This window comes from Solibacillus sp. iso_87 (genome assembly GCF_056173085.1).
Map to the genome: position 1 here is coordinate 2,686,268 of NZ_CM149656.1, position 54,285 is coordinate 2,740,552.

Consider the following 54,285-nt stretch of genomic DNA (forward strand, 5'->3'; position numbering starts at 1 on the left):
GAGTAATCCTGCATGAAATCAAAGGCATGTTATCAAACGCCGAAAAGAGTATTCCGCTTGGTAACATCACATCAATTGATATTGATTCATCATTTGTATTCTCTACATTGAAAATTACAACATCAGGCAACGTGGCGACAATTGACGGTGTAGGTATTGCCATCGCTAACGAAATTAAAGCTATTATTGAACATTTGAAATCGGAAGATAAAAAGCCGGAATATAAAGTAAAAACAGATACGGCTAATGAAATTCGTGAATTAAAAGGTTTACTGGATGATGGGATTTTAACACAGGAAGAATTTGATGCGAAGAAGAAGCAACTACTTGGAATATAACAAATAGGCCCTCCACAACTAATCTGTGGAAGGCTTTTTTAATTTAGATTTAACAATCGTTCAATTTCCTTCATCGTATGGTTACGCAATGCATAATTCATATAGCGTAATTCTGCAGACATTCCACGCTGTGCAAAGTGGTAAACTGTCACCATATCATCGAGCCTTTTTTCCTCTTGCATACGCAAACCGATTTTACCCATTTCATTTTTTAATGCTAACAATTCATCTTTTGCTTTTCTAATTGCTTGATCAAAGAATTTATCCATTACATCTTTCATCTTGAACGCTTCCACATGCTGCCTGTCTCTTTCTAATGTACGGATCATCAATTCAGTAATTATGTATCTATGAGCTAAATCGCGATTAATAGTATTTAACACAGTTTCCACCTCATAATTATCATAACCATTTTTGGGCAAATAAAAAATACCCTCCACCATATTCTGTGGAAGGTATACTGTGTTTATCCATCACGGTGAATAGCCATTTCACCTACTTACAATATAGTATAATTCGAAATTGGTCGTCAAACTTTTGATGCGTTAACAATGGCCGCAGCTGCTAATACTAAAATTTCATCATCGGTAATTGTACGATCGTTTAATTTATCTAGCCACGATTTGTGCATACCCTCGGCAATGGCACAATTCACAAGGATTTCACGTTGTGCTTTACTTTCCAGAATACTTTTCGCAAGATCATTTAACGATGGACTGTTAATATCCAATTTACGCGCTTCCTTGTCCTCCACAGTAATAGAAGCAGTTGTGGAAGGCTTCAAAGTTTTACCGACTGCTTTAGCCAGTTCATTTGCAATTGCTCGGCAAATCTTATCAAAGTCTCTCCGGTATAATGCTACGTCTACTGTGTCATTCACAAAGCATACTTCAATTAAGTAGCATGGTTTATTTGTACCTTTGAGTAATCCTAGATCAGTTCGAATTTTAACGCCACGATTTTTTAGACCCGATACATTAGAAATAGCATCAGTAATTTTTTGAGCGACTGGCTTATTCTTATCGCTATATACGAGTGTTTCTGTACCAATCCCCTTGCCGTGCGTACCTATTGACGAATTAAAATGAATACTTACATCAATCTCCCGACTTGTCTTATTATGCTGGGCGATTAACCACGGTATATTTTGCTTTGCTGATTTACTAACATTATCCTCAATGTAGTTGGTAGTAATGCCTGATGCACGTAATATCGCCGTTACTTCTTTAGCTACCCGAATATTTTCTTCGCCTTCATCAATTAAGCCATGTGCTCCAGTACCTTTCCCATAATGTCCACCGGAAATTGTAATCATAATCCATCATCCTTTGGTTTGTTGTATCGCATGGCTCTCATGCTGTCAGACGCGCCGTTTGTCGTAGGGTCTACTACAATACCCATTAGCGCTAAAATCATTAGGATTGTTTCTGAAATGCCTGTGACTTGTTCGCTGTAAATAGTGATGTCTACATTAAAAATACCCGCTATTTGATTAGCGAGTACAAGTAATAATGCTATTAAGGCTACCCAAAATTGTTTATGTTGCATACGTACTTTCCAGTTAATTTTCATATTATTGTCCTCCAAATTTATCGATAAGTGTTATTAAACCGGCAATTACTCCGCCTGAACCTCCAAGGATAGCGAAAAATCCAAGTATAATTTTTTCCGACCTGCTAAGCCGTTTCATCGTGACTTTTTCATTCATCAACAACTTTTTATCATCCGTACCGAAATAATGGTCGACAAACTTCCCTAATAATTCCCTAGTTTGCTGACCATCTTTCATAACTGTTAATTCCAACTCTTTTTGTCCTTTTTGGACATTGAGCATTTCTTGTTTAAATTGTAACTGTTCTCTTTCTAATGATTCCAAACGAGGGAAAATTTCATCGTTAACAGCTTGATCAAGTTTATCAATCGTTTTACCATGCTGTTCTATTTTTTCCCCTTGCTCGTCCAACATTTTAATCATAGATGGTTCACCTCCAATTGTTTCAACAACCATCCTCTCCCCCCAATTCGTATGCTACATATAAAGTGTGTATAAATTGTCTGCTGTGAGACGCATCGAGATTCTATTTTGTGCACTGGTGTCCTTTTCGATTCGTCTGAGAAAGCAATATAAAAAGCACCCCCGTGAGAGTGCTTATTCTAAACCAAATATACTTTTAATTTGTAACGTTGCAAATTGCTTTATCACTTCGATTGGAACTGAACCAAATTCGAGACCTTTTGACTTAATACCTTCTTTAGTTTTGTGCCAAATGCCATCATCCCTTACTGATTCTAAGAAATCATGACCATCCCAAGTTAATGATGCAAAAATCCAATAAGGTTGGTCGCCGGCCCATAAAGTATTATTTTTAACAAATCCAGCTTGATCTAAAATTTTTAAATGGTAAGCAACTATTTCTCTATTCCAATCGCTAGGTAAAGACAACTCTTTATCTCCATCGTTTTCTTCAATTATTAACAATAACTCTCTGATGAGTTCCATGTCTCTTTTCATAGCAAAACCACCTTTCGTCGATTTAATTCGACAAAAGATGAAATCTACCTTTAATAAGTTTTTGCTACTATACAACTGAGTGAGTTACTCAACATTTTGGAACAATAAATATATTGTCGTTAAATGTTCGGCGAATCATCTACAGTGGGTTCATTCCCCCAAACCGCTAAAATTGCAGTAACTTGCGCTTGTGGTAATTCAGCTACAATTTGTGTACGTCCGTCTATACTATTTTGATATGCTTTTCGCCAAATCTGCCCAATCGGATATTGTTGTCCCATATAGTCAATGAATGTTTGTTTGCTGACGCTTACATTATCTTGATTTAAGTTATCTAAAGTGTATTTTTCTATCATTATAAATCCCCCTAGTTAGTTTTATATGTCATGCTACCTTGAAGTACAAAGTTATCCAGCAAATGTTCGTGAGTCATTTGCAAATATCCGCCTGCCCCCGCTTGTACAACGAATGGCCTTAGAGATACTCCATCACCAACGCAAGTTGCAAATCGGTCATTAACTTTCAAATTACAATTTACTAATCCTAAAGTGCAACTAGTGTTAAGGTCGGCTACTACAAATGGCAGACCATCAATAAACAAATCTCCACTCACTGACAAAGCTTTTTTAGATAAAACAATAGTAAATAAAACGGTTATCTGCTTGTTTTGTTTAATATAAATTCCCGAGCGTTCCGCATAGTTATGCGTACCATTTACAACCGCAGTCTTTAGAGTGGGCGTCCAAATACCTTCTTCGACTTTAAAACCATGCACACCGCCGTAAACGTTAGTATTTTCATGTAATATTCTTGCATCATTAACGAACTTTAAGGCTTTCGCTGTCGGGGCGTGTGACAGACTCTCGCTTGTAGCGCTATCTAATAAAGAAACATGCCCTTCAGTACCTACACCTGCCTTTTCCCCGATATGCGTAGTAACTTTATCATTTAGTGCCTTACCTTGTGCAGCACTTAAAGCGGCAGTTGTGGACGTACTTGTTAACGTATTATTGATTATTGTATTATTTGCTCCGGCCTCAATTTCGGAAAGTTTATTCTTTTCAGTGGTAGTGTAGTCGTTGGTCGATAGTTGTTTACCGTTAACCTTATCGACCTTACCGTCATTTAAACTTTTTAGTACCGTATCAATAATATCCGCATTTTGATTCAACGCTTGAATCTTAGCGAAGTCCGTTCCGTCAGGCTTATTCAAATTATAATTCGTTGTATTTTTCATTAAATCACATCCTTGCTGAATAGTTCATCCCATGTATAAACGGAAAGTTCATCCCACGTTTTTACTGATAAATCATCCCATGTATTATAGGTATACGTATAAATCACATCTAAATGAGCCGGCAAAATTACATCAAGCGTATTCATTAAACCCTGCATGTTATCAGGAATACCGATAACGCTAACGAATTTAATTTCAAACACACCTTCTGCATCAGTAGGATTAATTTCAACTTCACCGTTTGCAAATGCTGATGCGACATTTTTTATTGTTTCATCTGTCGTTTGCTCCAAAATAGCCCGATAATTAGCTGTAATTAATTCTCTACGTTGTTGAATTGTTAATGTACCTTTTTCAATGTTTAGATCACGTTCATGTAATTCCAATGCTCTGATAGCTGTATCAATAAACAATTCCGAATAGCTTTGTTCAGCTTTAACATTTAATCCATTTAACTCTATTGCAATCACGCGCAATATTTCAGTAATCAATACATTTGAACGTTCATACTTTGGCAGATGCTTAATCATTCGTGAATGAGTAATATTCATACATTCACCACGTCCCCGATAACTGGCACTTGAATTTCATCAATAGGAATATTTCCTGTCGATCCATTTAACCTTAAATCTGAATAATCCTCTATGCCTTCCACATCAAGTAATTCACGTCCAACTTGCGCATGGGATAAATAAGATAAACCTTCATCGAATGCAATCGATTTGAAATATCCGGCAAGTTTACTTTTGAAAAATGGCTCAACTTGCGCAAACGTATATCCTGTTTTCAAGGCGAAGTCCGCAGAAATATTAACAACAAATTCTTCACCTGTTACAACAGTCACATCAGCACCAAAAGGCTTTTCAGTTTCAATGTAATTCGAAACACTTTCAATTAATTGCTGTGAAGCTAGTTCGTTATTTATATCCAGTACTGCAACCTTTACAGTTAAAGCGCCATTCCAACGAGGGAAAACTTTAACTTTACCGACCCCAGGTACATTTTGCGCCCACTCACGATAATGATATTTATTGCCTGCCTTACCTGGCCTTTGTAACTTATCGTAATAACGTTGGCGTAATGACGCGTCTGTTTCTTCTGGATAACCGTTTTCAAAAGCTACTAGATTAATCACATCCGTTACGTTATTTAATGTAGTAGGAAATGAGTTGATTGCACCTACTGGAACGTTTCCGACCGTACCCGAATTTACTGCTTTTACTGGAATGTAATGCTGCCCCGCCGCTCCAATAACAACGGTTTCAGTTGCTTCAAAAAATATGTCTTCTGCCGAAACTAAATCACCTTTATTTATTGTTGTAGGGCCGAAAGTTGTGATTACTACATCATCACTTGCATGCGTTGCTAAAATACGACTAATTCCAGTACGTTGAAAAACAAACCTTGTTAATTCATCACCTGTTAAATTTTCAACATCGATTTTATTTATGATGCTGTCAGTCAATATTTCATGTTCATTCAGTTCAATTGCCACGGCTTTTTCAACATCATACGTCCACGATCCAACTGATTTATCAAAAGTATCGTTTGTATTGCCTAACATACTTTGTAATTTCTGTTCTGTTGTCATGCTGCCACCTCCATTACAAAGGCATCATCTATCGTCACTACAGTGAAGGTAATACGCCACTCACTGCCATCAATTTCAAAAGCCCATTCTGTTAATTCTTCCACAAATGGATTTAATGAAATGGTTTCTGTTAATTCACGCTTCAATTCAGATTCAATAAAACCACGTGGTAGCATACTGCCGATTAAATCTTCAATCGATACCCCGTATTCCATTTCTTCGTAAATTTTAAATCGGAAACGTTCTGTACGGATAACCTTTTCAATCCATACCTCCAACGCTTTAATTCCTGTCACTTCAATAGGCGCCCCGTTTTTATAAATGAAATCCCTTTTTTTAAAGTCATACAAAAACGCCCTGCCATTGAATGTGAAGGACGTGTCATTTGCAATCATTTCTTCATTTTCAATATACTCTGCTACATCTTCGGGAAACATTATAATTCCACCGCCTTATCAATTAAGATGTACATTTGTTCGTTCTTTGATGGGATAAGAATAACTAAATCCCCCGTTACTAGTGTGTTGGTCCATTTGAATTTACCCTTTGCTTTTAAGGTTTGGGAATCGACGTTCAGTGATTGAATAGAGTGAGAGTGATTACTAACATTATTTGTAGTACCCATATTTTCATCGTTGAATTGTATGTCGCCTTCAACTATTTCAAATTCACGTTCGTAATTATTGAGGACATGTGCCGCAACAATTAAATTCGTTTTATCTAAAATGATTGCTTCATCAATAGACACTCGCAAATCGTCCGGTGGCGAAACAATTCGACCAATTATAAACCCTTCAAAGCGTGGCACTTGATTAGTTACACCTTTTATAACACTCGCTAGTTCAACAATTGATTCTTCCATTTACACAACCTCCAATCCGAGTGTCATTAAGTGAATGCCGTTTGAAATACTGTGCTGTGCATCCTTTATATAATAATCACCAATCAATCCAGTGACAGGCTCATTCAATGTGATTAAGCGCCCTGCTCTTGCTTCGTGATTACCTAATAATGAAACAGATCCGCTTTGTTGCACTTTATTTAATTCATTCAATAAATTATTTGCAACTTGCTTCGCCTTTGCTTTTTCTTTGTCGTCAATGGATTCCGAATGCTGTAATAATCCATATTTTCTAATGGATGTAGCATCTCGAACAGTAGCAACGATTTTTGTTTTCTTTTCATCACCAGATACGATTTCAACGCTGTTCTTCATATCTCCAATAGATAATGATCGTTGTGGATTATGCAACCATTCCATTGCAACATTGATTTTTAAATCTCTCCATACAAAAACAGTAAACGTATCACCACGCATTTCAAAACGGTACTTTTTCCCGCTTTTCTGCTCGGATATTAATAAAATATCCTTGATGATTTCGCTTACTGTTTGCGATTTGTATATTTTTTTAATCTTCGTAGGAATCGAAGTAATTGTCGTTTTAATGTTAAACTTTGAACAAATTTCTTTAAGACATTCGCTCGCCGATTTGTTATTAAATTGAATTGTCATGCTGCTTTTATTTAGGTAAAACGCTAAATCGAAGCAAGTGTACTTTCTAGGCTGTCTACCATTTGCATCTTCACTTTCCACAATACCGAAAAATATTACTTGGGATTTGTATTTCAACGTTACTTTATCACCAACTTTTATAAATGCTTTAGGTAACAGTCCACCCGTTTCATCAAATGGCATTTCAAAATTCAACGATTGCCCTAATGTGTCAGCATTACTGGACCAACTTAAATTACTTGCAATATGATTCAGCTCATAGCCTTCCACAGATAAAATATAATCCATTATGCTTTCACCTGCTTTGGTACAAATTGCGTTAAACTCAATGAGTATGTCATATCGCCAACACGATCATATCCAAATGTAAAGTTGTCAATTGCATATAACTCATTGTGGATTTCCCAGCCAGTTTTACTTGTAACAACAATTCGAATCGGTCGTCTTTTCCTTTTCCATTTAGTAAAGAAGTCTTTGCCTTGCTGCGCTAATACCATTGACTTTGCAAATGGATATGAGCGATTAGGAAACCATGAATCGAACGAAATTGTTTTAAGTCCTTCCATACCGATAATGTTCATATCACCGGCTGAAATAGTCGTAATGGTTTCATTGTTATGTGGAAACGACACGCTAAATGCTTCCGGGATGATTGGCAAATGTAAGGTTTCTTTTCGGTTCTCTGCTGTAAATACAATTTCCATGTTAATTCATCCCTTCTACATATTTGATAACGCTAATTTTAATTTCGGTACTATTTCATTTACTACTTCTGTGGATGTCACACCTTTAGCATGGATGATGATGTCACCGAATGATACGCCACTCGACTTGCTCGCTGTTGTGGAAGGCGAACTCACCATTCTATCGATGTTATTAATATTACCGCCCGCTTGACGTACTCTTTCAGCTTGTCGAGCCGGTATAATCATTTCGCCTGCATGGATTTGTGCCACTTGGTCACGTGATATGCGGTTAGAACCAACGTCAAACGATGCCATTTGAGGACCCTTAGACGAATTGGCAGAATATACTTCACTTGCGCCACCCATTTGAACATTGCCCCATTGAACCTTTGGAATAATCGGGATATTTACACCAGGAATCAAGTTAATTACTTTGATTAAGCGATTAATTTCTTCTACAACTCCGTTGACTGCGCCTGCTGCTGCTCGCTTCACACTCCCCCATACACTATCCCAAATACCACGGAATTTTTCGGAATTTCGGTATAACAAAACAATTCCTGCAGTTAATCCAGCAACGGCACCAATGACAAGTCCTATTGGATTGGCTAATAACGCCGTATTCATTAACCACTGTGCTGCAGTACCGGCAACCACCGCTGCTCGATATGCTTTGATAAATCCTGTAATCGTACTAACAATAGACATTGCAACCATACCCGCTTTAAATACTCCAACCGCTACAGCAATTCCAATTACTGTTTCACGAATAGGTGTCCAATGCGTTTTAATTGTATTACCTAATTCAATTGCTTTTTCAACCACGTTGACAACTTTAGGGACTAATTCATCTGCTTTATCCGCAACTGCACCGAAGAATTCTTGTGCGCCACTTTCATTTACTACATCAGAAATCGTAAGTTGTAAGTCTCGCCATGCTGATTTTAAACGGTTGCCTATTGAACTTTCTACCGCATTGGCCGCTGTTTGAGTAGCACCCTCGAAATCCTTCATGGCATCTGTCGAACCGAGCATTGCGTACATTGCTTTGCTTTCTAAGTCTTCCCATTTTGTCAATTTTGTTATCGCAAGGCTTTTTATCCTTACTTCTTATAGTTTCCTATAAGTTCGGCATACATTTTCACTATTTACTAATAGTGTCATTCACTCGTGGGGATGTTTTATTCTCAAATGGTGAGTTTCAATCCCTATGCTCTACGGTGAGCCACACCTTTTAAAGTGTGCTTTACCTCGGTATTAGCGTATTGGGGACTTTAAGCAGCAGTCCACAACTTAGCCTTCACCGATTTTGAATGATTTTTCTTCGGCACAACTTTCCGTCTACCGAATAGTGCTACCCCGGCTTCGTTGGCATCAACTTGATTTTCCATTGCTTGCAAGTCTTTTACTACCGAGCTTGCTACTTCAGCAACGGTTGCTTTACCTTGATATTGCGCCTCCCACAAGTCTAGTGTGGATTGCGACATCAAGCCCATATAATCAGAAGTTTTGTCCGAGTTGTCTTTAATACGAATCTGGAACTCTTTCATTACATCGTTCACGTAATCTAAGTTATAAACTCCCGATTTCGCTCCACGTTCCATAATCCCAAAGTACTCTTCAGCGCTATAACCCATTGCCCCGAACAAACTTGAATATTCTGCTACGTTATCGAACATTTCATTGGAGAAGTTTAATCCTCGTTGACCGCCTGCAGTAAATAGATCGAATGCTTTTTCGGATGAAACACCGAACGCTTCCATCATGTTACTAACGCCACGGGTAACTTCATTTACATCAGAATCAAATGTCTGCGATAACAATAAAGCATTTTGAGTAACCTTCCCAACTTCGCCATTATCAAGATTTTTAAAGTTTTGTCTCACCCTAGCAATAGCACTTGAAACCTCTGTTAAACTTTCGCCATAACCATTTGAAAAGGTTTCTTTTGCGGCATTTTCTAGCTCTCGTAACCCATCGCCTGTTAAGCCAGTCTGAGCTTGTAATGTTGCAAAGGCACTGTCCATTTCAGTCATTGCACTTGCGACTGATGCACTTAATCCAGCAACAGCCGTAACCGCCCCCGCAATACCGACCTTCGCAAAGTTTTTTAGGTGTCCGGTTGCAGAGCTAGTAAAATCTTGAACTTTGTTTTGTGCTACGTTCATGTACCGCCCGAAGTCGCCGGCATCTTTATTTGCTTTACGTAAACCTGAACTAAAATTTTGATCTTTTAATTGTAAAACTGCCGATATAACGCGTTTTGCCATTTACTCACCTCCTAATGATTAATCACGTGAGTTACCTTGTCGGCAATTTCTTTTCGTTTTTCTAAAATCATTTCTAAGCTTGCTGCCATGAAATTTTTGGTCATGTAATCAAGTGACAATAAATAATCCATCTTGTAGCCAAGTTGTAAATAATGGTGGAAGAAGTATAATTCATCATCACTTTTAATTAGTTTTTTAGCGTTTCAACGACCTTCACTGTCCCTCGTTTAAACCCAGCTTCATTTAATGCGTAAGTTGCAATGTCGGCAATTTCTCCAAGTGTGAAGATTTCATTCACAATGTCTGTAGGTTCCGCACATTCATATGCTTTCTGTAATTCAGAATCCTTTAAATTTGGTTCCTTAACGATTGAATAAACAATGTAGTTATCTGCTTTTGTGCCTTCGTCATCATCCTTTTGAGACAATGCATCCATACATAACGCAGTATCAGGAATTTCGATAACGATGTTGGCACCTAACCGCTCCATATGCAATTCGGCAGTACGTTTTTCCTCGCCTAACTTGTATTTTGCTTTTTCCTTGATTAAGTCACTTAATTGCAAAACTTTTTTCTCTGACATATTTTCGCCCTCCACAAATTGAAATAATAAAAAGGCACGACTTTAATCGCACCTTGTAAAATGATTATGCAGCTCCTAAAACTTGCGATTTGATTTCCTCGATAATATCGAAGTCTGCGAATGCAAAGTTAAGTTCTTCTGTAAGCAACGCTTTTTGTTCAATTTTTGAAAGTAAGAATCCGTCAAACGTTACTTCTGAAACGGAAGTTCGCTCCGTACCATATGCGTCTGGGTCTGCCAATTTCGTTGTGATTGTAATATCCGGCATTTTCCCTGATTTAACCGCCTTCGCAAGCAATGATGAACCACGAGAGAAAATTTTCTTTACTACAAGCGCTCCTTCACCATTCCAACTAATAAACTTACGATGCGTTGCAGGGTCTTCGGGGAAACTTACTTCTTCATAGTTGATTGCCACATTTAGTTCAAGAGATTCTAAATCATATAACTTTTCTCCGTTAATCCAAACGGCACCATACGTACCGTTGATAACGCGTTTAGCTTGACGTTTTGCCATTGTTTATTTCCCTCCTATACCGTTAAAATATCGAATGTTAAGTCTTCCATTGCGTCAGAAATCTTCACTTGACCGGCTAAGAATACTTCTGAACCGAATGACATTTCACGTACTTGTTGATCGTCCATTTCTGTTGTATCTGTACCGATTGATTCCCATGCTAAACGCTGTGCAGTTACATCAATGAATGAAACGTTATCGAATGATGGGTCAAGAATCTGATCACCCATTAAGATTTTGAAGTAAGCATTAACCGCTGTAATAAATAGCACTTGATTGTCGTAAACGTTGATAACTTTACCAACATATTCTCGGTTGTAAGTATCACGAATGTCGTCCACAATCATATCCATTACTTCAACAATTTTAATTTTCTTGTAATCTGCTTTTTCTCGTACAGTCAATGTAGTTAAACTGTTTACCGCTCGACCAATCTTGACGTTTTCGCCATCGTTCACAAGGATTAATTCACCGTTATCAATATCAGCGTTTGGATCTTCATGTTCTTCAATGAAATCAACTTCTGGCAGAACAAAATACGTTGCTGAACGTGTAAATGGTAAGCCGGCTAAAATACCCGCAATACGTGGTGTATATTGTTGGGCTGTATACGTTTTATCACCCACTACAATGCCACCTGTTGTGAAGTTGATAATACCTCGGTCGTCAGCATCAACGTTTGAAATAACAGCTTTGTATGTCTTTTTATCGTTTGTTCGTTTCGCTTTAACCCACGATACTAATGATTCCGTTTCTGCTGCAGTTGCATCAGGCATAGCTACATAGTTAAATTTCACGCTGCCTAACTTTTTAAATTCGTTGTTTAATTCTGTTTCTTCGCCAATTCGTAATACAACTACCTTTGACGGTGTGCCTAATAACGTTTTGTTAATATAATCATAGTTCGCTTGTGTCCAATCCGTTGAAACTAAATCTTCAACCGATTTCAGCGTAGTCACACTGTTCACTACTGTGGACGTTTCATCACGCAAAATAAGCGCTACAATACCCATAGCGCTACGTGAGATTGCCGAAACAGCCTTGGCGTGGAAAGTAATATTAATTTCCGGTAAGCCCATTCTTAACGACCTTCTTTCTTTATTTGAATGTGTAATTCTTGCATAAGTTCTTTTCCGTATTCTGAATCAAGTGATTCGATGTATTGTTCAAATAGTAAGTTGAAGCTGAACTCTAAAATGCCGTCAACGTCAATGACTTCTGGCTCGATAACATTCAGCGCCCTGTCTTCCACAATTAATTTATTGCCGAATGCAAATGGGATCTCGTACAATTTTTCCAATACATCAATGGACATTTCTTCATCATCAAAATTAGGAAAATAAAAAACCCGAACAATTAATGACTGTTCAAGGCTTTCTTGTATTTGTTCAGCTCTATACTCTTCGAAACGTACAGTAAAAGACGGTTGCACAAATCCTTTTTCGATATCTTGAGCAATGACGGGGATCGTTGGGAATGCTTCTTTTAATTTTCGATTGATGGCTATTCTAAGCGTTGTAGGTGTAATCATAGTTTGTTTTTCGATAGCAAATCGTCAAGCGCTTTACCTATAAGTCCATCGACTTCTCCGCTCGCTTCGAAATCCGCCATACCTTTCTGTAAAACTTTCTTACCAGGTGTGAACCCAACTACTTTCCCATGAACAACTTGTTTGTGTCCATCCTCGATTAAATGGGCATGTGGAGCAGAGTTAATGACACGGGTAACGAATTGACCGTCTTTATCAATAAACACTTTCCCACGTTTCCACTTTTTATGGTACATCCCTGTATCTTTCTTAACTAATTGCCTCGCTCTTTTACTGACTTTGTTCTTTGCATTATTTCCGACCTTACCCATAACCGTTCGCATTGCTTTTGGTGATTGTTGAGCAACTTCAAGCAAATCATTTTGAAAGTCTGACAATCCACTGATTTTCATTACCTCAACACCTCCTGGACAAAGATTTCGAACGTTTCATTTTTTTCATAAGGATTTAAAATATATCGAATTTCGAATTTACGACCTTTGAACATAATTTCCATTTCTTTTGTTATATCTGCATTACCGCCATGCCGCACAATAATTTTGTGGGTAACATTCGTTAAAATGGTATCAGCTTGTTGAACCTGTAGCGAGCCCGTTTGTGGTACGATCTTGGCCCAAATACTTTTAATTCTTCCAAATTTCCGAGTGACTTCACCGAGCTTATTTACCGTTTCGATATATCCATGAATTTCAATCTTATTGCGCAAATCGCCATTATTGATTTTTGGAGTATATTTAAATGGTTGCAATGTCATCACTCATTTCAGCAATAGCTTTCGAAATTGCTAGTGAATTAATTTGAGACTGAAAATTGGAGTTAAAAAATTCAATGGCATCGTTATATGCATACCGGCTACGTTCAAAAACAAGCTCTTTGAATCGCGCACTTATATGCACATCATATTTACCGCATTTTTCGATTAGGTCTTCCACAGATGCAGAAAGAATACGAGTTAAATTACCATCTTCATCATCACTTAACTTCATGCGCTCTTTAAATTCAGCTAAAAGTTCTTCTGTGATTTCATTCATTTAACTCGCCTCTATTCTTTTTCTGTTTCGGTTTCTACTTCTTCAATATAAACCTTCTTGTATTTGTTATCTGTGGAGGACAACGTTTTAAGACGTGCGTTAGAAGCCTTTTTAGCGTCTTTGTGTGGATATTCGTCACCTACTGCATATCGACGTTTATCCTTGTCCTCGAATGCTCTAATGACCTTATACATCGCTTATCCCTCCTGCTAATTTTATAAAAAGTAAAGACCCCTTAAATTAAGGAGTCTCAACACCAGTTCCAAATTTAATATCCAAATCATATAGTAAAGCTGTTTTATTATCTTTAGGTTTACCATTTGCAAATTGTTTAATTGTGTATAAAGTTGCATCTTCCATGGCAAATGTTTGATCGAATTTTTTAAGTTTATATCCACCTGCAATTACCGCCAAGTATTCACCTTTCACGAAGAATAAGGCTTTACCAACTGGAATTTCTTCTGATTCGACAACTTGGATATTGTATGGTAATGCCGTTACCCACTGTCCGTTTGCCGTTTGAATGGTATTACGGAATTGTACACCAATTGCATCAATTGGATTTACAACCATTACCACTTTCCCACCAATTTTACGAGACTCATTTTTAGCGTTAGTTGATAAGGCTTTTACTACGTTATAAAGTTCACCGGCGATAATTTCACCGTATTGAGATGGAGCAAACGTCAATGTACCTGAAGATGTTTTATCAGTTACCGCACCTGTATCGGCATTAACATCTTTCAATAATCCAACAGGTTCACTTTGAGTGGCACCACGACCGTTTACGAAACCATATTCAAGACCGACAGAATAAGATTCAACAAGTAAAGTACGAACGTATCGTTCAATCCATACTGGACCAAGTTCTAACATGTCATTTGGAATTACGGCAAATGCTGTTAATTTAAGTTGCCCGATTTTTTCCGAACGGAACGCTGCATTAACCTGTCCTGAAATGTCACCGAAAATTTCTTTCCACGCAAACGCTTTTGTTGCATCAGAATAAATGAATTTTGTAACAGCGCCTAAGTCTTGTAAACCTAATGCATCAAGTAATGGATGTTCTTTTACTAAATCTTCAAATACTCGTTCTTGAGTAGTTTCCGGAAGAATTGAATCATCTTTAAATCCGCCGTCTAAAACTGCGGCATTAAAGAATGTAGTTTCTTCTGACGTTAAAACGTTTTGACCACGTTGTTGTAAAATTGAACGATCAAGCATTTCATTATTTACTTGTTTTGTAATTGCAGAAGCAACTTCAGTTTGTAAAGCATTGAAATAATTTTCATATGCTTCAGTAGTCTCTTGTTCCGTTACATTCTCTTTTGAAAGTACATCCGTTAATGCTTTCTTAGCGTTTTGGAACGTTTCTGATTTATTAAATTTAATTGTCATTGTGTAATTCCTCCATTTTTTAAATTAAAAAAGCCTAACAACTCTGTTTTGTTTAACAGTTGTCGGCTTTTCTGGTTCTTTATTTGTTAACTCATCAATTTTATTTTGCATAGCTTGCATTTGCGCTCTCATTTGAGCCATTTCTTCACTTTCATCTTCGTCTTCCACAGTTGTTGCAGTAGAAGTAGCGAAACCGATTTCAACAGCTTTAGATGCACTAAACCAAGTTTCAGCATTAACCTTTTCATAAATTTCTTCACGACTTAATTTTGATTTTGTCATGTAAATATCAATAATGCCTGCTTCAAGTTCCTCTAACATATCAGCAACTTGTCGCATATCATTTTTAGTTCCCCATACGATATTAGAAGCTTCGTGAATCATCATCATTGCGCCTGTACCCATGATAACTTCATCACCGGCCATTGCAATAATACTTGCAGCAGAACACGCCCAGCCATCAACATAGACAGTTACTTTTCCCGGATGATCTTTCAAACGGTTGTAAATAGCAATACCATCGAATGCTGAACCTCCAGGAGAGTTTAAACGAACGACTATATCATTTGTTCCAGCTTGCTTCAATGCAAAGTCAACATCAACAGCAGAAGTTGAATCCCAATACCACGATTCACCAATGTCACCGTAGATCGTTAATTCTGACACACCTTTTTCTTCATCATGTGTAGCTGCAAAATTGTGTGGAATGCTTGCTAATTTTTCATTATAAGCTTGGTTTTTAAATCCGAATTTACGTTTCATTGTTATTTGTCTCACCACCTTTCAAAATTTCTTCACTAGTTGCTAGGTTTTTGGTCATGAAATAAGCGTTAAATTCCTCTGAATCTATCGCATCATAACCCAGCTCACCGCGTAATTCATTACCGTTAAATAAACCACTAAAACGAACTTTCTCAATATTATTCGCCATGTCGAAAATGTCTAAATATCGTGGAATATAGACGTTCACAACATCGCCGTTTAAGTAATCTTTTGGCTCAATAAATTTTGCATTAATTTCATCACTGATCTTTTTAATTAATGGCTTGATGGTATACATCATATAGTTTTTCGTTACCTTTTCAACGTCTGCCATATCACCGCGCATTAATGGAATCGGAATCCCTAATGCAGTTGCTACTTGGTCAAAGAAACCGTCAGTAACCTTATTAATTTCATCAACGGATAAAATGCCATTACCGCCACCACTGAAGTGTTCCTTGTATTCGAATCCTGACATCTGTGGAATGACTGCAACGTCTTTTTCACCAAATGCTTTATACATTCGGTCGATGAAATCCTGAACACCTGCCATACCTTCTTCACTCTTTGATGTCGTTCCATCAATGTTTACTGTAGACCGAATTTGGTTTTTACGTTTTTGAGAGCTTAATATTCTACCGAATAACTCACCGTAGTCTTTGTACAGCGCATCGATTAAAGGACTGATTTTTTCATTCGCAAACTTTAAATGTAAAACTTCGCTTTGTTTAAATGTTCGCTCGAATGTAAAGTCGTTTACAGTAACTTGCGAAAAGGTATCTTCATACACAGCTTTTGAATTACGAGTAAAAGAGTCAGCGATTAATAAATCTTCTGTATCGGATTGAACAATCAAACATTCGTTTTCGTACACCATTTTGTACATTAATTTCTGCCAAAATGTTGAAGCCGTCTGGTTAATATTAGGCCGCAAGTTTAAACGTCGATACAATTCGTTTTTGGTATACTTGCCGTTTTCTTTCACCCTAAATTCAGCTTGTGAAATGGTCCGCGCCAAGAATGAAGCGCATGTATCAATCGCAAGCTTTCGCATGTGAGCTCGTTCAGAAACGTCTTGGAATAATTCCAGGTCGAATGAGAATTGAACGTCTTTACGTTTGAAAAATTCTAGTAATCCCATATCTATCTATTCACCCCCTTCCTAGAATCGTAAAGCAGCCAATGCTTTGAATCCTCCGCTACCTGTAATGTCCAAGTCTCGAGCCGCCCAAACGCCATATAAAAAAGCCATGAATCCGTCTGTTTTACGTTTCACTGGCTCTTTTTTGCGATATAGTTTATTTCCTTTATTATCAATCACGACAAGTACATTATTTGTATACCAACGCATCATGCTGTTATCTCCGAAGATGATATTTTCATTATCAAAAGCTAATTCAATTTTTGGTGAAAGTAATGCAGAAGCAGCATCTGGATTTCGAATGACTTCTACTTCAAATCCTTCCGCTTCGAATAATGGTTTTAATAACTCCATTCGGAAATTATCGCCAACAACTTTCTTAATTAAATAGCCTTCCTTACGCTTATCAACGAACCATCTCACAATTAAATGCGGATCCATTGTATCTTTGTGGAGGACCGTTAATAACCCTTGCTGTTCCCATTCACGAATCGGCGCAAATTTACGGTTTTCTTTTTTATTGTTACCTTCGCTCTTTATGCCTGAGTATGCATAATGCTTATCAACAAAAGGTTTGCAAGCAAATGACTGTGTGAGCTCTTTTGGCATAATGAATTTGTCGCCTTCCACAAACAATAAGCCACACGCTGCAAAATCTCGAATGGAGGCATAGTCAACAGTAGCAATACATTCACGGTTTCTAAAGTCGTCAATGTTATACGTTTGATTGGTTGCTTCAATTTTTTCCCATGATGTAACTGACTTTTCTAAATTGATTCTAGGTAAATTCATTCGTTTGGTAATGAAGTTTTCATAACCGGATGAATCATTTTCAAGCTTCTTATATTGCTTATAAACCTTTTTGTATAAAGTTTTTGCATACTCACTCATTGGTGGATGAAATTGAGGATTCGCTTTTTGCCACATGTTTGTATCGTGCAATTCATCTTCATTGTCAATGCAGCACATAAACGGAAACAATGAATCTTCTTTAACCGTCACTTCACGATTCAACACACGCATCGCACGTTCTTTCAAACGATCAATGAAGCCGTCTCTGACAAATCCATCAGTCCCAATAAAAAATTCCCGACTGTCTCGTACTTTACCGAGACCACCCGAGAATACATCTACAACCTCATTATTTTCGTATTCATGCACTTCATCATAGATAACACAGCCATCACGTAAACCATCCTTTGTGGATGCGTTAGACGTTCTGTATTTAAAGATGGCCTTTGTATCGACCGATTCAATCATTGCTTTCTGGTGCTTGAAATAACCTTTCAATGCATCGTTTACATCAATCGTATTATAAACCTCTGTGAACGAAGTCTTTGCTTGGTCCTCACTGTTGGCCACAATCGAAATGTTGTATAAATCGATACCGTGCAATTCACTGATGAAGTAATTCGCTTTCGATGAAACGTAACCATTCTTCCCAGCTCCACGGGCCATATAAATGAAAAATTCATCGAACACTAAACTGTCATCGTCCTTGTATCTTAGGAAAACAAAACATGAGATGAATTTTTGGAAGTTGCCTAATTTGAAGTACCATTTTTCAGTGAACTGGATATAATTTTCAATCTGCTCACTATCAAAATAAATATTGTCCATCGTTAAAACATCTTGCTCAAGCCACTCGATTAAAAGAATACGCTCTTTATTTAATATGATTTCACCATTGCGCCATTGGTTAATATATTCATCAACATAACTGTAGCTAATCAAATCAACCCACCTCGTTCATCCTCGTCTTCCACAGATGACGCAGCAGAAGGGGGCACTTCTTTAACATTTTTCAATTTAAATTTAATCGACTTTTCCAATGCAATAATTTGTGCATTGATTTTCATTTTCTCATTCATTGACGGATGGCTTTTAATAAATTTCTGCGTGCCATTTTTAATGACGATCCGCACGCCTTCTTTATCAATAATTGCATCACACTTTGCATCCAGTTCATACAGACGTATCAAGTTGTTAATTTTTTTGATTTCCAATAAATCTTCTGTATCGACCCGCGCTAAAAGTTGTTGTTTTAATTTTTCTAAATCAATCTTTTCCATGTAACCCCTCCCCTCTGCCCCTTCTAATGTGCAAGGTGTATTTTGAACGAAAAATTTAGACGATTAAGTCCAGCAGCCGGTTTATAGGTTTTCAAAGGTTTGATGAACCTAAAAGGGGCGGGTATCACCATTTTTCATCATTAACCCATTTATTCTTTTTACCATTATGGTTGCTGAACAAATATATCCTATCGTGTATGCGCTCATGGCACTCAACGCAAATCATTTCAATGTTGCTAGGTTCTAACGCAAGCTCAGGATGGAACTCTAACTCTTTTTTATGGTGAGCGACTAACTTAATAACCTTACGACCATTGTCACTCAACTCATAAGTATCAAGAGTAACCCTTCCATTGCGCTTACACTCTTGACACTCTTTGTCGCGCTCATATACTTGTTTGCGCAACTTTGCCCATGCATATGAATTATAGAATTTACGCTTCTGCTCTTTTGATTTGTATTCTTTCAATTCATATCACCTCATAACATCAACACCATTTGTCCTGTATCTTCCACAATCTTCTTATCATTCTTTATTGAATTACAATAATGATGAGCAAGCTTTACGTTATCCCATGTATGTGTACCACCCTTACTGATAGCAACCACATGTTCAATTGATGGATAGTTTCTACCCACAATAAAAGAACCTCTATCATCTATAGTGAAGTCAGTTGAATCACATTGACCTCCACATAAATAACAGACGTTCTTCTCTTTTTGTATTACCTTTTCAATTGTTATTGAATAGTCTACTTTACCATTCGCTCTTGCTTTTCGTTTACGTAGTTCCTTCATTCGGTTGTGTCTACGATTGATACAAGTTTGAGAGCATATAGCACGTTTCCTTTCACTACCAAAAACAGAACTACATTCAATACATTTTATTACGTGCATTACTTTTAATGATGGCTTTGGTTTTATGGCTTCCTTTAAAATCTTTTTTCGTAACAAATGCAATTGTCTGTCACGTACCCTTTGTTCAGCCTTTAAATGTTGAGCGTCAGATTGATTACGCCGCCTTTCGCCACATTGTTCACACAAAATCCTTTTGATTCCTTTAAAAGTTTTCCTTATAGTAATTCCGCTACGAATTGTTTCGTGTCCACAATTTTTACATTTAATTTTCATCGGTTTATCCTGATTAATAAAACCACTAACATATTCAAAACCGATTTCGGCCTGAGCAATCTTATCCGCAAAATTTTGTTCTCTTTCTTCTATGATATCCAACTCTGTTTTTGCAAGTACCCCAGTAAGTCCGTTTTTCCTGCAATGTCTTTTCACTGTAGTCAAACTAATATTTAAACGTTCGGCAACTTTCTTAATACTCACGCCTTCCGTTCTCAATTGAATTATTGCTTCGACAATGTTACAATTCATATATCAACAACTCCTATTCAGTTTGTTGGTCACAATCCTTGATGTTACGAGCATCAGAGGATTATTTTTTTGCATTAAAAAAGCCACGCGATCTATTCGCATGACCTCATTTCCTTTTAACCCTTCCGTTCACCCGTTTATGAATCTGCTTATTACAATTCATCAATTCTCTAAGCTCACGTTCAGATAATTTCTCTTTATTCTTAATCAAAGGACGATGAACAGCATTTAATTTATCTCGCGTATCATCATCGATTAAATTGTAAATTTCCATGTGTTCACCGCCTTCTCTTTAATTAACCACGTACCTTTGATTTGTATATTAAGATTCCAATTAATCGAATTTCCGTTATGAAATAAGCGCCTTCTATATAACGAATTTTTCTTATCACAACATTCCCTACCTTCCACAGTTATGATTGATTGCATAATAAAAAGCCGTCAGCAATCGCCAACGACTTTCATATTGCCCCATTCGCTTTTATAGTCTGTTTAGGCTTTCGACTTATGATATTTCGTTTGTATAAATTATGGTATGTTATCAATTTACACGGTTTTGTTGCGCAATTCACTAGGTTGCACTATTGCGGTAGTTTTCTCAAATTGTTTAGTATTTACTGGACTTCATGTTCTTCAATTCCGACATTTAAATAATGTCCATCACTGTTTAATTCTTTGTTAGACAGCAATTCTTCTTTGCGTTTTTCCGCTTTTCTTACACTGTCATAAACACCCCAAACACTTGTTGTCATATCGCCACTTTCAAAAACTGTTACTGTCCAAACTTTCATTTTCCCACTCTCCTTACTAAAAAAGTTATTAGCTTATGAAGCACCCACAACCACCCATATCAAAGAAATCGAGTTGTTTAGAACCAGCTTCATATTCTTCTTTAAGCTGTTGTAATGATAAATTTTCACGTTCACCATTTACGGTACGTTTCAAAATAGTTACTTCTTGTCCTAAATAATCTTGCATTTCTTTTTCGTACTCTACCATCCATTCAAAACGTTCTGGAAACTGTCGAAGTAGGTTTAAGAAATGCCCTTGTCCACCCTTTACACACATCCCTCCACAATTGTTGTGTGAGAACCCGAGATCGTACAGTCTAGGTGTTTTAATACCTAATTTGTTAAGTTCATTAAGCATTTCATCTTTAGTCATTAATGGTTCTTCGCACATCGGAAACTCGACTTTATATGGAGCCCAATTTCTTTCAGGTGCTGCTTTTCGGTGTGATTCGGTCCAATCGATGCCTAGATACAAAATACATTCATCTGGTTTGAAATTTTCCTTAATCCATTTATCAGCAGTCTTTTGTTTTAAATGGTGTGAGCATTGAGCGAGTCTGCTATTACCAAGCCAGCGGACATCTTTAAATACTTGCCAAGGTGTACGACCATCTTCAATTCTGACGTATTCAACATCCATTTCCTGAACTGTTTCATCTACGAATCTATATAAATCTTCGTCCTCGATTAGAGTGTCTGTAAAAAATAATATGACGTTTTCTTTACCGTGCTTTTTGACTACTCTTTTAGCAGTCATCCAGGAGCCAATGCCACCGCTATAGAAAATTATGTGCTTCATCTTTTCACCTTCCTGTTACTCAACAATTTTGTTCGATTACTTACTAAACCCAACCTAACCGTCTAGCCGTTTCATCGATCAATGCATTCCGTTTTCGTAACACTCGATACGTTGACATATATAATTCATCACCGATATGCTGCCACTCATACGCTTCATTCTTATCAAAGTAACGCATATCCACGATTGTTTTTTGGTCGTGATCCAATTCCTTATACATACATTCAATGGTTTGGACAATGCGTTTTAAATTTTGGTATTTCGTATCTTCCGCAAGCACGATCGCTTTATTCCCAGTCGTATCAGAAATACGATTCACCTTCCCTCCACCAATATTCGTATCAGCTTCCTGGTATGCATTTAACAATTCCCATTCACGAAACTGTAAATCTTTTTTATATTGTTGAAGGTTAATCCAGTAATCTTCGAGTTTTTGTATATCATGCCTTGATAGTTTCATGATTTGCCCTCCACAACTTACGCGTATGCGCCCATTATTGTTTCATCCGCTTCGAAATCTCGGACACGAATATTTTTAGTGCATTCACACTTATCGTCAAATCCCCAAAATTTGAAGTTGTCGTAATAACCTTTGAATTCGATAACCACCATATCCAGTCCACAATTACATTTAGGTTTTTGTTTAATATTCATATTGCCCCTCCACAATCTATTAATATATATCTGTGACGCTTCACAATGCGCTGTAAGGCTCTCTATTATACTTTTGGTACTCTCGTTAGGTAAAAGATTAGAAAGCCTTTAGCGACTGTTTAAATGTGTTATATTGATATGCGCATTATTTCGCCTTCAACTTCTTCTTCAAACGATTAATCTCATTCAAGTTTCGCTTTTTCCAATACCTAAAGAAATGGTGACTAACATTCAACCCTTTATAAAAATCACCATCTGACATTTTGTTGAGCTTAGCTTGTACATAATCCTCAACGGCAATCGAATAGTCAGGTTTCTTAACTTCCTTTTCAACTTTCTTTCTAAAAGGTACGATTTGACCGCTTGTTGTAACGTCCATTCGTGGTTTCGTTAATTTGAGTAATTGCTCGCCTAAAGGTATTAGCTTTACACAATGCTCACACGTTTGTTTAATATGTGCATTGCTGCAATGGCAAAGTTTCAGAATGCCATTGACCTGCTCAAGAATATCTAAACGCTTTTGTAACAACTGGTTATCCGTCATGATAAACACCCCTTATTTGATTTTCTTCTTTCCGTTGTTTCGGAATCGTGGTTTTTTATGATCCAGTAGCGCTTTGTATTTTTTATTCAACGCAGCATACGATTTCTTTAATGCACGAATCGTTTCATTACGGTGAATCAGTTGACGTTTCAATGCGTAGTTTTCCGCTTCAATCCTTTTATAATGTTCCCAGGCTTGCTGTTCTTGTATTGTCTGCTCGTCAAGTTGGTGCATGGAATCACCTCAATCTTCTAATTTAACAGCTACAACCTTTTGGCCACGATCTTTCCTTCTACTAGCCGGCATCGAATAGTAATAAATTGTGTTTCTCGATACCCCTCGAAATTCCGCTAATTCATCAAGCGTCCCAATTGCCAGTAATTCATCGCCTTTGTATAATGCGTAATCATTCGTATCTTTCGGTCTGCCTCGATTAGCCATTTGGATCACCTCATTATTAGTATCGTGTATAACCATTGCTAACTAACTTGTGATTGTGTGCCCATATCGTATCTTGTGTCCCATCATCAAATTGGACATGAAAAGCTTGATAAATATAGGAATGGTGTTTGTGATGCAGAATACAACCTATAACCACTCCGTATTTTGTTTTTTCGACTTTACGAACTTTGGCAAGAAATTTATCTGTAACTGCTACTCGTCTACCTTCAAGTGATTTCTCCATGTAAAGTTTCGGTGTATTCATTGCACATCAACTCGCTTTATACTGTCCTCCACACTGAACTTCTCAGGATAGCGTGTTTTTAATTTGTCGATGTTGATTGTTAAAACGTTCGAATATTTGAATCCGTAATGTTTCGTGATTGTTTTTAATGTGAACAATATATCGATTAATAAATTTGGTTCAAAAAGTTCATGCTCACGTCCATGGAAAATATGCTTTTTTACCGATTCCGAAATTTCACTGGAACGCGACAATAATTCTTCGAGGATTTCACTAGGTGCTAATTCGCCATTACTTATAACACCTACATGCTCAGGTAAATCTAAATCCATCAATTGAGCTAGTCCGACTGCATAATGCGAAACGTCACCGATTTCTTTTAAAAATTCAACATCCAAAGCACCGTGAGTAATACCGTCATTATGCACCATCATTAACTCTACTGATTCTCCAACTAGACCCATTGAATAGTTTACTAACATGTGTTCATATTCCACTTGATTAGCTGGTTCCCCACCAAATGGCATTGTGCGTTTTGATAAAGTTTGAAATTCAGTTAAGTTCATATATTAGTAATCTCCTTTTTACTCAATAGTTTTCTCAAAGTGTTCAGTATTGAGATTTTAATTTTTGTAGTTGATTAATTAGAGCATCAATTGATTTTTCATGTCCGAAATACAATGTACCTAATCTACCGTTTTTGATTTCTTCGTCTGTCACATCACAATCAACATCTATAGCTAACGGATATTCTTTATCACGCTTCACAAAAGTGATGCAATCTGCTTTTTTATCCTCTCTTGTAGATGCGAGCATAATTGCGATATCGCCTTTACCCATTTCAATAATCATGAATATTTCCTCCTTTTTTCCTCAACAATTTTGTTCGTTTATTTAGTAAGCCGATTTAAAAAATTTCCCTCCATCCATCACCCTTCAATAACTCCACAATCGGCGAGAAGTAAGGCACCACGACCTCAACTTCTGCTTCATCATTGATTAACGCAAAACGCTTCATGCCTAATTTCTTATCCTCTAATGCTTGCATACGTTTCATTCGTTCTGCTTGCCGCTTCAACTTCCTACGTTTCTCTGCATTTTCTTTTGTCTGTACTGGTATGCCGTTTTTATTCAGTGTTTGCATTAGAACACCTCACTTGTTTTCTTCCACTCTATATTTCTCTAGCTCCCGTCTTAATGAGGTATTTTCACGCTTTACCTCTCCCAGTTTCTTTTTCAGAGCTTGATACTCGATATTCTTTTCATGTGCTGCCTTACTATGCTTTCGTTTCAATCGCAGTTCTTCTGAACGTAAATGCCCCATGACCCCCGATACAAGTTTTGCCGATACAACCTTTTGCGTTTTACATTTTTCGATTAGCGTATTAAGTTTAGTCATTTAAAACACCCCGTTTTTTAGGTAATGCCTTGCTTGATATAAAAACCGATGATACAAATTGTGAGCAATGATATTTTTACTCATTGGAACAATTTCAAAATTGTATTTCGCTTTGAATGATTCAAGTCGGCCCTTCAATGCTTTTGGATCATACTTGCTACGGTAATTTCCTTTTGCTAGGTTTTCATCGAAATTCGGGTCCTCCACAAACAAAACAAACTTGCTATCCTGGCTACGTATAAGCTCATTAATAAATGCCTGCTGCGTATCTTTCTGTAAATTGCCACATATCTCGTCCAATGAGTTTTTACGTTCTACGAAACTATTGAAATATAAATCTCGGGTAATCCCGTATTTTAAAGTTTCATCATTACTCGGAATCATAAAGCTGTAATCGCCCGTATCTAATTTTTGAACTTTCATGGCAATGTTTTTCTGCTTGAAATATTCAAGAATGTGCAAGGCCGATTTTTCGCGTGTGTCCATGATTATTGTTAAATGCTTTAGAATGGCATCAATTTCTTTGTCGTTGTATTTATATCTGATCAAGCGTTTACGCTCCCTTCTTAGCAAACGCGACTGCCCTTGCGTAGATTTCGTTTTTTAATGCTGCTGATTCATCGTTTTCATAATGTCGCCAATCCTCATAAATTTCTTTCCAACCGTTTTTAGCGAGTGCTGCTTGATATTCTACGAATAAATTCAAAGCAGTTTCATCGTTGTTTAAGAAATTGCTGATTGATTCGTTTGTCTGCCAACCGCATAACGCAACAATCATTTTCCATAAAGTTGTATCAGTTGCATTCATGCCTTCCACAGATTGAAGATATTTATCGATTTCGGGAAAAATCGGTTCGGCTGATTTCAAAACTTCAGCCGGTATATTTTTATGGTTTAGTAATTTTAATGAGCCGTCTTTTTGGCGTTCGATAATTCCGCCGTGCCGCCAAATTCTTGATAAAACGAAAATGACCATTTTCCGAACCCCCTTTACTGAATGAGTTACTTAAAACATCGTTCAGTAACTAAGTAACCCCAAAAAGTTACCTAAAGTTACTAAAGTAACTCTCACTCTAGCCTTACAGCCCCAAGGGTTTCAGTAGTTTTATATATTAAAAAGTTACAAAAGTTACTTAAATTCACGGTTACGCTCTTATATAGTACTTATATATTTATTTTTATTTTTTAATTAATACTAAAACTAAGTAACTAAAGTAACTAAGTAATAATAAAAAGTACTTCAAACCCTTGGTATTACTGGTTTTATGGAGTTATCTAAAAAAGTTACTTAAATAACTCGAAGTTACTAAGCAAGCGTAAAACCCGCTTTTTCGGCTCCTTCAGTAACACTTTCTTGTTCTTCAGTAACCCCTAAAGGTTTCCTGTCAACTAGTGTAATTCCATAAAAATACATTTTATTTTGAGGGCCACGTTCTTTTTTGAAACCTTTTGTTTCCAACATTCGATAAAAACTACGATTTCCTAAAGTACGTTCACCCGATTTGAAACAAAAATTGTTATAAATGCTGTACAGTTCTTTTGCTTCGATTTTGACCTCTTCATTTTCCTTATCTGTATAGCAACATTCTGCAAGGAACGGATCTAAAATATCCATATCTTCTTTGTACATTCCAGTTGCTCTTGTAACGACTTTTGGTTCTTTCAATCCGTCCTTTTGCCATTTCAAGCATCCTTCGATTGCCCAATTTAAGATGCCTGGCATTTCGAGCGATAACTTTTCCGGTAATTTTTTATCTCGTTGATGTGCCGGTAAATTTAAATCGAATGGAACCAATTTCACTCGGCGCCAGATACCTTCATCAAGTCCACCAATGATTGGTTTATGGTTTGTCGTAAAGAACACTTTAAATTCCGGAATATACTCGAAATATTCTTGTCGTAGGAATCGGGCCAATACCGGCTCACCACCTGTTATCTGCTTAACAAATGATTCTGATAGCTTTTCGCCTTCCTCCGATTCGATAGCAGACACAAAACGGCTACCTACGAGCCTTGCAATATCGTTATTAGCGCCCGTTTCCTTTTTCTTGATGAATGTATCGGACTTCGCTTGTTTGCCGTATTCGCCCACTAAATCCTTTACAATGTTGATGAATGTACTTTTACCATTACTACCTCCACCAACAAGGAACATCATGATTTGCTCGGAAATATCACCTGTTAATGAGTAACCAATTAAACGCTGCATGTACTCGGCTAAATCTTTGTCCCCTAAAAATATTTGATCCAGGAATGATAACCATGTTGGACACTGTGCGCCTTCCACATATTCAACATTTGCTATTTTCGTTAATCGCAATTCCCTGTCATGTGGTTGCAGTTTGCCTGTTTTTAAGTTCACAACACCGTTTGCTACGTTCAATAAATATTTGTGTTTATCAAATTCAGCACGATCTGCGGGAACTAATATTTTTAAGTCCTTAATCGCACTTTCACGGACATTATGCTTTTCGCAATGTCGCGCCCATTTCTGTTCGTTTTCGTCCTCAGATTCACCTAATTTGCGAACAACCTTTGCAACGATCCGATGCAATTTTCCTTTTTCGTCATACTCCCAAAACTTGCCGTTCCAGATATACCAACCGACCGAAGGAATATAGCGGATAATATGGCCATATTCGTATGCGATTCGTTCGGCGTTTCCTAAATCGGTTAATTTAAATTTACGAGCTGGCTTTTCCGGAACTTCTTCCACCACATCATCACTGTGGAAGGCAAATGAAAATTCGTTGTCGCTTTTATGGTCCAATACCGTTGTGGTAGTAGAAGCGATGGCCTTTGCAATTGTGCGTTCTCCGTATGTCTCGCCTGTGTCGCCGTATGTGATTCGGTCCCATTTATCACGCATAAGAGCTGTTTCACGAAACATTGAATCCATACGATTCGCTGATTTCCCTGTCCAGAAAGCTAGGTGATTCATGAGTGCCATATCGCTGCTTGAATGATCATCGTTGATTAAATGGCCATTGTATAAAGCTCGAATTTCATCGCCTGCTTTACCATTGAACATTTTCTGCCATAACTGCTCGTTTGAAATTTTAATATCATCGCTTTCATAGTCTTGCAGTTTTACGATGCGGCCCTGTAAATCACTATCATCGAAATATTTTTCAAGAAGTTCCTTAAGTTCGTCTGTACGATCAAATATTTCATTGGAATTTTCACGGTTGCCTGTCATGGTAAAGTAACGGCCGTGCTGATATACTTCTAATCCTAATTTCGAGTTTTTCCGGCCTGTCCCGCAAATTTCTACTGGAAGGCTCCCACGAACGATAATATGAACGCCGGTACCGCTGACACTAAATTCCGTATAGCTATCTAATGTTTCGATTATTTCCTTTGCGAAATCGCTAATGATTGGATTTTCTCGATTCATATCATCGGCTGAATACGATACGCATTTATCAATATCGATGCCCACGAATTTATCACGTTTCGAAAATACAAACCCGATGCCATCTACATTGGTTTTTGTATAAAATTTTGCTGCAGTCGCGAATGTGGACCATGTTTTAGCATCGTTTGAACGGGCTTCGTTCCCATCAATCTGATATGGAATTTTCGTTATTTTCCCATTGTCCTTCTCTTCAGCCTTCCACAAGATCCAATTGGGCATGTTTCGTAATTCGGAAGGAATTTCGTTGAAGTTGTATTGAATTACTTTCATGCTGCTCACCTACTTGTTGATTCCTTTGATTTCATTAAGAATTTCGATTTCATAAAAAGTTGCGAAATTAATTTCATGTGGATGTTCATAACTACCGCACCATAGCGTCCCTAAGCCATCGTGATGATGATAGAAAATCGTATTGTGATCCCAGTTACCTTCGAAAAACCTAACTTTCACAATGTAATAAGTTCTTGTTTTCAACTGTGAAATATCACGACTACCCTTCACTTTTTCAGTCATTCGAATCACCCTCCTTGTAAATAGAAGAAAACGCGATTCTTATTTCTTCACCGATTAAATCAATCGTCATTTCCTCGCTTAATATTCCCGCCATATGATAATCATTTAAAATACCGTGAATGTTATCGAACGCCTTTACCTTCACTTCTAATTCTTGAATCGAATTCTCCAAGCAAGCTAGATAAACCAACTTATCTGCCGTTTCTTCTTTTGCGTGTCCAATCCATTCCAAAGCGCTTAAATTTTGATATTGAACTGTTGTGCCGTACTTTTTCAAACCTTTTTCAGTTTGTTTTATCAATAAACCTTGTACCTCACTTAGCACTGGATTTTGTTTGATTTCATTAGTAATTTCTTTCACTTTTAGCCCTCCATAACCGAATTTGGGTATAAGAAAAGAGAGCCCCAGAAAAAGAGCTCTCTATTAAGTTTTTAATTAGAATGGTAGATCCGATTCTTTAACAGCCACTTGCGTTTGTCCTAATGAAGTAGGTTGCGTATATTTCACACGAGCACGCATTACTGTTTTATCTCGGTAATCCGGTTCATGCTTCACAACAAGTTGTAAGTTGCGGCCTAACAATTGATTCGCCATATCTGCTAATGATGTGAATGGATGGCCGTTTGCAAACCCAGCTGATTTGAGTAACCCTTGCACCATTCCTTTAGCTCCATCGCTACCGAATGTGAAATTATTGAACATGAATTTTGCGCCTTGGTGTTCCTGTGTGAAGTCTGAACGAATTTCATAAGTCAGTGTTAACATTGGAGCACCATCTTTTGTTTTTGTTTCCTCTGCTGCAATGATCGTACCTTCATAAGTCCCTTCTGCTACTAAACCAAACCCTTCGCTTGCTTGTGATTCATCAAATGTAAAGAATGTCATATTATTTTTCCTCCTGTTGTTTGTTATTTGTTGTGGAAGGCATATTGCCTACTTTGAAAATATCTTCATGCGCACATGATTTTCGATTGTCCAATTGATTTTTCGCGAAAATATATGGCGATGGTTCTAAAATGAAACCGTAATTTCCTGTTTCTTCGTTTTTCACTGACTTTGCTACCATCTGGCACAATCCCATAAAGTTGTTAATAATCTTCATTCGAATATCGGGATATGCTCGATTGACAATTTGTCCACTTGGTAAATGCCATGCATCTGTGATTTCCCATGCTGTGAAAACCACTCGTTTACCTAAACCTTTAATAAATCGAATACTATCAATTATGAAGAAATCAATTTGTTGATAGTTTGCTTGAGACGGAACACGATTGTTATTACCGTCACGGCCCAAGTTTGCTAACATCGAACGAATTAGCTCAGAAATGTTATCGAAAAAGATTGTGTCGTATTTGCTTAAATCTGCTTTCGCTAAATCTTTCATTAGCTCATTCCAAGCATTCCAAGCATCATATGAGTTAAAGCTTAATATGTCGATATTCTCCGAACCTTTTAACACCGATTGAGTATTGTCGATGGGTATATAAAGTGTTTTGCCTTCTAAATATTTAGCAGTTGAAGTTTTACGCATGCCGGGATTACCATATATCAGCCAAGTAGAATTATCCGTTTGTATTTCCGTTGCCGGTGTAATTTTCACTTACTTCACCCCCTTAAAAGATTTCATTTTCTTTTGGTGCTTCAGTCACTTCCTCAATGCTCATTTGACCATCCGGAGCATCATTTCGAGGTGTTTCACCGTCCATAATGTCGCGTGGTGTATCGTAGCTGTAAGTTAAATCAACAAGGTAATATGTGCCATATTTATTATGCTTCTCCGTAATTTTGTGCATCATTAGGTAGTTACTTTCTTTTGCAGAAGTAACGATTTCCTCTGCTTGCTCACGTGTATCTGCATAATGTTGTTCTTTTTGGTTTAATTTGATTTTCGACATATTATTTAGCCACCTTTTCAAAGTTTAAATAAGCCTTGCCACCATTAGCGATAACTTCCTTCGCCCATTCATCGTATTGTTGAGCTGCTTCGATTTCCGATTCGAAACGTTTCATTTTGCGCTTACCTTTATACGAAATTTGCGCTCTCCAACGACCACATTCCTTATCCCAATACACCCCACGATAACGACTTGTTCCATTGCCTTTGCCTGGTAATGGTTCTGGAACATTCATGATATTTGTAACAACCTTTTCAATTTCAACTGTCTGCGGATCGCTTGTATGAATTTCGATAGTTCCTTTCATTAGCGATACCGGATTATAAAATATCCCATCAAGATTTCGACCTGCGACATGCTTGTTGATTTCCTTAATGACCTGAGCGACTGAAAATTTACCTACTGGAATGTGCGCTATTTTTGTCATTTGCCTATCCTCCTATCGAATCCGAATCGATTCCCCTTGTTGGATTTCTACACCGTTTATTTCAGCGCCATTCTTTAACTCTGCTAAAATAGCTTTCTTATCGATATTCCGTACTTCTTCCACAGAAATGAATTGTGGAGGGATAACCGCATCATCTAAAACTTTTAATGAAGGTGGATTTTTCTGAACAGTGAATGTGAATTTCTCACCTTTAAGTTTCTTCTCGCCACTTGCTTCCATTGCCAGTTGCATATTTTCTTTCATTCGCTTAATAGAATTTTCCATTGCTTTACGGCGCTCAGCTAAACGCCCTTCTTCTGCTTTGATGCCTGCAATATCTGATTCAACGTTTTTCATAACAGAAGCATAGTTTTCTAGTTTCTCTGCAAGCTCCCCGTCAATCGCATTCAATGCTTCAATGAATGCTTCTTCCGGTGCGCCATCCTCGATTAGTTGCTGAATCAATTTATATTTATCTGCGATTTCGTAGATTGTCGCCATTATTTATTCACCCCAATTTCATATTGAGCGTTGGTATCGTTGATGATTTTTAATCTCGGATAACCGTGCAATTCATCTCGATTAGAATCGTAGTAGTTATCGTAATCTCGTTCATCCTCTAATGCATGCCAAATTTCCTTACCTCGAATATCTTTTACTTCGATTTCCCTATCGCGATCTTCGACATATAAAATTTGACCAACTGCATAATGAGATGGTTGCACAGCCTGTTCAAACTCACTAACATCCAACCCTTCTAATCTACCAACCGCAATTGCTTTACCAATATCTTCGTTGAATACATCTTTAGGTGAACATACAGCAACACCCGTTAACGCATCGTAGCCTTTACCTTTGCGGATGATTCGCCATGCTAATACTTGGTTGCCTTCGATTTCAAAATGTGTATCATCTGATGCTGTAGCATCAACAAACCCCTTAGCCTTCTCAATAATTTCAGCACGTAATTGATTGGCTGTAATAACCGGTGTTTCATCGACCATTAGAATGCCTGGGTTGTAACCATCCATTAATTCGTAAACATCTACGTTTTTTAGGTTACGACCATGTTCATATATGTTAAAAGTAACATCGCAAATTGAATTTCCGTCATAGTGAGCAGCTCCTATAGACGATTCTCTATTTATAAGATAAGGTTTATTTTGCTCTCCGTTATGAGGATAAATTTTCGAATTAAATATAATTACATCGTTTAACCTCGCTTCACGGTCAACCTTTTTATATTGCTTGCCTTCAAATTCGATAGTGTCATTTGCTAATGCTTCCTCAACAACTGTGGAAGGCTTACGAATTTGGGCAACGATTAATTTCAGTTCAGATAACTCGTTTTCTAACACTTCTACACGTTGTTCGATAAATTTATTTGTCATAATTTCCTCCGATTTATGGTATACTACCACTGTCTTTTAGTTTTTTATTGCTCGTTTAGAAGTTGCAGCTTCTAGCGAGTTTTTAATTGATGCGTACCATCTTCAATCAGATAACGAATGACATTATCCCTGTGGATGGCTTCATCATGTTGATTGAGAATATATTCCTCACCAGGTACAATTTCCGTACCGTATTGATCAAGCATCATGACTTCACAATCACATTGACTTGCTAACCTTCCACACTCATTGCAGCTGTTCATGCATGTCCAATCCTTTCAACTCCACATGGATTTCGAACAGACGTCTTTTGCAACGTTCAATTTCTTGTTCGTCCTGTCGCTTAAGTGCATAACTTAACGATGCTAAATAATAATCCTGGTCAGCTAATATTGATTCCCGAGCCAGTTTCACTAAATCCGATTTGCGGAGAATCTTAATCATTTGTTTCATACTGATCGCCCCTAACATTTTAATGTTGGTTGTTGCAAGGCTAATTCGTAGGCTGCTTGTAACTGTTCAAGTTGTGTCATTTTGAATCACCTTCCAATGCTTTACGAGCCAATAATTCAACACGCGATACGTATTCAGTTGGATAAACATGATTTCTAAGTGCCGTTATTTCTTCGAGTGTCTCACGTAATTCTTTTACTTCCATAAACTTTGCACCTAATGCATATTTACACGCTCGATTATCATTACTCAATCGGTTATTGTGGTGATTCACCGTATCGATAATGTGTTGCTTCTTTTTAATCGTGGCTTTCATACGACCGACTTTATTACGCAATTCTTCAAGTTCTAAAGCGGCATTAATTATTAACTCGCCATTTTCGTAACCCATTTCATTTGCGATTTGTTTTAACTTAGCTGCATCTACTTTAGTCATCAATTTCATCACCACCCGATAAATCCACATCATCTTGCATGAACGCTTGGACAATATCCCGTGCATCCATCAAGCCGTATGTGCGTTCCTTTAATGCCTTGCGATCCTGGACTTTTTCATTTACCGCGAAAGGTTTTTCTTCTACATCATTTGCAATTTCATCTGCTAAGAGTTGAATTTCCAATTGATTTTGCGCAATTACTTCACAGATAGAGTCGAAAATATCGTCATGTTGACCAATCCATTTGAGACATTCATCCATACTCACTTTTAACGGATTTTCAACATAATACTGTGCGTATTTTTCGTTGTAATAAGTGGCTAATGTTTCGCCATCGGAAATCATCACCCTATGCACATTGCCTTCAAAATAATCAACTGAACGTACTTCGTGTGCTTTGCCTTCCACAATTAATACAGGTTTCAATTTGTTTCCTCCTTTTTATCTGCGATTAGAACGTAAGAATGTTTTGCGATACCATGAAGACTGCTCGTCAACCTGAATATTATTTAATTGATGTCTCATTAACCCACCCTTTCGCCATTTCACTTACATGTGCTTTAATCATTGCTACACGCTCACTCGCTTCCATTGAACGCCATTCACGAATATTGATTTTCATTTGGTTTCAACTCCTTATGGATTAAAAATTTGATAAAAATTGTCGTCCAAGAACTGTGCCATTTTCTTAGCATGAAAGCTCCACTTCTCGCCTTTTGCTTTGGGATAATATACAAACCCACCCTGCAGCACATCTAACTGTTTTTTGAATCTAGTTGGATAAAGAACGTTTTCTTTTATCCAAACTTGTTTTTTGCCTATACGATCCTCCAAATCTTGCATAGTCCAATAGATTCCTTGTAAGGCAGATTCTTTTAAAGTTTCATATTCAACTTTTTCAATAAGTACAAGGTGTTCTGGGACACTTACAGTCAAATTAACTTGTAACTGTTGCATTTAATTCACCTCATTTAAATATCTAAAATTTTACGGATGTGCTTGATATGTTCTTGTGCTTTCGGGCCATCTTTACGACCTCGAATAATATCTGTTAAATACGCTCCTGAAATACCTAACATTGCCGCTAGATCCTTCTGACTCATTTTCCGTTTAAATAATTCACTTCTTACTAGTGCTCCCAAATCTTCCGTCATTTTACAACCTCCCCTACAAACTTCTATTGATATACCGTCATTGGCTCGGTAACACAGCGCATTATACAAAAAATTACCAAATAATTTTTTAGCTAATCATTGACATACGTTAGCTTAAAAGCTATTATAAAAACATAACGAAATAAGACTTTTGAAAAGCCTTCAAATCAACATTTAAACCGTTCCCCAACGAAAAATGTTTATAGGTTGCGTTTTTATATTGTCTTTTTTAACTAATCTATTAGCTTATGAACCTAGTATATTAGCTTAAATGCTATTTGTCAAACTAAAATAGCTTAAAAGTTAATTTATTCTGTCATAAGCTCCGGGAAGGTTGATACAAGTGGGTTTAGTGAATAGAATAAAAATTTTATGTGATGAAAAAGGTATTACTTTTGCAGAACTTGAGAGAACTGTTGGAATCTCTAACGGTCAAATTAGAAGATGGGATAAAGCATCGCCAAAAATTGATAATGTAAATAAAGTTGCTGATTATTTTAAAGTTACTACTGACTATTTGACGGGTAGAACTAATGAAAGAACTTTTGTAGATAATTATGAAATTGAAACGATTGCTGCTCATCATGACGGAGAGGAATGGACAGAAGAGGAATTAGACGAAATAGAACGCTTCAAACAATTCGTAAAAATGAAACGTAGCCAGTAATTCGAGTGGAGTGATTGCAATGATATTAACTTATGAACAACTTATACATGAAGCATACACTGATCAAGTTAGCGTATCAGAAGAAATAATGCAACCACGCATTAAAGGTTTGTATTCTGACAATGTCATTTGGATCAATAAATCAATTATTTCCATAACCGAAAAGAAATGCGTTTTGGGTGAAGAATTAGGACACCATTACACATCCTCTGGTGATATTTTAGAACAGAACAAAATTGTTAATCGCAAACAGGAATTGCGAGCTCGTAGATGGGCTTACAACAAGTTAATACCGCTTGAAATGTTTATAAGAGCTCATCAAAGTAATATAGCGAATAAGTATGAGTTAGCAGATTTTTTAAATGTGACAGAAGATTTTTTAAACGATGCAGTCCAATGGTATATAAGTAAATACGGTCTTTCGGCTTCCGTGGAAGGTTATACTATTTGCTTTGAGCCATTAGGAGTTTTGGAAATGTTTGATTTCATTGAAAGAGCTATTTGAATTTATAAAGGAGCAGAATCCATGGCAAGCATAACGAAACGTGGAACTACATGGCAATATCGCGTCAATCATATTGTGGATGGCAAAAGAAAGCCAATTGTAAAAGGCGGTTTTCGTACGAAAAAAGAAGCACAAACCGCAGCAGCAGAAGTGGAACTATCATTAAATAAAGGTGTACAGGTAATCGTTAAGGAAAAATCCTTTGCCGAATACTTTAATCAATGGATTGAATTATACAAGTCAAATAAACACGTGAACACATACAATCGTTATCGAAACTCTTATGAGCGTATCAAAGAACATTTCAAAGAGAAACCAATCCAAAAAATTACTCGTGCAGATTATCAGAAGTTTTTAAATGACTACGGCACTGGTAAAACTAAAGAAACTGTTCGAAAACTCAATACACATGTACGAGCTTGTGTTAAGGACGCAATTGAAGAAGGTTATATTAATAAGGACTTCACTCAAAAAGTTGAATATAACGCTACTGTCGCTTCAAAGACAAGTGATGAAAAACATTTGAATTATAATGACAGCATCAGATTTTATAATGAATTATTTAATCGTTTATCTACAGATACAAGTACATACCATTTAATTTTACTTGGGCTTGTATCAGGAATGCGCTATGGCGAACTAACAGGTTTAACTACTGATTGCTTTGATTTTAAAAATAATCGTATCAGTATTTATAGATCCTGGGATTATAAAAGAGGGACAGGATTTGGGCCATTGAAGAACGAACAATCAAAAAGGACTATCTCAATTGATAAACGTGTCATGCTGGAATTTAAAAAACTGTTGTTAGCATTGCCTGCTAATGAAAATAATTTGGTGTTCTATAGACAATCGGTAATTAAGACCGTTACTAATGAGGGCGCAAATAAGTTATTGCGTAAAGTACTTGAAGCATTACAAATTGAACATATTTCAATTCATGGGTTACGTCATACCCATGCGTCTGTACTTCTATATAAAGGCTCTAATATCAATTCAGTTTCGAAACGATTAGGACATGCAGATATTCAAACAACAATGGAGCATTATGCGCATGTATTAAAAGAGATGGAAGAACGTGATGAAGAGATCGCAATCAACATGTTCACATCTTAATTTTTTTGTTCACCTTGTACACTTTTTGTGCACTTCAATTATATTTTATATGTTATTTAATGCGTTTCTTAAAATATTACCCAATAAGAAAAACCGCCCAAAACCTTTTATTATCAAGGTTTCAAGCGGTTTTCTTCGTTGTATTATGTTGACCATAATCACTTGTATTACGTCCCAGGAGGGATTCGAACCCCCGACCGACGGCTTAGCTTACCACTATAGTTTTCACTACTTATACAGATGTATAATTTGTTGGTCTGGACTATAACTTCACCATTTCAGGTGCGACACGTTTAGTCTCTACGGAACCTCTCGCAATTTCTTGCAGCAAACATTTTACCTGCATAAAGCCATTCAAATGTTCTCGTTTCCTCGGTATTGCCATCAGCATAATCTGTTAAGGGTTTACCGATACGGTGTCGTCCACTTTATACGTTAATTTTCCGTATAAAGGCTCCTATTTACTTAAAGGCCGTTGCTCTATCCTGCTGAGCTACTGAGACAATTTCTTCAAACCAATTGGTAATAAAGACATTTTTTATTATATGGTATATTATACTTAAAGTCAATAAACAAATTAAACAAAATTATTATTTAACTAAAATAAATTTCCGTACGTTAAATTACGAATTAAAAAAGTGAAGCCCTCCTTAACTCAAGGCTTCACTTTGATAATTAACGCTCATAAAACAATTCATCGATCAAATTATTATTATCGTCATAACATTTTAATGTAAAATGCGTGGAAGTTATTGTCAGGTTAACAAATGACTTTTCTTCTATCCGACGTGGCTTCAGTAAGCTGCCCGGATTGATAAATAAGATGTCGTCAATATATTCTGCACCAAGTACATGTGAATGACCAAAACATACGATTTGTGCGCCGACTTCCTTTGCGCGGTAAATCAGTTTCATTGGAGAGTTTTTCACATCGTATAAATGCCCGTGTGTCACATACACACGATCCCCATTTACCTGAAACAGCATCTCCTCTAAATAGTTATGGTCATGATCACAGTTCCCTTTCACACGCTCTACTCCTTGCAGAGCAGGATGTGCATACGGTAATTCACTATCACCACAATGGATCACTTTATGCGCATCTGGATGGTAGCCCTTTACACGTTCAATGATTTCCTCGTCACCATGTGTATCACTCATAATCAATAGCTTCATTCGTATCCACATCCTTTACATTTCTATACTTAGTGTGACAGCATTGAAACGAAAATTCAATCGTTATTAAACAAATTTTTACAATTTCCAACAATTCCCGAAATTGCTATTTCAGAAATTCTGCTAACTGTAATGCCAGTTTGCGAATGGCATTGCCTCGGTGTGAAATTGCACCTTTTTCTTCGGCAGACAGCTCAGCCATATGTTTTTCCAAAGCAGGCACATAGAAAATTGGGTCATAACCGAATCCGTTTGTCCCCTTCTTTTCATGTGCAATCACACCTTCACATGTGCCGAATACTGTTTTTGTTTCCATATTCGGTCCTGCAATTGCCAATGCACAGCAGAAACGGGCTGTACGCTGTTCTTCCGGTACGTCCTTCATGTTTTCAAGCACTTTCACCATATTCGCTTCATCGTCATGATCGCCGGCATAACGTGCTGAATACACACCAGGTTCACCGTTTAATGCATCGATCGCTAAACCGCTGTCATCCGCAATCACGATTTGGCCAAGCATGTTCGCTAATGTTTCCGCTTTTAAAATTGCATTTTCTTCAAAAGTCGTACCTGTCTCTTCAATTTCCACATCTGGAGCAACGTCAAACATTGTGACAACTTCATAGCCGAATGGTCCGAATAGTGCCTCAAAGTCTTTCGCTTTACCTTTGTTCTTTGTTGCGATTACTACTTGTTTCATTATGCTTCCGCCTTTCCAATCAAGTTTGCGATGTCACCTAGTGCTGTTTTTTGCATTTCGATTAGCTGTGCAATTCCGGCTTCTCCTAAATCGAGTAATTCATTCAGTTCTGAACGACTGAATGTCGCTTCTTCGCCCGTACCTTGTAATTCCACAAATTCGCCGGCACCAGTCATAATAACGTTCATATCGACTTGTGCAGCTGAATCTTCCACATAGTTTAAATCCAAAACTGCGCCAATGTTTTCTAGTTTTCCGACACTAGTTGCAGCTAAATAATCTGTTACGGGGAATTTTACGAATGGCTTGGCTACGCCTAGTTTTGCAATTGCCTGTGTCATCGCTACAAATGCTCCTGTAATCGATGCCGTACGCGTTCCGCCATCTGCCTGGATCACGTCACAGTCAATCCATACTGTTTTTTCACCTAGTGCTTCTAAATCAACGACAGCACGTAATGCTCGGCCGATTAAGCGTTGAATTTCCATCGTGCGGCCACTTACCTTCCCTGCAGAGCTTTCACGGCGTGTGCGTTGCTCTGTAGCGCGTGGTAGCATGGAATATTCAGCCGTAATCCAACCTTTACCTTGTCCACGTAAAAAACCGGGTACTTTTTCTTCAATCGTTGCAGTACAAATCACCTTTGTATTTCCAACTGTTATTAATACCGAGCCTTCCGGATGCATTAAATAATCATTATCAATTTGAACTGGACGTAATTCATTCACAGCTCGTAAGTCATGTCTAGTCATTCGTGACCTCCTCAATTTGTTCGCGCACTTATCTTATCACAATTTAAGGAGGGTCTAAAGCAGAAAAGCAAGACATAGAAGGAAAAAGCTCAAATTAGACAAAATGCCTAATTTGAGCTATCAACTATTTTTCGAATGTAATTTTACGTATATCCAATTCACCTTTTTCCAGCCAACGCTCTGCTATGGAACGGAAAATCGGAACGGAACCAGATGCATGCAGAATATGCTGCGGCGGTTCTTCATCTGTTCGTAATTGTCCTGTATAGCTTAAAATCGCTTCGACATCTTTAGCCGTTTCTTCGGCAGATGACAGGACATGAACTTGTGAGCCTACTGCTGCCTCAATTTGTTTTTGTAAAATAGGATAATGTGTACAGCCTAAAATGACTGTATCAAATCGCTCATCTTCAAGCGGCTTTAATCCTTTCGCAACGAGGTCATACGAAAATTGGCCTTCGTATTCGCCACTTTCAACGAGTGGCACAAATGTCGGACAGGCAAGTGGAATTATTTTCGCTTTTGTCGATAATGATTTCACCGCTCCTTCATATGCGCCGCTTTTGATCGTGCCTTCTGTCGCTAATACGACAACTTCATTGCGCTTTGTCTTTTTTATGGCCGCTCGTGCCCCTGCATTAATAACTCCTAAAACCGGAAATGGCATATGTTTTTGCAGACTTTCCAATGCAACGGCAGTCGCAGTATTACATGCAATGACAAGCATCTTCACATTCATCTTTTCGAGCGCTTTTGCCATCTCCCATGTAAAATTGCGGACTTCTTGCTTTGTGCGGGGCCCGTAAGGACATCGCGCCGTATCACCTATATAATATATTGTTTCATTCGGCAAAAGCTCCATAATCGCTTTTGCCACTGTTAATCCGCCAACTCCGGAATCGATAACACCAATTGGGGCATTCACTAGTACCGCCTCTATCCTATTTCATTAATAAATGTAGTTTTTGTAATGTTCTTGATAATTGTTCAAACTCTTCTGCGTTAAATTCCTGTGTAATATCCCGCAAATAATTTTGACGCTTTAAAATTACTTCCTGAATAATTCTTTCGCCTTCAGGTAAAAGATGAATCCGTACAACACGTCGATCATTTTCGTCACGTACACGCTGTACCAATTCATTTTTCTCCATCCGGTCCACTAAATCTGTCGTTGTCGAAAATGCTAAATACATTTTCGTCGACAAGTCACCGATCGTCATATCACCCGATTCATGCAACCATTGCAATGCAATAAATTGCGGAGGTGTAATCGTATAATTGCTTAAAATTTCTCTACCTTTTTGTTTGATTAAGTGTGAAATATATCTTAGTTCTTTTTCCAGGATTGCTACAGATTCAGAGCTATGTGTGCTGTGATCTTTCATCTACTCCATTCACTCCTCGATGCGTTTCATAGTTCTATTTTGAAGTTTTTTTAATAAAATAGCAAGCATCGAATCAGTATATCGACAATTCCTGAAGTCTTAAAAGCTCAAGAATCGCTTGCGTACGACTTGATACACCCAGCTTTTGAATCGTATTGGAAATATGATTACGAACGGTTTTTTCACTAATGCCTAGCTTAGTTGATATTTCCCGTGTTGAATAGTCCTTTATTAATAGCTCAAAAATCTCGCGTTCTCTTTTTGTTAACAGCGAACGATGCTGCGGACGATTCATTTTGCAACACCCTCCTATCCTCTTCTTTGTACATTATGTCGAAAATACAAAGCAGGTGAGGGCATTTAACTATTTCCCAAGCAATAATTTTTTTTGCTCTTCCAGTAACGGGACACCTTTCCCCGTGTCACTGCTCAATTGTACAAGCGTTCCGCGCCCGGTATAGCACACTTCATCATTTTCATTTTTCACCAAATAATGCAAATCCATTGAAGAAGTACCAATCGATGCAGTTTTTACAAATATTATTAATTCTTCATCAAAGAACACTTCTTTCAAATAATCGCACTGAATATCTGCCACAACAAGCATATTTCCCGTATCCGATCCCGCTGTGAAATCAAATCCTAATGCTTTAAAATATTCGATACGTGCATACTCGAAATAGGCAAATACTTTTGTATTATTTACATGCCCGTACATATCTGTTTCCGAAAATCGCACCTTTACCTTTGTCGAAAATGAAAATCCTGCCATCCATTCTGTTGCATCCTGAATATATGTAGCTCGCATAAAAAATTCCCCCTTTGTTTGATTACTTCATCATCCCCCGATAATGAATGCTCATTCATTATAGCATAATTTGTCAGAAATCAAAAAGCGATCCTAAACAAAAAGACCCCCACCAAGGTGAGGGTCAATTATATTCATTCGATTAGTCAACCATGTGGTCAGAACCGAAGAAGTTTTTGAACATTTGAACTGTTGTTTCACGGTTAAGTGCAGCGATAGATGTTGTCAAAGGAATACCTTTTGGACAAGCAGCTACACAGTTTTGAGAGTTACCACAGTTTGCAAGACCACCGTCGCCCATGATTGCATTTAAACGCTCGTCTTTATTCATTGCACCAGTTGGGTGTGTGTTGAATAAACGTACTTGTGATAAAGCAAATGGACCGATGAATGATGCTGATTCAGAAACGTTTGGACACGCTTCCATACATACACCACAAGTCATACATTTTGATAATTCATAAGCCCATTGACGTTTGCGCTCTGGCATACGAGGACCTTCGCCTAAATCATAAGTACCATCGATTGGTACCCATGCTTTAACTTTCTTAAGTGCGTTAAACATGCGCTCACGGTCTACTTGTAAGTCACGGATAACCGGGAAAGTTTTCATTGGCTCTAAACGAATTGGTTGAGTTAACTTGTCTACTAATGCTGAACAAGATTGTTGCGGACGTCCATTGATTACCATTGAACATGCACCACAAACTTCTTCCAGACAGTTCATATCCCATGATACTGGAGTCGTTTTTTGACCATCAGCAGTAACAGGATATTTTTGAATATGCATTAGAGCAGAGATAACGTTCATACCAGGACGGTAAGGAACTTCAAACTTTTCAACGCGTGTAGCACCATTCTCATTGTCTTGACGAACGATTTCTAACTTAACTGTTCTACCAGTATTTACTGTTTCCACTGTTTAGTTCCCCCTTCTACGCTGAGTAGTCGCGTTTACGTGGTGGAATTAACGAAACGTCTACATCGGCATAAGTAATAATTGGTTCGCCCGTTGCCGGATCGAACTTCGCCATAGTTGTTTTTAAGAAGTTTTCATCATCACGTTCTGGGAATTCAGGCTTGTAGTGAGCCCCACGAGATTCGTCACGTAATAATGCACCCTTAGTCATAACTTTAGCTAAATATAGCATGTTCTTTAACTGACGAGTGAAGTGAGCACCTTGATTCGACCATTTTTGCGTGTCGTTAATGTTGATGTTTTCCCAACGCTCTTGTAGCTCAGTTAATTTCGCATAAGTTTCTTCTAATTTTGCGTTTACACGTACAACAGTCATGTTGTCAGTCATCCACTCACCAAGCTCTTTGTGTAGTAAGTAAGCGTTTTCTGTACCATCCATTTTTAGGATAGCTTCCCATTTCTCTGTTTCTTCCTGTACGCGACGCGTGTAGATTTCTTCTGGTAAATCTTCTGCATGCTTTTTAAGTCCTTTAATGTACTTAACAGCATTGGGACCTGCAACCATACCACCGTAAATCGCTGATAATAATGAGTTCGCACCTAAACGGTTTGCACCGTGTTGTGAGTAATCACATTCACCTGCAGCGAATAAACCAGGGATTTCAGTCATCTGGTCATAGTCAACCCATAATCCACCCATTGAATAGTGTACCGCCGGGAAGATTTTCATCGGTAATTTACGTGGGTCATCACCTACGAATTTCTCGTAGATTTCGATAATACCACCTAATTTAATATCTAATTCATGAGGATCTTTATGGGATAAGTCTAAGTATACCATGTTTTCCCCGTTAATACCCAACTTTTGATTTACGCACACGTCAAAAATTTCACGTGTTGCGATATCACGTGGTACTAAGTTACCGTAAGCAGGATATTTCTCTTCTAGGAAGTACCAAGGCTTACCGTCTTTATACGTCCATACACGTCCACCTTCACCACGAGCAGATTCAGACATTAGACGGTTTTTGTCGTCTCCAGGAATCGCTGTTGGGTGAATTTGAATCATTTCACCGTTTGAATATGTTGCACCTTGTTGGTAAACAATCGATGCCGCAGAACCAGTGTTGATTACTGAGTTTGTTGTTTTACCGAAGATAATACCAGGACCACCTGTTGCCATAATTACAGCATCAGAACGGTATGAGCGAATTTCTTCAGTACGTAAATCTTGTGCTACGATACCGCGGCAAACGCCTTCGTCATCAAGCACAGCACCAAGGAATTCCCAGTGCTCAAACTTTGTAACTAAACCAGCTACTTCGTGTGCACGAACTTGCTCGTCTAGGGCATATAATAATTGTTGACCAGTTGTCGCACCAGAGAATGCTGTACGGTGCATTAACGTACCACCGAAACGACGGAAGTCAAGTAAACCTTCTGGAGTACGGTTGAACATTACACCCATACGGTCCATTAAGTGGATAATACCAGGTGCTGCATCACACATACCTTTAACTGGTGGTTGGTTTGCTAAGAAGTCGCCACCATAAACTGTATCATCAAAGTGGATCCATGGAGAATCCCCTTCACCTTTTGTATTAACTGCTCCGTTAATTCCGCCTTGTGCACATACAGAGTGTGAACGTTTAACTGGAACTAACGAGAATAATTCAACTTCAGTACCAACTTCAGCTGCTTTAATCGTAGCCATTAAGCCAGCAAGACCGCCACCAACGACGATAACTTTACTTTTTGCCATGATTATTTCTCACTCCTCATTAATTGCTAAAAACTTTTACTCATATTCCATTCCATCTAGGATCTTAACTATGTAATAGTAATTAAGTTAAGTGATTAGACGAATGCTAAGATAGCTGCAACACCAACGATTGCTAATACTACGAAAATTAACAACGTAACATAAGTTGCGATTCGTTGAGATTTGTTAGATTGCGTAATACCCCAGCTTACTAAGAACGACCATAAACCGTTTGCTAAGTGGAATGCTGCTGAAACGATACCTAAGATGTAGAATACTAACATTAATGGATTGTCAACGATTTCAACCATCATATTAAATTCGACTTCAGTACCGAATGCTTTTTGGATACGTGTTTGGAAAATATGCCACGCAATGAAGATTACAAGGAAAATACCAGTAAAACGTTGCAATGCAAACATCCAGTTACGGAATGTGCTGAAACGTCCAGTGTTGTATGTTGCAGTGAAAGCAATATACACTCCATAGAATCCGTGGAACATTAATGGAATATAGATAATGATCCATTCCATCGCTAACAATAACGAGTGTGGAAGTAATTCCATAACACCAGTTGCGTTATTGTAAGTTTCTTCACCGCCAACTGCAGTGAAGTTCAGAAATAAGTGGAACACCAAGAACAACCCGACAGGAACTACACCTAATAACGAGTGTAAGCGGCGCCATAAAAATTCACGATCTTTCGACAAAACTGTTACCCCCCTTAGTACTTGAAATACACATGCGCAACGCCTCAAAATTGTAAAAGTTGGGATGTTGACTGCGCATTTCATCATGGTACAATATTATGACATGTCCATTGTACTCTCAACAGATACTAGCGTCAAGGCAACGCAGGATATTTTATAATCATTTTAAAGACGGTTTTACGCTGTTTTGAGAACCGTTTTTTCTGCTTATAACTCAATTCTTCATGAAAGAATGAAAATTATAAGAAAATTTATGAAAGAGGTTTTTTATATGGAAGGGTACAAAATGAAAACGATTCCAACTTTTGGCTACGAAATCATTCGTGACCATCTTCTTCCTTCTATTCTAGGTAAGCATGAAGAAGATGTTTTATATTGGGCAGGGAAAGAAATTGCAAGAAAGTTCCCATTATTTTCAATGGATGAACTACCTTCCTTTTTTATGGAAGCTGGCTGGGGCCAGTTAGTTCTGGAAAAAGAAACGAAGGACGAACTTCATTACATACTTTCGACAACAGAGGAATTGCCACTCAATATTGTACAACGTTGCTTCCGTCTTGAAGCTGGCTTTTTAGCAGAGCAGAAACAAAAGCAGCTAGGCTATTTGACGGAATGCTATGAGGAAAAAGATAATGACAAACATGTCGTAAAATTTACGTTAAAATGGGATTTAAAAGAGAAAATTTAGCCTTCAACTTATAATAATTGTCTATTGCTGAAGCATCAGGTTTACTCAATAAAAAAGCTGGAAATAAGCTCCTTAAGCTCATTTCCAGCTATTACTTTAAGAAGCGGTTACTTCTTTCATCGCCAAATTGAATTCCTCATGCAGCACATTCGCAGCACGAACCATTTCTTCCTGTGGTACAACGACAGACACTTTAATTTCCGAAGTGCTGACCATTTTTACAGGGATATGTTCGCGTCCTAAGCGTGCAAACATGCGAGCCGCCACCCCCGGATTGGATGCCATCGCAGAACCGATAATAGATACTTTCGCTAAACCTACTTCAAAATCTGCAAAACTAAATCCAAGTGACAGTTTACTAGTTTCCAGTACCCGTAAAGCTTCCGCAAACTCATCTTTGGAAATTGTAAAGGAAATGGTCGGCTTCACGCCATCAATGACTGCTTGAACAATAATATCCACATTGATATCATTTTCTGCTAAAACACTAAACACTTCTGCCAATGACGCGGTTTCATAAGAATCATAGCCGATCGTCAAACGGATAATATCCGATTCGTAGGCTACCGCGCGTACAAGTAAGTTTTTCTCCATGTCTACATCCCCTTTAATAAAAGTGCCTTCCACATCCTGTACGAAAGAGCGTACAATTAGCGGTATATTGTATTTTTTGGCAAGTTCAACCGAACGTGGGTGCAAAATTTTAGCCCCTAAATTTGCAAATTCCAACATCTCATCATAAGAAACTTCCGGTAGTTTCCTGGATCCTTTTACAATTTCTGGGTCTGCCGTAAAAATCCCTTCAACTGATGAAAAAATCTCGACACGCTCTGCTTCGAGGGCAACCGCCAGTGCAACAGCTGAAGTTTCAGAACCCCCTTTGCCGAATGTTGAAATATCGTCTGTCCCCGTAACTCCTTGAAAACCTGCTACTACGACGATTTCACCTAATGCCAAATGTTCCTGAATTCGTTTACTATTGACATGATCAATCCGTGCATTGCCATGTTTTTGATTTGTATGGATACCTGATTGCCATCCAGCAAGCGACACAGCTTTCCCTCCATGTTCCTGAATTGCCATTGCAAGCATTGCACTAGTTATTTGTGTCGCTGATGAGGCGAGTGCATCCATTTCCCGTTTCGACGGCTCATCCGTGATTTCAGCAGCATATTGTCTCAATTCTCGTCGTATAGCGGGTATTGAAGAAACGACAACGACTAAGTTTATGCCACGCCCTTGCTCTTTTATCACCTTTTTAGCGATGTGTACTATTTTTTCCGGTGTAGTCAATGCCGGTCCGCCAAACTTTACAACAACTGTCTCCATTCTATTCCCTCCTTTAATTCGAAAACAAAAAAGACGACTTTCCATGTTCATGGAAAGCCGCCGTCAATACAAATAATAGTTATAAGTTTTTCAGGATAGCCCTCCAGAACATAAAGCTCTGACAGTTTTACATTTCTTAAATGCAAAACCAGCAAACTGCGCGAACAATACGCACTTCACTTCGGCAGGATCCCCTTTCGATTGCTGTCAATGGAATTGTTCTTCCTCGAGCAATGTACTGTTGAATACTGCGCCTCTATCTTAGTAAATATTGAATTATCTTATATATTAGCATAAAATTACTCTTTATTCAATGGTGCTTCATGAAAATGACGATAGATGACTTCCGCCAATTTTGCCGGCACTCCGGATTCCTGCAGCTGCAACTCGCTTGCCTCGCGGATTTTTTTCACGGATCCAAAATGCTTCATGAGTTGCTGCTTCCGCTTCGGACCTACACCTTCAATCCCATCAAGAACAGAAGTGATGGCATTCGTCTGATGCTGCTGACGTAAAAACGTGATCGCAAATCGGTGTACCTCATCTTGGATGCGCTGCAATAAATAGAAACCGTCACTTGTACGCTTTAACGGGACAACTTCCGGAGGCGTACCAAATAAAAGCTGGGACGTATTGTGCTTTTCGTCCTTAGCCAATCCTGCTATCGGAATGACTAACCCAAGTTCGTCTTCAATTACTTCACGTGCGACTTCCATTTGTCCTTTTCCTCCGTCGATAAGAATCAGATCAGGCAATGGCAGATTTTCCCGCAGTACACGTGTGTAACGGCGTCGAATCACTTCCTGCATCGCACCATAGTCATCATGTTTGGCCGCTTCCCTTGTTTTATATTTCCGGTATTCCTTTTTCGCAGGCTTTCCGTCTATAAAAACTACCATCGCCGAAACCGGATCCGCACCATGCATATGACTGTTATCAAATGCTTCGATTCTTAGCGGCAATGGAATTTGCATCGCTTCAGCAAGTGCTTCACAAGCCCCGACTGTCCGCTCTTCTTGACGTTCAATCAACTGGAACTTCTCATGAATGGCGATTTCCGCATTTTTCATTGCTAGATCAACAAGCTCTTTTTTGGAACCGCGCTTCGGTGTCAGTACCTTCACATCCAACAGCTTTTGTAAAATGGTTTCGTTAATCGACTTCGGTACAAAGATTTCTTTTGGCAATAGATGATGCGGCTGTTCGTAAAAACGGCCTACGAATGTTAAAAATTCCTCTTCCGGCTCATTATAAATCGGGAAAATCGAGACATCCCGCTCAATGAGTTTGCCTTGACGCACGAAAAACACCTGGACACACATCCAGCCTTTTTCAACTGCATAGCCAAATACATCCCTGTTGCTCAAATCATCCGTAACGATTTTTTGCTTTTCCATAATCTGATCAATATGGGCAATCAAATCCCGGAATTCCTTTGCCCGCTCAAACTCCAGATTTTCGGCAGCATCCATCATTTTTTGCTGAAGGTTTTGTTGAATTTCTTCGACGCCCCCGTTTAAAAACTTCGAAATCTCATCAATCATTTCGTCATATACTTGTTTTTCAATATCCTTCACACACGGTGCCAAACATTGACCTAAGTGATAGTACAGACATACCTGGTTAGGCAGGTGTGTACATTTACGAAGCGGATACAAACGGTCCAGTAATTTCCGTGTTTCGTTAGCTGCATAGGCATTCGGATAAGGACCGAAATATTTTGCTTTATCCTTCTTCACTTTTCTTGTTGTAATAATACGAGGGTATCGTTCATTCGTGATTTTTATATAAGGGTACGTTTTATCATCCGTTAGTTTCACATTATATTTCGGGTCATGCAGCTTAATTAGATTCAGCTCCAGTATAAGAGCTTCCAAATCACTTGAAGTCACAATATACTCGAAGTCTTCGATCTCACTGACTAGTCTCGCAGTTTTACCGTCATGACTTCCCGTAAAGTAGGAGCGCACTCGATTTTTCAATACTTTAGCCTTACCAACGTATATAATCGTGCCTTGACGGTCTTTCATAATATAGCAACCTGATTCATCCGGTAGTATTTCTAGTTTTGCTTTAATGATTGCATTCATCTTCTCACCTGTTTAATATGTCCTTTCTTTTATTTTAACTGATTGGGGTATAAGAAAAAAGCCGTACACCTTATACGGCATACGGCTTTTTGACATATCAATAACGCCTCGGCGTTTGAATGGTCAAAGGTTTAATTATTTGTTGTCGTTAATGAAATCAACTAAAGCTTCTTTTGGCATGAAGCCAGCTGTTTTTGCTTTTAATTCACCATCTACGAATAATAATAATGATGGGATTGACATGATTTGGTAATCTGCAGCAGTACCTTGGTTGTTATCAACATCAACTTTTACGATTTTAACATCGTTACCGATTTCTGAATCTAATTCTTCAAGAACTGGAGCGATCATTTTACATGGTCCGCACCAAGTAGCCCAAAAGTCTACTAAAACTGTGCCGTTTGAAATTTCTTGTGGGAAAGTTTGATCTGTCGCGTGTACAATTGCCATATTAAATAGCCTCCTTAAATAACATATGGTTGTAGTATAGCATGTTTTCCCAATTAAACAGTAGTAAAATGCTTGGGAATATAAATGAACCTCAAATTTAGCGTTTGTTTCTGATGCCGTATAAATACTTATTGAGGATATTAGAATACGTATACCCTTTATTTAAACATTTTAAAGCTTTAGACGAAATCCATCTCCATTCACACCATCCAAACTACATCACTTTAAAATAAAAAAGCTCCCTTCATAAGAAGGAAGCTCTTGATCACTTTTATGCATTTACTTTAAGTGCTTTAAACTCTTCGATTAACATTGGTACTACTTCGAATAAGTCACCAACAATACCGTAGTCTGCTACTTTAAAGATATTTGCTTCTGGATCTTTATTGATTGCAACGATAACTTTTGAGTTCGACATACCAGCTAAATGCTGAATCGCACCAGAAATCCCTGCAGCGATATATAGGTCAGGTGTTACAACTTTACCAGTTTGGCCGATTTGTAGTGAGTAATCACAATATTCAGCGTCACATGCACCACGAGATGCGCCAACTGCCCCACCTAGTAAATTAGCAAGCTCTTTTAATGGCTCAAAACCTTCTTCGGATTTAACACCACGACCACCTGCAACTACTACTTTCGCTTCTGAAAGGTCTACACCTTCAGTCGATTTGCGCACAACTTCTTTGATGATTGTACGTAAATTTGTAATATCAACTGACACTGATGATACTTCACCAGTACGGGAATCGTCTTTAACTAATGGTGGAATATTATTTGGACGGATTGTCGCAAAAATAATACCATCTTTGATTTTTACTTTTTCAAATGCTTTACCAGAATAAATCGGGCGAACGAATACTGTATCTTCGCCAGCACCTTGAATTTCCGTTACATCTGAAATTAAACCTGATTGTAAGCGTGAAGCAATTTTTGGCGATAAGTCTTTACCTAAAGAAGTATGACCGAAAACGATTGCTTCTGGATTTTCTTGTTCAATTACTGCTAAAATTGCTTGGCTGTATCCGTCAGATGTATAGTTTTTCAAGTGTGGATGTTCTACTGTAATAACACGGCTCGCTCCATATGCGATTAATTCCTGCGTTAAACCAGCTACTGCATCCCCTACCAATAAACTTACTACTTCACCGCCGTCAGCGATTTGTAAACCTGCTGCAATTGCTTCGAATGATACGTTACGCAAGCTCCCTTCGCGAACTTCACCTAACACTAAAACTTTCTTTGACATAGAATATCCCTCCATTACCATCTTCGTAAAAATTTTCGTACTATAGTTGACTTCTATTAGACTACTTTTGCTTCGTTATGAAGTAAGTTTACTAATTCTTTTACCTGTGCAGAAAGATCGCCTTCTAATACACGACCAGCCGCTTTTTGTGGCGGTAAGTAAATTTCAACTGTTTCTACTTTTACCTCAACATCGTCTTCATCGATATCCAAATCATCCAATTCCAGTTCTGCAAGCGGTTTTTTCTTCGCTTTCATAATACCTGGTAAAGATGGGTAACGTGGCTCGTTTAAACCTTGTTGAGCTGTTACTAATAATGGTAATGATGTTTCTAATACTTCAGCGTCCCCTTCGATATCACGCACAATCTTAACGTTCGTGCCTTCGATTTCCAATGAAGTAATTGTTGTTACGTAGTTAATGCCCAGCAGGTCTGCTAAGCGCGGGCCAACTTGTCCTGAACCACCATCGATCGCTACATTTCCTGCTAAAATTAAATCTGCTTCTTTGTCTTTTAAATATTCCGCTAAAATATAAGCTGAAGAATATTGGTCAAGCTCATCTAAATCATCTTCTGTATTAATCAATACCGCTTCATCGGCACCCATTGCTAAAGCTGTACGTAACTGCTTTTCTGCATCTTCGCCACCGATTGTCACAACTGTTACTTTACCGCCTAATGCGTCGCGCTTTTGAATTGCTTCTTCAATTGCGTACTCATCGTATGGGTTGATGATGAATTCTGCACCATCTTCTTGAATTTTACCGCCGGATACGACGATTTTTTCTTCTGTGTCAAAAGTACGTTTTACTAATACAAAAATATTCATAATCTAGACCTCCTAAAAGCTTTTTAATTTTAATCCCGAAAAACAGGGAAGAATACATTTTTTTATTTGCCAGTAAATACTGGCTCACGTTTTTCGATAAATGCTTGGATTCCTTCTTTAGCATCTTCAGAAACAAATACCTCACCGAAGCTATTTGCTTCAGCATTTACTCCCTCGTAATAAGATGATGGTTTCGAGTAATTCAGCATTTGGATCGCTGCTTTAAGAGCAATTGGTGATTTCTTCGCAATTTTTTGAGCGATTTTCAATGTTTCAGGCAACAGCTCTTCATCGGAAAAAGCACGGTTTGCTAATCCCCATTCAACAGCTTCAGTCCCCGAAATCGGGTCGCTTGTAAACATCATTTCCGCTGCTTTTGCTACACCAACATATCGTGGTAATCGCTGTGTTCCTGCAAATCCTGGTATTAAGCCTAATGATAGTTCAGGTAAGCCTAATTTAGCCGATGCGGTTACAAAGCGCATATGGCATCCCATCGCAAGTTCCAAGCCTCCGCCTAATGCTGCACCGTGGATCGCGGCAATAACCGGTTTACTGAATGTTTCGATACGCTCGAAAACATCTTGTCCATTTTTCGCCAATCCTGTAAATGCTTCTCCTGACTGTACGCTCGTAAACTCTTTAATATCCGCACCTGCAGAGAAGAAACGTCCTTCGCCATGCAAGACGATGACACGTACATTTTCATCTTGTTCTACAGCGTCTAAAAGTGCATTCACATCTTGGATCAAGCCTTGTGAAAGTGCATTTGCCGGTGGTCTTGAAATCGTTGCAACTGCGACCCCTTCTTCTACTTTCCAACTTAGAAACTCCATCCTCTACATCCCCTTTATGCTTTTAGTGCGTTTAGCAGTAATTGCTTTACTTTCGGAGCTTGCTCTAATAAATCATATCGATTTTCATTCATTACCCAAGTTGTCGTAATTTCGTCAATCGTGCCAAACACCATTTGCCTCGCAATACGAACATCCATCGTCTGGTTGAACTCACCATTTAGCATACCTTCGATTAAAATCTGATCTAGCAAAATTAAGTATTCTTTTAGAATAGAATTAATTTTCAGTCTAATTTCTTTATTCGATTGCCGTAGCTCAAGCTGAGTTACAGTTGCCAAGTGGCGATCACTTGATAGAACATGGAAATGATTTTCGATCATTTTACATAACTTATCTGAAGCAGTTTCCCCACTTTTTATTATAGCCTGTAAATTCTCTACGAAAATACCCATTTTTTCCTGGAATACAGAAATTAAAATATCTTCTTTGTTTTTAAAATATAAGTAGATTGTACCATCAGCAACCCCAGCTTGTTTGGCTATTTTTGAAACTTGGGCTTGATGATAGCCGTTTTCTGCGATAGCAATGACTGCTGCGTCTACTATTTGCATATATTTGGGTTTGTTTCGTTTCAAGCAGATCACCACCAAAAAAAATATGAAAACATGAATGACCATTCATTCATGTTTTCATATTATAGTTTGTTCTGCATTCTGTCAATAGTTTGCTAAACAATTAATTATTTTGCTTCTTGTTGTGCCATTTTCTGTTTTTCTTCTTCAATAAGCGTACGACGCAAAATTTTTCCGACTGTTGTTTTCGGCAGCTCTTGACGGAATTCATATAAACGAGGCACTTTATAAGCAGCCAGGTTTTTACGGCAATACTCGTTCAGTTCTTTATCTGTAACAGATTTACCCTCTTTAAGAACAATATATGCCTTTACGGTTTCCCCCCGATACGGATCCGGTATTCCGGCTACGACACATTCCTGGATTGCCTCATGTTCATACAGCACTTCTTCTACTTCACGCGGGTAAATATTAAATCCGCCTGCAATAATCATATCCTTTTTGCGGTCAACAACATAGAAATAACCCTTCTCATCCATATAACCTAAATCACCCGTTAAAAACCAGCCATCTGTAAATGTCATTGCTGTTTCTTCAGGACGATTCCAGTAGCCCTTCATAACTTGCGGTCCTTTT

Annotated in this window: 82 protein-coding genes and 1 riboswitch (2 of these 83 only partly in view); of the genes, 5 read left to right on the plus strand and 77 right to left on the minus strand. The window is 38.0% G+C overall.

The features are described from left to right. A protein-coding gene (locus AC0VXV_RS13625; protein WP_475528736.1) for an SHOCT domain-containing protein crosses the window boundary here: on the plus strand, positions 1-338 show its 3' portion. The gene continues 166 nt to the left of window position 1, outside the view; only the last 338 of its 504 coding nucleotides appear in the window; its start codon lies off the left edge, out of view; it ends in the stop codon at positions 336-338. Between the two features lie 38 nt (positions 339-376). Here AC0VXV_RS13625 and AC0VXV_RS13630 read toward each other — a convergent pair whose 3' ends face one another. From AC0VXV_RS13630 to AC0VXV_RS13920, 59 genes are all read right to left on the minus strand, one after another. Continuing rightward, complete coding sequence (locus AC0VXV_RS13630; protein WP_475528737.1) at positions 377-721, minus strand: YhjD family protein; 345 nt, start codon at positions 719-721, stop codon at positions 377-379. Positions 722-867: 146 nt separating this feature from the next. Beyond that, positions 868-1,653 carry an N-acetylmuramoyl-L-alanine amidase gene (locus tag AC0VXV_RS13635; protein ID WP_475528738.1) on the minus strand — a complete coding sequence of 262 codons (786 nt, stop codon included), beginning with the start codon at positions 1,651-1,653 and terminating at the stop codon, positions 868-870. Continuing rightward, positions 1,650-1,910 (minus strand): phage holin, encoded by a 261-nt coding sequence (locus tag AC0VXV_RS13640; RefSeq protein ID WP_475528740.1) that lies wholly within the window; start codon positions 1,908-1,910, stop codon positions 1,650-1,652. Before AC0VXV_RS13640 ends, AC0VXV_RS13635 begins: the two co-directional genes overlap by 4 nt. A gap of 1 nt (position 1,911) precedes the next feature. After that, positions 1,912-2,346, minus strand: coding sequence for a hypothetical protein (locus AC0VXV_RS13645; RefSeq protein ID WP_475528741.1), 435 nt, complete (start codon positions 2,344-2,346; stop codon positions 1,912-1,914). 141 nt (positions 2,347-2,487) lie between these two features. Beyond that, on the minus strand, positions 2,488-2,850 hold the full coding sequence (locus AC0VXV_RS13650) for a DUF2513 domain-containing protein (RefSeq protein WP_475528742.1): 363 nt from the start codon (positions 2,848-2,850) through the stop codon (positions 2,488-2,490). A 119-nt stretch (positions 2,851-2,969) separates the two neighbouring features. Next, positions 2,970-3,206 (minus strand): hypothetical protein, encoded by a 237-nt coding sequence (locus AC0VXV_RS13655; RefSeq protein ID WP_475528743.1) that lies wholly within the window; start codon positions 3,204-3,206, stop codon positions 2,970-2,972. 11 nt (positions 3,207-3,217) lie between these two features. Next, positions 3,218-4,087, minus strand: coding sequence for a hypothetical protein (locus AC0VXV_RS13660; protein ID WP_475528744.1), 870 nt, complete (start codon positions 4,085-4,087; stop codon positions 3,218-3,220). Next, a complete protein-coding gene (locus AC0VXV_RS13665; RefSeq protein WP_475528745.1) occupies positions 4,087-4,638 on the minus strand; it encodes a putative phage tail protein in 552 nt (183 codons plus the stop codon). The genes AC0VXV_RS13660 and AC0VXV_RS13665 overlap by 1 nt, the downstream gene beginning before the upstream one ends. Next, positions 4,635-5,678 (minus strand): baseplate J/gp47 family protein, encoded by a 1,044-nt coding sequence (locus AC0VXV_RS13670; RefSeq protein WP_475528747.1) that lies wholly within the window; start codon positions 5,676-5,678, stop codon positions 4,635-4,637. The genes AC0VXV_RS13665 and AC0VXV_RS13670 overlap by 4 nt, the downstream gene beginning before the upstream one ends. Next, positions 5,675-6,115, minus strand: coding sequence for a DUF2634 domain-containing protein (locus AC0VXV_RS13675; RefSeq protein WP_475528749.1), 441 nt, complete (start codon positions 6,113-6,115; stop codon positions 5,675-5,677). Before AC0VXV_RS13675 ends, AC0VXV_RS13670 begins: the two co-directional genes overlap by 4 nt. Then, positions 6,115-6,540, minus strand: a complete 426-nt coding sequence (locus AC0VXV_RS13680; RefSeq protein WP_475528750.1) for a DUF2577 domain-containing protein — start codon at positions 6,538-6,540, stop codon at positions 6,115-6,117. The genes AC0VXV_RS13675 and AC0VXV_RS13680 overlap by 1 nt, the downstream gene beginning before the upstream one ends. Beyond that, positions 6,541-7,479 carry an XkdQ/YqbQ family protein gene (locus AC0VXV_RS13685; protein WP_475528752.1) on the minus strand — a complete coding sequence of 313 codons (939 nt, stop codon included), beginning with the start codon at positions 7,477-7,479 and terminating at the stop codon, positions 6,541-6,543. Beyond that, positions 7,479-7,895, minus strand: a complete 417-nt coding sequence (locus AC0VXV_RS13690) for a hypothetical protein (RefSeq protein ID WP_475528754.1) — start codon at positions 7,893-7,895, stop codon at positions 7,479-7,481. The genes AC0VXV_RS13685 and AC0VXV_RS13690 overlap by 1 nt, the downstream gene beginning before the upstream one ends. A 15-nt stretch (positions 7,896-7,910) precedes the next feature. Then, complete coding sequence (locus AC0VXV_RS13695; protein ID WP_475528755.1) at positions 7,911-8,954, minus strand: hypothetical protein; 1,044 nt, start codon at positions 8,952-8,954, stop codon at positions 7,911-7,913. 197 nt (positions 8,955-9,151) lie between these two features. Then, positions 9,152-10,147, minus strand: coding sequence for a phage tail tape measure protein (locus AC0VXV_RS13700; protein ID WP_475528756.1), 996 nt, complete (start codon positions 10,145-10,147; stop codon positions 9,152-9,154). 187 nt (positions 10,148-10,334) lie between these two features. After that, positions 10,335-10,730: a phage tail assembly chaperone gene (locus AC0VXV_RS13705; RefSeq protein WP_475528757.1), complete on the minus strand. Its 396-nt coding sequence runs from the start codon at positions 10,728-10,730 to the stop codon at positions 10,335-10,337. 64 nt (positions 10,731-10,794) lie between these two features. Further along, on the minus strand, positions 10,795-11,247 hold the full coding sequence (locus AC0VXV_RS13710) for a phage tail tube protein (protein WP_475528758.1): 453 nt from the start codon (positions 11,245-11,247) through the stop codon (positions 10,795-10,797). Positions 11,248-11,261: 14 nt separating this feature from the next. Further along, positions 11,262-12,326: a phage tail sheath subtilisin-like domain-containing protein gene (locus AC0VXV_RS13715; protein WP_475528760.1), complete on the minus strand. Its 1,065-nt coding sequence runs from the start codon at positions 12,324-12,326 to the stop codon at positions 11,262-11,264. A 2-nt stretch (positions 12,327-12,328) separates the two neighbouring features. Continuing rightward, the gene (locus AC0VXV_RS13720; protein ID WP_475528761.1) at positions 12,329-12,778 is read right to left on the minus strand and encodes a phage tail terminator family protein; all 450 of its coding nucleotides are present in this window, start codon (positions 12,776-12,778) and stop codon (positions 12,329-12,331) included. After that, entirely contained in the window at positions 12,775-13,188 is a 414-nt protein-coding gene (locus AC0VXV_RS13725; RefSeq protein WP_475528762.1) for an HK97 gp10 family phage protein, read from the minus strand. Before AC0VXV_RS13725 ends, AC0VXV_RS13720 begins: the two co-directional genes overlap by 4 nt. After that, the gene (locus tag AC0VXV_RS13730; RefSeq protein WP_475528763.1) at positions 13,188-13,544 is read right to left on the minus strand and encodes a phage head closure protein; all 357 of its coding nucleotides are present in this window, start codon (positions 13,542-13,544) and stop codon (positions 13,188-13,190) included. Before AC0VXV_RS13730 ends, AC0VXV_RS13725 begins: the two co-directional genes overlap by 1 nt. After that, complete coding sequence (locus tag AC0VXV_RS13735) at positions 13,531-13,827, minus strand: hypothetical protein (RefSeq protein WP_475528764.1); 297 nt, start codon at positions 13,825-13,827, stop codon at positions 13,531-13,533. Before AC0VXV_RS13735 ends, AC0VXV_RS13730 begins: the two co-directional genes overlap by 14 nt. 11 nt (positions 13,828-13,838) lie before the next feature. Continuing rightward, positions 13,839-14,021: a termination factor Rho gene (locus AC0VXV_RS13740; RefSeq protein WP_475528765.1), complete on the minus strand. Its 183-nt coding sequence runs from the start codon at positions 14,019-14,021 to the stop codon at positions 13,839-13,841. Positions 14,022-14,067: 46 nt separating this feature from the next. After that, positions 14,068-15,225 (minus strand): phage major capsid protein, encoded by a 1,158-nt coding sequence (locus AC0VXV_RS13745; RefSeq protein WP_475528766.1) that lies wholly within the window; start codon positions 15,223-15,225, stop codon positions 14,068-14,070. Between the two features lie 24 nt (positions 15,226-15,249). Beyond that, positions 15,250-15,987, minus strand: coding sequence for a head maturation protease, ClpP-related (locus tag AC0VXV_RS13750; protein WP_475528767.1), 738 nt, complete (start codon positions 15,985-15,987; stop codon positions 15,250-15,252). Next, positions 15,977-17,128 (minus strand): phage portal protein, encoded by a 1,152-nt coding sequence (locus AC0VXV_RS13755; protein ID WP_475528768.1) that lies wholly within the window; start codon positions 17,126-17,128, stop codon positions 15,977-15,979. The genes AC0VXV_RS13750 and AC0VXV_RS13755 overlap by 11 nt, the downstream gene beginning before the upstream one ends. A gap of 21 nt (positions 17,129-17,149) precedes the next feature. After that, positions 17,150-18,862: a terminase large subunit domain-containing protein gene (locus tag AC0VXV_RS13760; RefSeq protein ID WP_475528769.1), complete on the minus strand. Its 1,713-nt coding sequence runs from the start codon at positions 18,860-18,862 to the stop codon at positions 17,150-17,152. Then, positions 18,859-19,200: a terminase gene (locus AC0VXV_RS13765; RefSeq protein ID WP_475528770.1), complete on the minus strand. Its 342-nt coding sequence runs from the start codon at positions 19,198-19,200 to the stop codon at positions 18,859-18,861. Before AC0VXV_RS13765 ends, AC0VXV_RS13760 begins: the two co-directional genes overlap by 4 nt. 124 nt (positions 19,201-19,324) lie before the next feature. Then, on the minus strand, positions 19,325-19,669 hold the full coding sequence (locus tag AC0VXV_RS13770) for an HNH endonuclease (RefSeq protein WP_475528771.1): 345 nt from the start codon (positions 19,667-19,669) through the stop codon (positions 19,325-19,327). 11 nt (positions 19,670-19,680) lie between these two features. Next, complete coding sequence (locus AC0VXV_RS13775; protein ID WP_475528772.1) at positions 19,681-20,583, minus strand: HNH endonuclease; 903 nt, start codon at positions 20,581-20,583, stop codon at positions 19,681-19,683. Positions 20,584-20,689: 106 nt separating this feature from the next. Beyond that, positions 20,690-20,857 carry a hypothetical protein gene (locus AC0VXV_RS13780; protein ID WP_475528773.1) on the minus strand — a complete coding sequence of 56 codons (168 nt, stop codon included), beginning with the start codon at positions 20,855-20,857 and terminating at the stop codon, positions 20,690-20,692. A gap of 340 nt (positions 20,858-21,197) precedes the next feature. Next, positions 21,198-21,374, minus strand: a complete 177-nt coding sequence (locus AC0VXV_RS13785; RefSeq protein ID WP_475528774.1) for a hypothetical protein — start codon at positions 21,372-21,374, stop codon at positions 21,198-21,200. 28 nt (positions 21,375-21,402) lie between these two features. Next, complete coding sequence (locus tag AC0VXV_RS13790; RefSeq protein WP_475528775.1) at positions 21,403-22,173, minus strand: hypothetical protein; 771 nt, start codon at positions 22,171-22,173, stop codon at positions 21,403-21,405. Between the two features lie 43 nt (positions 22,174-22,216). Further along, positions 22,217-22,633, minus strand: a complete 417-nt coding sequence (locus AC0VXV_RS13795) for a transcriptional regulator (RefSeq protein WP_475528776.1) — start codon at positions 22,631-22,633, stop codon at positions 22,217-22,219. Positions 22,634-22,650: 17 nt separating this feature from the next. Then, positions 22,651-22,827 carry a hypothetical protein gene (locus tag AC0VXV_RS13800; protein ID WP_475528777.1) on the minus strand — a complete coding sequence of 59 codons (177 nt, stop codon included), beginning with the start codon at positions 22,825-22,827 and terminating at the stop codon, positions 22,651-22,653. Positions 22,828-22,972: 145 nt separating this feature from the next. Next, positions 22,973-23,371, minus strand: coding sequence for a hypothetical protein (locus AC0VXV_RS13805; RefSeq protein WP_475528778.1), 399 nt, complete (start codon positions 23,369-23,371; stop codon positions 22,973-22,975). 12 nt (positions 23,372-23,383) lie between these two features. After that, positions 23,384-23,605 (minus strand): hypothetical protein, encoded by a 222-nt coding sequence (locus AC0VXV_RS13810; RefSeq protein WP_475528780.1) that lies wholly within the window; start codon positions 23,603-23,605, stop codon positions 23,384-23,386. A gap of 9 nt (positions 23,606-23,614) precedes the next feature. Next, positions 23,615-23,812 (minus strand): hypothetical protein, encoded by a 198-nt coding sequence (locus AC0VXV_RS13815; RefSeq protein ID WP_475528781.1) that lies wholly within the window; start codon positions 23,810-23,812, stop codon positions 23,615-23,617. A gap of 261 nt (positions 23,813-24,073) precedes the next feature. Beyond that, positions 24,074-24,622 (minus strand): nucleoside triphosphate pyrophosphohydrolase family protein, encoded by a 549-nt coding sequence (locus AC0VXV_RS13820; RefSeq protein ID WP_475528783.1) that lies wholly within the window; start codon positions 24,620-24,622, stop codon positions 24,074-24,076. A 43-nt stretch (positions 24,623-24,665) separates the two neighbouring features. Next, positions 24,666-24,908, minus strand: a complete 243-nt coding sequence (locus tag AC0VXV_RS13825; protein WP_475528784.1) for a hypothetical protein — start codon at positions 24,906-24,908, stop codon at positions 24,666-24,668. A gap of 55 nt (positions 24,909-24,963) precedes the next feature. Beyond that, positions 24,964-25,200 carry a hypothetical protein gene (locus tag AC0VXV_RS13830; RefSeq protein ID WP_475528785.1) on the minus strand — a complete coding sequence of 79 codons (237 nt, stop codon included), beginning with the start codon at positions 25,198-25,200 and terminating at the stop codon, positions 24,964-24,966. A gap of 9 nt (positions 25,201-25,209) precedes the next feature. After that, positions 25,210-25,455, minus strand: a complete 246-nt coding sequence (locus AC0VXV_RS13835; RefSeq protein ID WP_475528786.1) for a hypothetical protein — start codon at positions 25,453-25,455, stop codon at positions 25,210-25,212. Beyond that, complete coding sequence (locus AC0VXV_RS13840) at positions 25,456-26,004, minus strand: ERCC4 domain-containing protein (protein WP_350478010.1); 549 nt, start codon at positions 26,002-26,004, stop codon at positions 25,456-25,458. 4 nt (positions 26,005-26,008) lie between these two features. Continuing rightward, positions 26,009-26,431, minus strand: a complete 423-nt coding sequence (locus AC0VXV_RS13845; protein ID WP_475528787.1) for a hypothetical protein — start codon at positions 26,429-26,431, stop codon at positions 26,009-26,011. Positions 26,432-26,761: 330 nt separating this feature from the next. Further along, on the minus strand, positions 26,762-29,143 hold the full coding sequence (locus tag AC0VXV_RS13850) for a phage/plasmid primase, P4 family (protein WP_475528789.1): 2,382 nt from the start codon (positions 29,141-29,143) through the stop codon (positions 26,762-26,764). Positions 29,144-29,152: 9 nt separating this feature from the next. After that, positions 29,153-29,386, minus strand: a complete 234-nt coding sequence (locus AC0VXV_RS13855) for a hypothetical protein (protein WP_475528790.1) — start codon at positions 29,384-29,386, stop codon at positions 29,153-29,155. Further along, positions 29,379-29,747: a hypothetical protein gene (locus tag AC0VXV_RS13860; RefSeq protein WP_475528792.1), complete on the minus strand. Its 369-nt coding sequence runs from the start codon at positions 29,745-29,747 to the stop codon at positions 29,379-29,381. The genes AC0VXV_RS13855 and AC0VXV_RS13860 overlap by 8 nt, the downstream gene beginning before the upstream one ends. 75 nt (positions 29,748-29,822) lie before the next feature. Further along, positions 29,823-30,272: a DUF669 domain-containing protein gene (locus AC0VXV_RS13865; protein WP_475528793.1), complete on the minus strand. Its 450-nt coding sequence runs from the start codon at positions 30,270-30,272 to the stop codon at positions 29,823-29,825. Position 30,273: 1 nt separating this feature from the next. Then, the gene (locus AC0VXV_RS13870; protein WP_475528794.1) at positions 30,274-30,987 is read right to left on the minus strand and encodes an AAA family ATPase; all 714 of its coding nucleotides are present in this window, start codon (positions 30,985-30,987) and stop codon (positions 30,274-30,276) included. Positions 30,988-31,000: 13 nt separating this feature from the next. Next, positions 31,001-31,282 carry a hypothetical protein gene (locus AC0VXV_RS13875; protein WP_475528796.1) on the minus strand — a complete coding sequence of 94 codons (282 nt, stop codon included), beginning with the start codon at positions 31,280-31,282 and terminating at the stop codon, positions 31,001-31,003. 1 nt (position 31,283) lies between these two features. Then, on the minus strand, positions 31,284-31,709 hold the full coding sequence (locus AC0VXV_RS13880) for an AP2/ERF family transcription factor (RefSeq protein WP_475528797.1): 426 nt from the start codon (positions 31,707-31,709) through the stop codon (positions 31,284-31,286). A 12-nt stretch (positions 31,710-31,721) separates the two neighbouring features. Next, complete coding sequence (locus AC0VXV_RS13885; protein ID WP_475528798.1) at positions 31,722-32,210, minus strand: siphovirus Gp157 family protein; 489 nt, start codon at positions 32,208-32,210, stop codon at positions 31,722-31,724. Further along, on the minus strand, positions 32,210-33,100 hold the full coding sequence (locus AC0VXV_RS13890; RefSeq protein WP_475528799.1) for a hypothetical protein: 891 nt from the start codon (positions 33,098-33,100) through the stop codon (positions 32,210-32,212). The genes AC0VXV_RS13885 and AC0VXV_RS13890 overlap by 1 nt, the downstream gene beginning before the upstream one ends. Before the next feature lie 71 nt (positions 33,101-33,171). Next, the gene (locus tag AC0VXV_RS13895) at positions 33,172-33,309 is read right to left on the minus strand and encodes a YqaI family protein (protein WP_475528800.1); all 138 of its coding nucleotides are present in this window, start codon (positions 33,307-33,309) and stop codon (positions 33,172-33,174) included. A 37-nt stretch (positions 33,310-33,346) separates the two neighbouring features. Further along, positions 33,347-33,553, minus strand: a complete 207-nt coding sequence (locus AC0VXV_RS13900) for a hypothetical protein (RefSeq protein WP_475528801.1) — start codon at positions 33,551-33,553, stop codon at positions 33,347-33,349. Between the two features lie 76 nt (positions 33,554-33,629). Beyond that, the gene (locus tag AC0VXV_RS13905) at positions 33,630-33,992 is read right to left on the minus strand and encodes a hypothetical protein (RefSeq protein WP_475528802.1); all 363 of its coding nucleotides are present in this window, start codon (positions 33,990-33,992) and stop codon (positions 33,630-33,632) included. After that, positions 33,982-34,416, minus strand: coding sequence for a hypothetical protein (locus AC0VXV_RS13910; RefSeq protein ID WP_475528805.1), 435 nt, complete (start codon positions 34,414-34,416; stop codon positions 33,982-33,984). Before AC0VXV_RS13910 ends, AC0VXV_RS13905 begins: the two co-directional genes overlap by 11 nt. A 210-nt stretch (positions 34,417-34,626) precedes the next feature. Continuing rightward, complete coding sequence (locus AC0VXV_RS13915) at positions 34,627-34,947, minus strand: DUF771 domain-containing protein (RefSeq protein WP_475528807.1); 321 nt, start codon at positions 34,945-34,947, stop codon at positions 34,627-34,629. Positions 34,948-34,961: 14 nt separating this feature from the next. Beyond that, positions 34,962-35,144, minus strand: coding sequence for a helix-turn-helix domain-containing protein (locus AC0VXV_RS13920; protein WP_475528808.1), 183 nt, complete (start codon positions 35,142-35,144; stop codon positions 34,962-34,964). A gap of 343 nt (positions 35,145-35,487) precedes the next feature. Here AC0VXV_RS13920 and AC0VXV_RS13925 point away from each other — a divergent pair, with 343 nt between their 5' ends. Genes AC0VXV_RS13925 through AC0VXV_RS13935 form a run of 3 tightly spaced genes read left to right on the plus strand, consistent with a single transcriptional unit; the run spans position 35,488 to position 37,432 of the window. Next, on the plus strand, positions 35,488-35,811 hold the full coding sequence (locus AC0VXV_RS13925) for a helix-turn-helix domain-containing protein (protein ID WP_475528810.1): 324 nt from the start codon (positions 35,488-35,490) through the stop codon (positions 35,809-35,811). Positions 35,812-35,830: 19 nt separating this feature from the next. Next, positions 35,831-36,316: an ImmA/IrrE family metallo-endopeptidase gene (locus AC0VXV_RS13930; RefSeq protein WP_475528812.1), complete on the plus strand. Its 486-nt coding sequence runs from the start codon at positions 35,831-35,833 to the stop codon at positions 36,314-36,316. Between the two features lie 21 nt (positions 36,317-36,337). After that, a complete protein-coding gene (locus tag AC0VXV_RS13935) occupies positions 36,338-37,432 on the plus strand; it encodes a site-specific integrase (protein WP_475528813.1) in 1,095 nt (364 codons plus the stop codon). Between the two features lie 675 nt (positions 37,433-38,107). Here the strand turns inward: AC0VXV_RS13935 and AC0VXV_RS13940 are convergent. The 10 genes from AC0VXV_RS13940 to AC0VXV_RS13985 all read right to left on the minus strand — a co-directional run bounded on the left by AC0VXV_RS13940 (position 38,108) and on the right by AC0VXV_RS13985 (position 45,644). Next, complete coding sequence (locus AC0VXV_RS13940) at positions 38,108-38,608, minus strand: YfcE family phosphodiesterase (RefSeq protein ID WP_475528814.1); 501 nt, start codon at positions 38,606-38,608, stop codon at positions 38,108-38,110. A gap of 106 nt (positions 38,609-38,714) precedes the next feature. After that, a complete protein-coding gene (locus AC0VXV_RS13945; RefSeq protein WP_475528816.1) occupies positions 38,715-39,308 on the minus strand; it encodes an XTP/dITP diphosphatase in 594 nt (197 codons plus the stop codon). Next, on the minus strand, positions 39,308-40,060 hold the full coding sequence (gene rph, locus AC0VXV_RS13950; RefSeq protein ID WP_475528818.1) for a ribonuclease PH: 753 nt from the start codon (positions 40,058-40,060) through the stop codon (positions 39,308-39,310). Before rph ends, AC0VXV_RS13945 begins: the two co-directional genes overlap by 1 nt. A gap of 124 nt (positions 40,061-40,184) precedes the next feature. Next, complete coding sequence (gene racE / locus AC0VXV_RS13955) at positions 40,185-40,985, minus strand: glutamate racemase (RefSeq protein ID WP_475528819.1); 801 nt, start codon at positions 40,983-40,985, stop codon at positions 40,185-40,187. Between the two features lie 16 nt (positions 40,986-41,001). Next, a complete protein-coding gene (locus tag AC0VXV_RS13960; protein ID WP_339172394.1) occupies positions 41,002-41,445 on the minus strand; it encodes a MarR family winged helix-turn-helix transcriptional regulator in 444 nt (147 codons plus the stop codon). Between the two features lie 73 nt (positions 41,446-41,518). Continuing rightward, positions 41,519-41,740 (minus strand): helix-turn-helix domain-containing protein, encoded by a 222-nt coding sequence (locus AC0VXV_RS13965; RefSeq protein ID WP_008405041.1) that lies wholly within the window; start codon positions 41,738-41,740, stop codon positions 41,519-41,521. Between the two features lie 69 nt (positions 41,741-41,809). Then, positions 41,810-42,253, minus strand: coding sequence for an acyl-CoA thioesterase (locus AC0VXV_RS13970; protein WP_475528822.1), 444 nt, complete (start codon positions 42,251-42,253; stop codon positions 41,810-41,812). A gap of 142 nt (positions 42,254-42,395) precedes the next feature. Beyond that, the gene (sdhB, locus tag AC0VXV_RS13975) at positions 42,396-43,172 is read right to left on the minus strand and encodes a succinate dehydrogenase iron-sulfur subunit (protein ID WP_008405039.1); all 777 of its coding nucleotides are present in this window, start codon (positions 43,170-43,172) and stop codon (positions 42,396-42,398) included. Positions 43,173-43,188: 16 nt separating this feature from the next. Beyond that, complete coding sequence (gene sdhA / locus AC0VXV_RS13980; RefSeq protein ID WP_475528823.1) at positions 43,189-44,934, minus strand: succinate dehydrogenase flavoprotein subunit; 1,746 nt, start codon at positions 44,932-44,934, stop codon at positions 43,189-43,191. A 95-nt stretch (positions 44,935-45,029) separates the two neighbouring features. Further along, complete coding sequence (locus AC0VXV_RS13985; RefSeq protein WP_065215545.1) at positions 45,030-45,644, minus strand: succinate dehydrogenase cytochrome b558 subunit; 615 nt, start codon at positions 45,642-45,644, stop codon at positions 45,030-45,032. 271 nt (positions 45,645-45,915) lie between these two features. Here AC0VXV_RS13985 and AC0VXV_RS13990 point away from each other — a divergent pair, with 271 nt between their 5' ends. After that, positions 45,916-46,332 (plus strand): YslB family protein, encoded by a 417-nt coding sequence (locus tag AC0VXV_RS13990; protein ID WP_079528256.1) that lies wholly within the window; start codon positions 45,916-45,918, stop codon positions 46,330-46,332. A gap of 96 nt (positions 46,333-46,428) precedes the next feature. Here the strand turns inward: AC0VXV_RS13990 and AC0VXV_RS13995 are convergent, their stop codons facing one another. From AC0VXV_RS13995 to AC0VXV_RS14030, 8 genes are all read right to left on the minus strand, one after another. After that, a complete protein-coding gene (locus AC0VXV_RS13995; RefSeq protein WP_475528825.1) occupies positions 46,429-47,661 on the minus strand; it encodes an aspartate kinase in 1,233 nt (410 codons plus the stop codon). 88 nt (positions 47,662-47,749) lie between these two features. Next, positions 47,750-47,928: riboswitch (Lysine riboswitch) on the minus strand. Positions 47,929-47,960: 32 nt separating this feature from the next. Continuing rightward, positions 47,961-49,751 carry an excinuclease ABC subunit UvrC gene (gene uvrC, locus AC0VXV_RS14000; protein WP_475528826.1) on the minus strand — a complete coding sequence of 597 codons (1,791 nt, stop codon included), beginning with the start codon at positions 49,749-49,751 and terminating at the stop codon, positions 47,961-47,963. Positions 49,752-49,886: 135 nt separating this feature from the next. Continuing rightward, positions 49,887-50,201, minus strand: coding sequence for a thioredoxin (gene trxA, locus AC0VXV_RS14005; RefSeq protein WP_339172413.1), 315 nt, complete (start codon positions 50,199-50,201; stop codon positions 49,887-49,889). Between the two features lie 271 nt (positions 50,202-50,472). Beyond that, positions 50,473-51,450, minus strand: a complete 978-nt coding sequence (locus tag AC0VXV_RS14010; RefSeq protein WP_475528827.1) for an electron transfer flavoprotein subunit alpha/FixB family protein — start codon at positions 51,448-51,450, stop codon at positions 50,473-50,475. 56 nt (positions 51,451-51,506) lie between these two features. Beyond that, positions 51,507-52,280 (minus strand): electron transfer flavoprotein subunit beta/FixA family protein, encoded by a 774-nt coding sequence (locus AC0VXV_RS14015; RefSeq protein WP_339195289.1) that lies wholly within the window; start codon positions 52,278-52,280, stop codon positions 51,507-51,509. A 62-nt stretch (positions 52,281-52,342) separates the two neighbouring features. Then, positions 52,343-53,116, minus strand: coding sequence for an enoyl-CoA hydratase (locus tag AC0VXV_RS14020; RefSeq protein ID WP_475528828.1), 774 nt, complete (start codon positions 53,114-53,116; stop codon positions 52,343-52,345). A 14-nt stretch (positions 53,117-53,130) separates the two neighbouring features. Further along, positions 53,131-53,712, minus strand: a complete 582-nt coding sequence (locus AC0VXV_RS14025) for a TetR/AcrR family transcriptional regulator (RefSeq protein ID WP_079528268.1) — start codon at positions 53,710-53,712, stop codon at positions 53,131-53,133. A 104-nt stretch (positions 53,713-53,816) separates the two neighbouring features. After that, on the minus strand, positions 53,817-54,285 hold the end of the coding sequence (locus AC0VXV_RS14030) for a long-chain-fatty-acid--CoA ligase (RefSeq protein ID WP_475528829.1). The gene runs 1,223 nt beyond the window's last position; only the last 469 of its 1,692 coding nucleotides appear in the window; the start codon falls outside the window, past its right edge; the stop codon is at positions 53,817-53,819.

Bases quoted from the DNA above. Each gene is read 5' to 3' on its own strand.
- rph (WP_475528818.1), bottom strand. From the start codon at position 40,060: ATGACTAGACATGACTTACGAGCTGTGAATGAATTACGTCCAGTTCAA.
- AC0VXV_RS13775 (WP_475528772.1), bottom strand. From the start codon at position 20,583: ATGAATTGTAACATTGTCGAAGCAATAATTCAATTGAGAACGGAAGGC.
- AC0VXV_RS13660 (WP_475528744.1), bottom strand. From the start codon at position 4,087: ATGAAAAATACAACGAATTATAATTTGAATAAGCCTGACGGAACGGAC.
- AC0VXV_RS13890 (WP_475528799.1), bottom strand. From the start codon at position 33,100: ATGACAAATAAATTTATCGAACAACGTGTAGAAGTGTTAGAAAACGAG.
- AC0VXV_RS13850 (WP_475528789.1), bottom strand. From the start codon at position 29,143: ATGAAAGTAATTCAATACAACTTCAACGAAATTCCTTCCGAATTACGA.
- AC0VXV_RS13755 (WP_475528768.1), bottom strand. From the start codon at position 17,128: ATGGGATTACTAGAATTTTTCAAACGTAAAGACGTTCAATTCTCATTC.
- AC0VXV_RS14020 (WP_475528828.1), bottom strand. From the start codon at position 53,116: ATGGAGTTTCTAAGTTGGAAAGTAGAAGAAGGGGTCGCAGTTGCAACG.
- AC0VXV_RS13995 (WP_475528825.1), bottom strand. From the start codon at position 47,661: ATGGAGACAGTTGTTGTAAAGTTTGGCGGACCGGCATTGACTACACCG.
- AC0VXV_RS13845 (WP_475528787.1), bottom strand. From the start codon at position 26,431: ATGGTCATTTTCGTTTTATCAAGAATTTGGCGGCACGGCGGAATTATC.
- AC0VXV_RS13700 (WP_475528756.1), bottom strand. From the start codon at position 10,147: ATGGCAAAACGCGTTATATCGGCAGTTTTACAATTAAAAGATCAAAAT.
- AC0VXV_RS14015 (WP_339195289.1), bottom strand. From the start codon at position 52,280: ATGAATATTTTTGTATTAGTAAAACGTACTTTTGACACAGAAGAAAAA.
- trxA (WP_339172413.1), bottom strand. From the start codon at position 50,201: ATGGCAATTGTACACGCGACAGATCAAACTTTCCCACAAGAAATTTCA.
- AC0VXV_RS13680 (WP_475528750.1), bottom strand. From the start codon at position 6,540: ATGGAAGAATCAATTGTTGAACTAGCGAGTGTTATAAAAGGTGTAACT.
- AC0VXV_RS13960 (WP_339172394.1), bottom strand. From the start codon at position 41,445: ATGAAAGATCACAGCACACATAGCTCTGAATCTGTAGCAATCCTGGAA.
- AC0VXV_RS13690 (WP_475528754.1), bottom strand. From the start codon at position 7,895: ATGGAAATTGTATTTACAGCAGAGAACCGAAAAGAAACCTTACATTTG.
- AC0VXV_RS13805 (WP_475528778.1), bottom strand. From the start codon at position 23,371: ATGACGGATAACCAGTTGTTACAAAAGCGTTTAGATATTCTTGAGCAG.
- AC0VXV_RS13820 (WP_475528783.1), bottom strand. From the start codon at position 24,622: ATGAACTTAACTGAATTTCAAACTTTATCAAAACGCACAATGCCATTT.
- AC0VXV_RS13885 (WP_475528798.1), bottom strand. From the start codon at position 32,210: ATGGCGACAATCTACGAAATCGCAGATAAATATAAATTGATTCAGCAA.
- AC0VXV_RS13835 (WP_475528786.1), bottom strand. From the start codon at position 25,455: ATGACTAAACTTAATACGCTAATCGAAAAATGTAAAACGCAAAAGGTT.
- AC0VXV_RS13785 (WP_475528774.1), bottom strand. From the start codon at position 21,374: ATGAAAGTTTGGACAGTAACAGTTTTTGAAAGTGGCGATATGACAACA.
- AC0VXV_RS13790 (WP_475528775.1), bottom strand. From the start codon at position 22,173: ATGAAGCACATAATTTTCTATAGCGGTGGCATTGGCTCCTGGATGACT.
- AC0VXV_RS13765 (WP_475528770.1), bottom strand. From the start codon at position 19,200: ATGGAAAAGATTGATTTAGAAAAATTAAAACAACAACTTTTAGCGCGG.
- AC0VXV_RS13830 (WP_475528785.1), bottom strand. From the start codon at position 25,200: ATGCAAACACTGAATAAAAACGGCATACCAGTACAGACAAAAGAAAAT.
- AC0VXV_RS13675 (WP_475528749.1), bottom strand. From the start codon at position 6,115: ATGTTTCCCGAAGATGTAGCAGAGTATATTGAAAATGAAGAAATGATT.
- AC0VXV_RS13915 (WP_475528807.1), bottom strand. From the start codon at position 34,947: ATGCAACAGTTACAAGTTAATTTGACTGTAAGTGTCCCAGAACACCTT.
- AC0VXV_RS13710 (WP_475528758.1), bottom strand. From the start codon at position 11,247: ATGGCAAAACGTCAAGCTAAACGCGTTATCAACGGTACGTATGGTGCC.
- AC0VXV_RS13815 (WP_475528781.1), bottom strand. From the start codon at position 23,812: ATGGCTAATCGAGGCAGACCGAAAGATACGAATGATTACGCATTATAC.
- AC0VXV_RS13740 (WP_475528765.1), bottom strand. From the start codon at position 14,021: ATGTATAAGGTCATTAGAGCATTCGAGGACAAGGATAAACGTCGATAT.
- AC0VXV_RS13640 (WP_475528740.1), bottom strand. From the start codon at position 1,910: ATGAAAATTAACTGGAAAGTACGTATGCAACATAAACAATTTTGGGTA.
- AC0VXV_RS13825 (WP_475528784.1), bottom strand. From the start codon at position 24,908: ATGATTATTGAAATGGGTAAAGGCGATATCGCAATTATGCTCGCATCT.
- AC0VXV_RS13750 (WP_475528767.1), bottom strand. From the start codon at position 15,987: ATGAAACGTAAATTCGGATTTAAAAACCAAGCTTATAATGAAAAATTA.
- AC0VXV_RS13990 (WP_079528256.1), top strand. From the start codon at position 45,916: ATGGAAGGGTACAAAATGAAAACGATTCCAACTTTTGGCTACGAAATC.
- AC0VXV_RS13685 (WP_475528752.1), bottom strand. From the start codon at position 7,479: ATGGATTATATTTTATCTGTGGAAGGCTATGAGCTGAATCATATTGCA.
- AC0VXV_RS13880 (WP_475528797.1), bottom strand. From the start codon at position 31,709: ATGACAAAAATAGCGCACATTCCAGTAGGTAAATTTTCAGTCGCTCAG.
- AC0VXV_RS13895 (WP_475528800.1), bottom strand. From the start codon at position 33,309: ATGATGCTTGATCAATACGGTACGGAAATTGTACCTGGTGAGGAATAT.
- AC0VXV_RS13800 (WP_475528777.1), bottom strand. From the start codon at position 22,827: ATGAATATTAAACAAAAACCTAAATGTAATTGTGGACTGGATATGGTG.
- AC0VXV_RS13900 (WP_475528801.1), bottom strand. From the start codon at position 33,553: ATGAAACAAATGATTAAGATTCTCCGCAAATCGGATTTAGTGAAACTG.
- AC0VXV_RS13865 (WP_475528793.1), bottom strand. From the start codon at position 30,272: ATGACATTCTTTACATTTGATGAATCACAAGCAAGCGAAGGGTTTGGT.
- AC0VXV_RS13855 (WP_475528790.1), bottom strand. From the start codon at position 29,386: ATGACTGAAAAAGTGAAGGGTAGTCGTGATATTTCACAGTTGAAAACA.
- AC0VXV_RS13735 (WP_475528764.1), bottom strand. From the start codon at position 13,827: ATGAATGAAATCACAGAAGAACTTTTAGCTGAATTTAAAGAGCGCATG.
- AC0VXV_RS13705 (WP_475528757.1), bottom strand. From the start codon at position 10,730: ATGTCAGAGAAAAAAGTTTTGCAATTAAGTGACTTAATCAAGGAAAAA.
- AC0VXV_RS13655 (WP_475528743.1), bottom strand. From the start codon at position 3,206: ATGATAGAAAAATACACTTTAGATAACTTAAATCAAGATAATGTAAGC.
- AC0VXV_RS13720 (WP_475528761.1), bottom strand. From the start codon at position 12,778: ATGATTACACCTACAACGCTTAGAATAGCCATCAATCGAAAATTAAAA.
- AC0VXV_RS13650 (WP_475528742.1), bottom strand. From the start codon at position 2,850: ATGAAAAGAGACATGGAACTCATCAGAGAGTTATTGTTAATAATTGAA.
- AC0VXV_RS13670 (WP_475528747.1), bottom strand. From the start codon at position 5,678: ATGACAACAGAACAGAAATTACAAAGTATGTTAGGCAATACAAACGAT.
- AC0VXV_RS13715 (WP_475528760.1), bottom strand. From the start codon at position 12,326: ATGGGCTTACCGGAAATTAATATTACTTTCCACGCCAAGGCTGTTTCG.
- AC0VXV_RS13665 (WP_475528745.1), bottom strand. From the start codon at position 4,638: ATGAATATTACTCATTCACGAATGATTAAGCATCTGCCAAAGTATGAA.
- AC0VXV_RS13745 (WP_475528766.1), bottom strand. From the start codon at position 15,225: ATGACAATTAAATTTAATAAATCAGAAACGTTCCAAAACGCTAAGAAA.
- uvrC (WP_475528826.1), bottom strand. From the start codon at position 49,751: ATGAATGCAATCATTAAAGCAAAACTAGAAATACTACCGGATGAATCA.
- AC0VXV_RS13635 (WP_475528738.1), bottom strand. From the start codon at position 1,653: ATGATTACAATTTCCGGTGGACATTATGGGAAAGGTACTGGAGCACAT.
- AC0VXV_RS13780 (WP_475528773.1), bottom strand. From the start codon at position 20,857: ATGGAAATTTACAATTTAATCGATGATGATACGCGAGATAAATTAAAT.
- AC0VXV_RS13645 (WP_475528741.1), bottom strand. From the start codon at position 2,346: ATGGTTGTTGAAACAATTGGAGGTGAACCATCTATGATTAAAATGTTG.
- AC0VXV_RS13970 (WP_475528822.1), bottom strand. From the start codon at position 42,253: ATGCGAGCTACATATATTCAGGATGCAACAGAATGGATGGCAGGATTT.
- AC0VXV_RS13795 (WP_475528776.1), bottom strand. From the start codon at position 22,633: ATGAAACTATCAAGGCATGATATACAAAAACTCGAAGATTACTGGATT.
- AC0VXV_RS13725 (WP_475528762.1), bottom strand. From the start codon at position 13,188: ATGAAAATCAGTGGATTGTCAGACTTTCAAAATGATTTGCTTGAAGTT.
- AC0VXV_RS13935 (WP_475528813.1), top strand. From the start codon at position 36,338: ATGGCAAGCATAACGAAACGTGGAACTACATGGCAATATCGCGTCAAT.
- AC0VXV_RS13920 (WP_475528808.1), bottom strand. From the start codon at position 35,144: ATGACGGAAGATTTGGGAGCACTAGTAAGAAGTGAATTATTTAAACGG.
- AC0VXV_RS13945 (WP_475528816.1), bottom strand. From the start codon at position 39,308: ATGAAACAAGTAGTAATCGCAACAAAGAACAAAGGTAAAGCGAAAGAC.
- AC0VXV_RS13940 (WP_475528814.1), bottom strand. From the start codon at position 38,608: ATGAAGCTATTGATTATGAGTGATACACATGGTGACGAGGAAATCATT.
- AC0VXV_RS13875 (WP_475528796.1), bottom strand. From the start codon at position 31,282: ATGTCGAAAATCAAATTAAACCAAAAAGAACAACATTATGCAGATACA.
- AC0VXV_RS13965 (WP_008405041.1), bottom strand. From the start codon at position 41,740: ATGAATCGTCCGCAGCATCGTTCGCTGTTAACAAAAAGAGAACGCGAG.
- AC0VXV_RS13810 (WP_475528780.1), bottom strand. From the start codon at position 23,605: ATGCACCAACTTGACGAGCAGACAATACAAGAACAGCAAGCCTGGGAA.
- AC0VXV_RS14010 (WP_475528827.1), bottom strand. From the start codon at position 51,450: ATGTCAAAGAAAGTTTTAGTGTTAGGTGAAGTTCGCGAAGGGAGCTTG.
- AC0VXV_RS13930 (WP_475528812.1), top strand. From the start codon at position 35,831: ATGATATTAACTTATGAACAACTTATACATGAAGCATACACTGATCAA.
- sdhA (WP_475528823.1), bottom strand. From the start codon at position 44,934: ATGGCAAAAAGTAAAGTTATCGTCGTTGGTGGCGGTCTTGCTGGCTTA.